Genomic DNA, 55,965 nt, shown 5'->3' with positions numbered 1-55,965 from the left:
CTACGCGTGCGCGATCGGACTCAAGCGGCTGGGTAAGGACGTGCGCTGGGTGGGCCTGATCGACGCGGTCCGCGCGGGCGAGGAGGTCCCGCAGACCAAGGAGGAGATCCGCAAACGCTGGGACCGCTACGCCCGGTTCGCCGAGAAGACGTTCAACGTCACCATCCCGGAGATCCCGTACGAGCAGCTCGAGGAGCTCGACGACGAGGGCCAGATCCGGTTCGTGCTCGACGCGGTCGGCCAGAGCGGCGTGCAGATCCCGGCCGGGATCATCGAGCACCAGCGCACGTCGTACCTGGACAACCGGGCTATCGACACCGCCCAGATCCAGCCGTACGACGGGCATGTCACCCTCTACATGGCCGATCGCTACCATGACGACGCGATCATGTTCGAGCCGCGGTATGCCGTTCGTCAGCCGGACGGTGGCTGGGGCGAGTACGTGTCCGACCTCGAGGTAGTGCCGATCGGTGGGGAACACATCCAGGCCATCGACGAGCCGATCATCGCCAAGGTGGGTGCACACATGACCGAGGCGTTAGACGACATCGAGGCGGGGCGCCGCCGGACGAGTGAGGTGGGCAAGTAGTGACCGGTGCGGAGCCTTCTCGCGCTCACACGACAGCCGAAAAGCTGGCCGAGCTCCATGTGCGCATGGAGCTGGCCATGGAACCCGGCGGCGAGAAGGCCGTCGCCAAGCGCGACAAGAAGGGCATCCCCAGCGCCCGCGCCCGCATCCATGCGCTGGTCGACCCGGGCACCTTCATGGAAGTCGGGGCGTTGGCCAAGACGCCGGACGACCCGAACGCGCTCTACGGCGACGGGTGCGTCACCGGCCACGCCATGATCGATGGGCGACCGGTCGGGGTGTTCTCCCACGACCAGACGGTGTTCCAGGGCACGGTCGGGGAGATGTTCGGCCGCAAGGTCGCCCGGCTGATGGAGTGGTGCGCGATGGTCGCCTGCCCGATCATCGGCATCCAGGACTCCGGCGGGGCACGCATCCAGGACGCCGTCACCTCGCTGGCGTGGTACGCCGAGCTGGGCCGTCGCCACGAGGCGCTGTCCGGCCTGGTGCCGCAGATCTCGCTCATCTTCGGCAAATGCGCCGGGGGAGCGGTCTATTCGCCGATCCAGGACGACCTGCTCGTCTCGGTGCGTGACCAGGGCTACTTCTTCGTCACCGGCCCCGACGTGATCAAGGAGGTCACCGGCGAGGAGGTCACGCTCGACGAGCTGGGCGGCTCCGACGCCCAGGCCCGCTACGGCAACATCCACCAGGTGGTCGACTCCGAGGCCGAGGCGTTCCAGTACGTGCGCGACTTCCTGTCGTTCCTGCCGTCGAGCGCCTTCGGCCGGCCGCCGATCGTCAACCCGGGGCTGGAGCCGGAGATCACGCCGAGCGACCTCGAGCTCGACGCGATCGTGCCGGACTCCGACAACGCGGCCTACGACATGCACGAAATCCTGTTGCGCATCTTCGACGACGGCGACTTCCTCGACGTCGCGGCGCAGCACGGCCCGGCCATCATCACCGGTTACGCGCGCGTCGACGGCCACCCGGTGGGGGTGATCGCCAACCAGCCCATGCACATGTCGGGGGCGATCGACAACGAGGCGTCCGACAAGGCGGCGCGGTTCGTGCGGTTCTGCGACGCGTTCAACATCCCGCTGGTCTTCGTGGTGGACACCCCGGGCTTCCTGCCCGGCGCCGAAGAGGAGAAGCGGGGCATCATCAAGCGCGGCGGCCGGTTCCTCTACTCGGTCGTGGAGGCCGACGTGCCGAAGGTGACCATCACCGTGCGCAAGTCCTATGGCGGCGCCTATGCGGTGATGGGCTCCCGGCAGCTGACCGCGGACTTCAACTTCGCCTGGCCCACCGCGCGCATCGCGGTGATCGGCGCCGAGGGCGCCGCGCAGCTGCTGATGAAGCGTTTCCCCGACCCGACCACGCCCGAGGCGCAGCAGATCAAGAAGGACTTCATCGAGGGCTACAACCTCAACATGGCGATCCCGTGGACCGCCGCCGAGCGCGGGTTCATCGACGCGGTCATCGACCCCCACGAGACCCGGCTGCTGCTGCGCAAGTCGCTGAAGTTGTTGCGGGACAAGCAATTGTGGTTCCGCACGGCACGCAAGCACGGGCTGATCCCGGTCTAAGCGCCCGCGGCGGAGACACTTTCGTCACACCGGAACCGCCCGGCGGACCATGTGGTGATCGCGCAACGTGATATCGCATCCGATATCAGATTCGCGGATCGGGTGGCGGTCTCATCGGGGCCGCCCGGGTGCCGTGTGGGGCTGGCCCAACTGGGCCTCAGGCCCCGGCGGATGACTGGCCTGCCGGCGGCGTGGTCGGTTCACCGGGTTGCTGAATCCCGCCGGGTTGCTGAATCCCGGTTTCCCGGCGCGGAACCCAATCCGGCCCTTCCAGCACGTCCGGGAGGAGCCAATACAGGACGGCGAAGTTCGCCGCGCCCAGCACGCCGTGCAACACGATGTCGCGCGGCTCGAAGCCGAGCGGGCCCGGCGCATGATGTGCCGCGGCGATCGCGCCGATGATCACCAGAGCCAGGAAGACCACCGAGCTGAGCGCGGCCGCGGTGATCGCCGCGTGCCGCTGGACAACTCCGATCACGGCGAGCACGCCGAGCCCGGCCAACAGGGCGCTGTGCCAGGGTGTCAACGCCAGCCCCAGCACCGGGGCGCCGACGGGCGGGGCATGGGGATGCACGCCGGCGGAGACGAACCCGGCGACACCCAGAGCAATCAGCAGCACGCCGTCGGCCAGGAGGAACCACCGGCCGCTGCGGAAGTGCCCCGGCTTTCGGCTGACCAGCCGCAGCCCGGACGTCAAACTACCCATGGGGCCCCTGGTAACGGGCGACATCGCTAAACCCTCCAGACCTGGCCGACAGCCACTCACCTGGCCCTAGGCATACCCGTTCCGCCGCCACGCCCACGCTTTCCAGGACACTCCCAGCGACGTCCCAGCTGGCGGACGTCGGTCCGCGGAACCGCCCGTCAGGCGTCGACGGTCAGGGCGCCGCCGGCCAGCTCGTCGAAGCGCTCCAGCGCCTCGTCGCGGTCGGCGTCGATGCCGCGCAGCGCCCCGGGGTCGGCGAGATACCGCTGCGCGTGGAGCCGGGCGACCAACGCCTTGCGCTCCCCACCACCGGTGGAGCGTTCCCAGGCGGCCTGCTCGGTGAGCAGCGCCGCGGCGTACACGTCACCCATGAATTGGGCCAGCGGGTATAACCGCGCCTCGGCCATGTCGCGGTCCAACTTGGACCAGGCCACGATCGCCGCGTCCAGATCTTCGATGCGCCCGGCCACCAGCCGGGTGGTGTCGTCGTCGTCGGACACCGACACCGCGTCGCGCATCCGCGCCAGCAACACCTCGTGAGCGCGGGTCTGCTCGATACCACGCCGCACATCCAGGCAAAGGATGTTGTCGGGCCCCTCCCAGATGGTGTTGACCTGCGCGTCACGCAGCAGCCGGGCGACCGGCCACGTCTCGATATAGCCGTTGCCGCCGTGGATTTCGATCGCGTCGGACGCCGCGGTGATCCCCAGGCGGCAGGCCTTGAGCTTGGTGACCGGCACCGCGATGCGCTGCCGCATGGCTCGGGGCTGGCGGTGATTGGTGGCGCCGGTGCCGTCGAACACCATCGCCTGCGCGGCTTCGACGTCGACGATCATCTCGGCCAACTTGCGGCGCATCAGCGGCTTGTCGATCAGCGCGCCGCCGAACGCGTGCCGCCGGCGGGCGTAGCACAGCGACTCGACCAGGGCACGGCGCGCGTTGCCGAGCCCGAACAGGGCGATGCCCAGGCGCGCGGCGTTGGTCAGCTCCATCATGCGGCCCAGCCCCTTGCCGTCGGACGGCCCCGCCTCGCCGGTGGGCTCGCCGGACAGCAGAAACGCTTCGGCGTCAACGAATTCCACCTCGCCGGAGGCGACCGAGCGGGTGCCGAGCTTGTCCTTGAGGCGGCGCACCCGCACCCCGTTGCGCGACCCGTCGCGGCGGGTGCGCAGCACCAGGAAGTTGGCGACGCCCCGCGTCGAGTCGGGCGCGCCCTCGGGTTTGGCCAGCACGACGAACGCCTCGCCGGCGCAGTTGGACGCGAACCACTTGAAGCCGTTGAGGATCCAGGCGTCGCCTGCGCGGGTCGCCGTCGTCTCGAGGGCGCCCAGGTCGGAGCCGCCGGTGCGTTCCGTCAGCAGTTGCGCCGTCTCGCCCGCCCACTCGCCGGAGGCGAACTTGGCTGCCACGTGCTCCCGCACGTCGGCCGGCGCGTAGGCGGCCACCAGCGAGGAGACCATGCCGCCGCCGGTGCCAAGCGCGCAGCCCATCCCGATATCGGCCTGGTTGAGCAGATAGTTGGACGCGAACAGGCCCAGACCCGAGCTCACCTTCGCAGCCCGCGCGTCGTCGCGCAGGGCCTGTTGGGCGTCGAGGACCGCGCGCTTGGACTCGGTGAAGGAGGCCGGCATGACGACCCGGCTGATGTCGTGGCCCCAGCGGTCGTAGCGCTCCAGCCGGGGTGGGTTGTGGTCGGTCTCCTCCGCCCATCGCGCGACGGGCCCGCCCATCAGCTCGCCCATGCGCACCAGGTGCGGTTCCACGACCGCCAGTTCCTCGGGTTGCAGGTAGTACGCCATGGTGAATCGCAGGGTGGGATCGGTGAGGTACCAGTTGAGACCCACGGCCCCGCGGTAGTTCTCGGTCCGGTAGCGCCGCGACTTCTCCTCGCTGGAGAAGGGCAGCCGGTCCACCGCCTCTGCGGCGTAGTCGCTCATGGCAGAGACGCTACGCGTCGGTGACGAAAAGCAGACGGACCCTGCCGATCTGGATTTCGTCGCCGTCGGCCAGCACCGCTTCGTCGACGGGCTCCCGGTTGAGATAGGTGTGGTTCATGCTGCCCACGTCGACGATACGGAATTGGCCACCCTCGCTGAGGAATTCGGCGTGCCGGCGGCTGACCGTGATGTCGTCGAGGTAGATGTCGCTTTCCGGATGCCGGCCCGCGGCCATGACGGGTTGGTTCAACGGGAACCGTGACCCGGCGTTGGGCCCGCGGGTGACGACGAGCAGCGCCGAGCCCGGGCTCAGCGCCGGCCTGTCCCCGCCCGCCGCTTGGGTTGCCGGCGCGTCGAACTCGGCGGGCACCGCCGTACCGATGTCACCGGTGAGTTCCTCCGAGCCTTCCCGCTGAGTCGGCCGGTGCGGCGTCGACCCCGTGTTGCTCACGCGGCTCGCGGCAGGTCCGGATTGGCCGCCGCCGCTTGCGATGTCGGCCGCTTCGGTGCGGGCGCCCAGCCCACGTAGGTCAGGTAGAGGCCGACCAGGGCGAAGACCACGCACAGCGTGATCCACCAGCCCTGCGCGCCGATCATCGCATCGGCCATCGAGGCGAAGAATTTAGGAAAGGCGACCAGCAGCAGCCCGCGAAGCACGATCAGCCAGCCGAGCAGGGAAACGATGGCGGCCGCGGGGCCGCGCCAGCTTTGGTGGGCGGCAACGATGGTCAGGCCGAGCAGCAGGATGAAGGCGCCGGTGACAAACGTCCACATCGAATTCGCCTCGAATTGCGACAGCAGCGTCTGCATGTCGGAGGCCCGCGCCACCGCCGTCACGTCGACGACGACGAGGAAGGGGCCGAGCACGCGGGCCAAAAAGCGTGTCGGGGCCGGTGACTGTGGTGAAACGTTCATTGCCGTGCCTCTCATCGGACGCCGTCATTCGGCGATGCCCATTATCGGAGCACTTGACCGGGGCGTCGAGATAGGGACTTATGGCACTGCCTGGGCGGGACCGAAGTGATAGCGGGACCGCGGTTATACCGGCGCCACGAACTCGGAAGTGTAAAACTCCGCCGGATTCTGCGAGTTCGCGTTGCGCCGCTCGATAATCACCCACACGCCCGTGGTTCCCGGCCGAATGGTGTCTTGCACGGTCGCCGTGCCGTTGCCCGCCGCGTCGGTGTCCATGCCGGTGAAGGCGGTGCCCGGGTCGCCCGGTCCGCAGGTGCCCGTCGCCGGCCGCGGCATCTCGATGAGCCCGACGTCGAAGTGGGTGCCGGGTTCGGGTTCGTCGTAGAGATGTACCTCGGCCACCGCCCGTGACCCGGTGGTATGGATGAGGGCCGACCCCGTACCCAGCATCGGGTTCGGCACCTTGGGCGCGACGCCGACGCGGCTGAAATCGCAGCGCCGCAAATAGTTGTCCAGGACGACGGTGGTGCCACCTTCGGCGGCCGCCGTGGTGATTGCGAACGTCGTTGCCGGGGCGATCGCCGCGACGAACGCCGCCGCACATGTTCCAAGGGGTGTCAGCGCAGTCATGGGGCACCTATTTTCCCGTGTGAAGTGGATCACAGCGGTTAGTTAGTAACCCGGACGCGACGAAATCAAACCTATTTCCGGCAATTACTCAACCGTCAATTCCTGTACTTATTGGGCGGTTGACAAATTACGGCGGCAATTGTTTATTGAGCCGCTATGGCTTAATGCGGATCTGGCCCGGTGACCACCACCCGCTGCGGGTTGCGGTGCCGAGTTCGAGCTGCGCGGGCCGGGCATCGGCGATGGTGTCGAACTTGCGCAGCGAGCCCCAGTCCCGGCCCCAGTCGTGGGACAGGTAGGTCGACATGACATGAGCCCGCAGCAGCAGATCGGTGATGCCCAGCAGGCCGCCGTTGACGCCGTCCTGCCAGGTGTCGGTGTCCTGCTTCTTGGCGTTGTAGTCCGGGGTGATGCGGAACTTGGGGATCTCGGTGACGCCGTTGACGTGCAGCATCGGCTGCTGGCACGGGAAGGCCAGCCCGACAGCCCAGTCCATCAGCACGGGTTGCGTCGAACCGATGTACTCCTGCAGCGAGCGCAGTTCCGGTACCCGCGGCGGGGTGAGGGCGATCCAGTCGTCGGGGGTCAGGGACAGGTCCTCGGCGACCACCCGCACCGCGACCGCGTCGGCGGGCATCTGCGAGCGCGGGTAGCGAAGGTTGCGCCACACCTTCGGCTGCTCGCCGTACAGGTCGTAGGGCACCAGCCGACCGGCCGGCAGCACGGAGCCGCCGGGACCGGGCCTGCCGAATTCCAATTCCAATGTCTGCCCGCTGGTGTGGTGATGCAGGATGCTGTTGCCGGCGATCGTGCCGGCTGCGGTCACCACGACCAGCGGGTGCCCGGCGTCGGCCTTCGGGAGTTGGTACCACGCCGAGGTCAGCTTGCTCTGCTGTTGCGCGCCGCGGGTGTAGCTGCCGGCCAGCGGAACCTCGTCGGGGTTGAGGCCGTAGGGCAGCGGCACCGTCGACCCGTTGATACCCGGCGCCGCCAGCTTGAGCGGCGCATCCCAGTCGTAGTCGGTCCCGGGCTGCGGGACCGACGTCTCCTTGACCGACTCGGCCAGGGTGCGGTCGGGCACGCCGTTGGGGGTGAATCCGGTGGGGTTGACACCCCCCAGCGGTCCCAGCGGGCCGTAATCGCCGGGCAGCGCCGCCATGAAGCCCGCGTTGCTGTCGGGCTCGACGAGAATGTCGTCGGCCAGCCCGCATCCCCCGCTGAACTCGCGCAGGTTGTCCCAGGCGTTGGAGTACGTGGGGTACTGACGGACGATGCCGGCCACCATCGACCCCACGAACACCAGCGCCATGAAGCCGGCGGCGACGGGGATGGGCGCCGCCGTGAGTGCCCGCGCCACTCTGCCCTCCCCGTGGCTGGTGTCGACGAAGTGCAACCAGGCCGCGTACACCGCGGTAATCGCGAACAGCGCGAAAAATATTGCGCTGATGGTGATTCCGCCGATTTTCGGCATGCTGCTGTTGAACGGCACGCCGTAGCTGGAGACGTACCACCAGCCGTTGGTGGTGGCGAAGCACAGCGCCAGCACGAACATCACCGCCGCCAGGAACGCCATCCGGTTGCGCGACCAGCGCAGCACCTTCGGCGACACGAGCACCGTCGTCAGGGCGGCCATCGCGGCGCCCACGGCCGCGAACAGCCCGAAGTGGTGCACCCACTTGGTCGGGGTGAACATGAGGAAGAACATGGTCCCGAAGATGACGCCCATCAACCGCCAGGCCGGCCCGCGGGCGACGCCCGGAACCCGCTTGCGCCGCAACATGATGAACACGGCCGTGAAGAGGCACAGCGCGGTGATCAGGAAGCCGAAGCGGCGCGACAGCGAGCCGTCGACCGTCGGCAGGATCAGGTAGTAGTAGCGCAGGTTCTCGGTGTACCAGGCCTGGCTGGGCCCGATGGCGGTGCGAATCCTGGTGGCCTCCAACACCGTTGCCAGCGTCTGGTCGGCGAACACCACGGTCAGGATCACCGTGCCGGCCGCCAGCATCGGGGCCACCAGCGGCAGCGTGCCGACCAGCCGGTGGCGGCGCACCAGGATGCGCAGGATCGGGCGACCGCCGGCGACCAGCGCGGCGACCGCGATCAACCCGGTGGGCTGGACACCGAGGGTGAACGCCGCGGTGATCACCGCGAGCGCGGCGGGCGTGAGTCGGCTGTAGCGCATCGACCGCTCGATCAGCACGTAGGTGACCAGCGAACCGAGGGCGATGATCGGCTCGGGGCGGAGGCCGTTGTCGAACGGCATCCACGCCGTCAGCAGCACCAGGCCCGCCGCCCAGTTCGCGGCCTTGCTGGAGGCCACCGCCGGTCCGAGTCGCGGGAGCACCTCGCGCGAGAGCAGCAGCCAGCACAGGATTCCCGCGATCAGGTCGGGTAGCCGCATCCACAGGCTGGCGTCGCTGACGTGCGTCATGAGCGCCAGCAGGTTGTAGTACCAGCCGAAGGGGTCCTCGGGGCTGCCGAACCAGCGGAAGTAATTCGACATGTAGCCGGCGTGATCGGCTACCCGGGCCATGCCCAGGATGTAGCCGTCGTCCGACGAGTTCGCCCCGATCACGTGCCAGAGCACGAATCCGAAGATCACCGTGACGTCGGCCAGCGTGAACGTGCGCCAGTTCGCGGGGATGAGCCGGCGCATACGGTGCCCGTCCAACTGGTCGAGCCGCCACAACGCGACCAGCGAGACGATGGTGGACAGGATCGCCAGCACCATGGCGGCCAGCTTCAGCGTCGTCGGCGTGGTGGAGAACCGGGTGTCGATGGTCGCCGAGAACTTCAAGTCGGCCGGGGCGGGGCCGGTGAGATCGGTGAACACCCCCACGATCTGCGGCCGCAGGTTCGGGTCGGGGAAGCCGCCGCTGATCGGCCGGCCCGCCGGATCCTTGAGTCCGACGAACGTGGCGAACGCGCCGGCTTTTGTCGAGGTGATCTCGATGCGCTGACACTGCGGCGAAGCGACCTGGTCGCGAGAAGCGCTGGCGATCACCACGTTGCGGTCGGTGACGTCGACGCGCTTGCCGTTGACGACGACGAACAACGCGTTCAGCGCGGCATCCTTGCCCTTCTTGGGTGCCGTGCTCAGCACGACGCCGCCCTCGGGTGGCAGGGCGCGCACCGCGGAGCAGGGCACGGTCGCCGTCACGTCCACCGGGGTCAGCGAAATCAGCGGCGCCGTAACGCTGTTCAGTTGGCCGCCCTGGGGCCAGTTGAGCGTCGCGGTCGTTTGCACGACGGGCAGCAACGGCGTGGCGATCGACAACACGAAGCCGATCAGCCCGGCGATCGTCGCGACCCAGCGCGTCACGCGCACGTCTTGACGGGAGGTCGCCTCCTCGTGGGACTTGTCGACCGCCGTCACGCTCATGGGAGCGCCCGAATCGGTCCCTGCCGGCTCCAGCCGTGCACTGTCATCACACCCTGTTCGATCACGGCGTCCGGCGCCTGGTCAGCCGGCACCAACCGGAAATACTGCTCCACGGATCCCCAGTCGCGATACCAGTCGCCCCGCAGATACGTCGAGATTGTCGACGTACGAAGCATCGCCTGCGTGATGAGGAACGGACCCCCGGCCTCGCCGGCCTGCCACCCGTTCGACGACGACGCCGTCTGCTTGTGGTCGGGCAGGATGCGGTATTGCGGAAGTTCGGCCACGCCGAGGTGTTCGGAGAACGGCCGCTGGCAGGGGAAGTTCGCGGCGGTCGCGATGTCCATCAGCACCGGTGTGCGCGACCCGATCAACTGCTGCAGGGTCTCGAGCACCGGCACCCGGGGCGGCGTGAACGCGAACCATTGATCCGAACTCAGATTCGGGTCATAGGCGACGATGCGCGCCACGTTGGCCTCGGGCGGCGCCCAGGTCAAGGGGAACCGCAGATTGCGCCACGCCGGCTCGGGGCCGATGTCGATGGGTTGCACCTCGGCCAGCGGCTGGGTACTGCCGTCGGGGCGGGTGACCCCCCACTGCAATTTCAGCGACTGCCCGTAGGTGAAGGTGCCGTCCTCCTTGTACGACCAGATCGCGCCGGACGCCGACACCACGACGATCGGCCGGTCCGGGGTGCGGGGCGGCAGCTGGTACCACGCCGACGTCGCCGTGGCGGCCAGCGAGTTCTCGCCGTAGCTGCCCATCACCGGGGTGCGGGCCGGGTCGAGCCCGAACGGGAGCGCCGCGTGCGAGCCGTTGACGCCGACGGGGCCCTTCCCGCCGGCCGTGCCCGCCGAGTCGCTCATCGCGGCGTTGGGCTTGTTGGGTGACGCGTCGGAGTTCACCACGCCGGGTTTGGTCACCACCGGGTACGACCGGAGGTCATCGCCGACGCCGTCGGGTTTGAAGCCGACCGGGCCCTTCCCGCCGAGCGGGCCGTCGGGGCCGAAGGCCTGGCCGGGCGCGGGTTGCAGCATGCCGGCGTTGGGGTCGGGCTCGGTCAGCACGTCGTCGGCCATGGCGCAGCTCGTCGGGGACAACCCCGAGGTGATGGCCGCAAGGTTGGCCTTGCCGGTGGTGTAGAGCGGGTAGCGGAACACCGCGCCCTTGGTCAGCGAGGCCACTTCGCCGATCACCATGATGGTCGCGACCACCAGCAGCGGGGTCGACGCCAGAACGCGGTTGCGCCGGTTGTCCTCGACCTCGGTGTGGCCGGCGTAGTCCATCCGGAAGTGCTGCCACGCGGCCAGCAGGCCGGTGAGGATGGACAACGTGAGGAACATCGACGTCACCGGGTGGCTGGCGATCACCGGCGGGATGTCGTACCAGGGCACGCCGTAGTTGCCGACGTAGAACCAGCCGTTGATGCCGGAGGTGGCCCACGCCAGCACGAACAGCAGCGCGGTCACGTACAGCGTCAGGTTGCGGCGGTTGTGCAGGCCGATCCGCGCAAGCGCGAACGCGGTGACCGCACCCAGCGCCCCGGCCAGTCCGGCGAAGGCGCCGAACTGGACCGCCCACTTGGTCGGGGTGAACGTCAACAGCAGCAGGCCGAAGGCCGTGGTGCCGAGCAACCGCCACGCCGGGCCGCTGGCCACCCCCGGCACCTTCCCCCGGCGCAGCAGGATGACCAGCATGCCGAACAGGCACAGCAACAGCACCAGCACCGCGAACCGTCTCGACATGGATCCGTCGGGGTTGGACTCCACCGTGAGGAAGTAGTAGCGAAGCCAGTCCTGGTACCAGGCGATCGTCGGCCCGACCTTGTATTTGATGCGCGCCGACTCGGCGACGTTGGCCAGCGTCTGAGAGTGGAACACCACCACGGTGATCAGCGACAGCGACCCCGCCAGCACGGCCAGCGGTGCCAGCAGCCCGTCGGTGGCCCGGCGGCGCCGGATCACCCGGGCAACCGCGCGCGACCCGGTGAGCAGTGGGGCGACGGCGATCAGGCCCTGCGGCGCCAGCGTCGCGGTGAGCATCGCGACGAAGATGGCGATCGCGGCCGGGGCCAGGCGCTGCAGCGCGATCGCGCGCTCGACCAGAATCCAGGTGATCAGCACGCCGAGGGCGATCAGCGGCTCCGGCCGCAGCCCGTTGTTGAACGGCAACCAGGCGGCCAGGAACACCGCGCCAGCGGTGAACACCGCCACCCGATTCGCGGCCAGGCCGCCCCGGCCGGGCCCCAGCCTGCGCAGGATCCAGTGGCTGATCACCAGCCAGCAGGCGATCCCGGCCAGCGTCGCGGGCAACCGCATCCAGACACCGGCGGTGCTCACCGATGCCAGCCTGGACAGCAGCCCGAGATACCAGTCGAACGGCGCGTCCGTCGTCCCGAAGTAGCGGTAGTAATTGGCGAGGTAGCCGGCCTTCGGGGCGACGCGGGCGATGGTCAGGTTGTACCCGTCGTCGGACGAGGTGGCGCCGATGACGTGCCAGAGCAGCAGCGTCGCGATCACCCCGGCGTCGGCGATCCAGGTGGCGACCCCGACGCGGCGCCAGGAGCGCCACCGCGCCCGGGGGCGGTACCGGGCGAGCCAAATGATCGGGGACCGCCAATTGACCAGCGTGCCGCCGCCGCGGCTGCGGCGGTCCAGCGCGGCCAGCGCGACGACGGCCGTGAGGACGGCCAGGGCGCCGACGGCCATCGCCAGCTTCTTGACGGTGGTGGGGGAGGTGATGAACCGGGTGTCGACGTCGATTCGGGCGGACAGCCCCGGCTGGGCGGGCACCTTCAGGTCCGTGAAGATCCCGCCGACCTGGGGCTTCTTTTCCGGGGACAGTTTTCCGGAGGCACCGGGGATGCCGACGAACTCCGCACCCGCCGCGCCCGCGTCGGCCCAGGCGTGCAGCACGCTGCAGGCGCCGCCGGCGACGGCCGGGCGCGGGGCAGCGGCGGCGACGGTGTCGCGGAAAGCGACGACCACCATGGCCTTGTCGGCGCGGACGAACAGCCCATTCTTGCCGGCGTCGACTCCGCCGGGGGGCAGGGTCGAGACCACCAGGCCGCCGCCGGCGGGCAGCGTGGCGATCGCCGTGCACGGGATCGAGATGTCCAGCGCGCGCGGCGCCCCGGACACCAGGGGTGCGGTGATCTGGGTGACGTGCCCGTCCGCACTGCCCTGGGGCCACACCACGGTCGCGGTGGTCTGCCTGACGGGAAGCAACGGGACGAGCGCGCACAACAGCAGCCCGACGATCCCCGCGATGGCGGCCACCGACCGTGGGATCCGCTGCGATCGCTGATTACCGTCGGGGGGCACGAGGCTCGATGGTAGGCGAAGCCGCTTTCTGAGCTGAGGACGCGGGGCCGCGCAGCGGCGCGGCGTCAGTGGGCGAGCCGGGCGGCGAGAGTGTCCAGCCCGGGCCCGGCGAGGTCGGCGAGCGCCGCGGGCCGGCCGGCCATCGCCATCAGGAGCGCCTCGCCGGGCCCGGTGACTTCGGGTCCGTGACCGTGGGCCCAATCGACGTCGGTGGCGCGTAGGCGCAGCCCCCTGATCCGGCGTCCGGCGCCGATCCTGGGGTTGCCGGGCACCAGGCCGAGGACCCGCTCGAGCCGGTCGGCGGGGACGGTGCGCGGGCGGCCCAGCGCGCGGCGGATGTCTTGGTGATGGATGGTGCCGTCGACGAGTGCGATCATTCCGCCGAAACCCGCTGTCAGCCCGCGCGGTTGGAGATGGGCACGCAGGAAGTCGAGCAGCTGTTGGGCATTCAGGTGCGCGAACTCGTCCACGCCCACCTGGTTGGCCCGCACGACACGGCCCTTCGCGAAGCGCCTTAGCAGCCCCAGCGTGCCCAGCTCTTCGTAGCTGATCGTGTGCGCGACAACGTCTTTGACCGTCCACCCGGTGCACAGGCTGGGCGCGGCCCACTGCTGCGGCGTGAGCGTCGCGAGAAATTCCGCCAGGTCGGCCCGCTCGTCGCGGGCCATGCTCATCAGGGTGGCCGTCATTGCCGGTTCCCGGCGGGCAGCAGGCGGGCGTAGCGATCCAGATACAGCGGCCAGCCGGCGTCGCCGTCGACGCCGTCGGCGACGGATTCCCATCCGGGGCCGTGGCGGTCCAGATGGCGGTGTTCGAGGTCGACGCGGGTGCGGTCGCCCGGCTCCGCGGTGAAGCGCACCTCGACCTCGCTGGTTTTCGACTGATCGGGTTCCGGTTGCCAGGTGGGGCCGATATCCCAGCTGAACACGAGTCGGTGGGGCGGCTCGTAGGTCAAGATCCGCGCCCAGCGGCATACGCTGCCGTCGACGCCGCGGTCGTAGATGTGCCCGCCCGCCCGGGGCTCGAAGACCGTCTCGGCGATCGGCACGGCCAGCAGGTTGTGCTCGCGGGGTTTGAAGTCGCCGAACCGCTCGGTGAAGACGGCGAACGCCCGGTCGATCGGAGCGTTGACGACCACGTGGTGCGAGATGTTCGGAATGCGTTGCGTCACGGGCTTTCTCCCGTAATCTCGGCGACCTTTTGGGCGTAGCCGGCCAGCGCCTGCGTCCAGAACCGGTCGAGATCGGCGCGCAAAGCCGCCAGGCCCGTCGGGTCGAGCCGGTAGACGCGACGGGTTCCGGCGGCGCGGTCACGCACCAGCCCGGCGGACTTGAGCACCTTGAGGTGTTGGGACACTGCCGGCCTGCTGACGGGCAGGTCGCGAGCCAATTCGCCGACCGCCGACGGGCCGTGCGCGAGACGTTCCACGATGGCCCGCCGTGTCCCGTCGGCCAAGGCCAGCCACACGTCGCCGCTTTGGTAAGTGGCCACGAACGGTAAGCATAGACTTACGGAATGGGGGCGGCAAGGCTCCGGCGAAGGCGCGGGCGCGGCTCAGGTCTTGCGCAGCGGCGCGGGGTTCCACAGGCCGCTGCGGGTGGCCGTCCCCAGCTGCAGACGGGCGGGCTGCGCGTCGGCGTAGTACGGCGTCAACAGTTGCAGCGAACCCCAGTCCCGGGACCAGTCGTCCTTCAGATAGGTGGCCACCGTCGTCGGCTTCACCAGGAGCTCGGTGACGCCGAGCGGGCCGCCGCCGTTGTTGTCCATCACCGGCGAATTGGCCTCGGCGCCGAACCGGTCCGGCAGGATGCGCCATTTCGGCATCTCGTCGACGCCGTTCTGGTGGCCGAACGGCCGCTGGCACGGGAACGCCAGGCCGACCAGCCAGTCCAGGAACACCGGGTCTTTCGAGCCGACCACGTCCTGCAGCGTGCGCAGCTGCGGAATCCGCGGCGGTGTCAGCGCGATCCAGTGCTGCGGCGCCAGGTCTTCGTCGTCGGCGACCAACCGGATCTGGGTGGCGCTGCCGGGGATGGCCGACAGCGGCAGCCGCAAGTTCCGCCACGCCGGCGAGGCCCCCACGTCGGCGAACTGGAACGACCCGCCGGGATGTCCGCTCGCCGCCTCCTCGTCGGTGGCCCACTGCACCTGGATCTCGCGGGGGTCGAAGCGGCCGGCCGCGCTCACCACCAGCAGCGGCCGCGCCCGGTCGCGGGGCGGCAGCCGATACCAGCCCGATCGCAGGTGGGCCGGGACCTGGATGCCCGGGCGCCAGCTGCCCAGGACGGGCGTGCGCGCGGGGTCCAGGTTGTAGGGCAGCTGGGCGACCGAACCGTTGATCCCCGGCGCCGGGCTGGTGCCCCCCTCGGTGCCCGCCTCGGCGCCGGTCACCAGCCTGTCGTCGTTGATGAAGCTGCGGTCACCCGGGCGCTCCATGACCGGGTCGGCGCGGACGTCGGCGGGAATGCCGTTGGGCGTGAAGGCTTCCGAGAGGCCCGCGCCGAGGGCGGCGCCCACCGCGGCGCTCACCGGCGACAGCGCGCCGGCGTTGGGGTCCTGTTCCACCAGCACGTCCTCGGCCAGGCCGCAGGACTTGCCGGCCAGAGCCTGCAGGTTGGAGCGGCCCACCGACCACGCGGGGTACTGGGCCGTCATCGCCAGGGTCAGCGACGCCACCTCGAACACCACCAACACCCACGTCGCAATTGCCAACGGGGACTGGACGATTCCCGCCACGCGTGACCGGGGCTTGGGTGGGCCGTCATCGGGCGACACGAAGTGGAACCACGCCGCCAGTAGCAGCACCAGGACGGTCAGCCCGAGCAGCGCGGTGGCGAAGGCGTAGTGCCATGCGGGGAACGAATTCGACCATGGCACACCGAAATTGGAGACATACCACCAGCCGTTGACGCTGGCGAACGACAGGGCGGACAGAAACAGCACCGCGGCGGCGAACATGGTGCGGTTGCGCCGGGATCGCATCGCCGCGGCGGTCACGGCGACCGCGGCCAGCGCGCCCAGCGGCCCGGCCAGCCCGGCGAACACCCCGAAGTGGTGGGTCCACTTGGTGGGAGTGAACATCATCGCGATGAACGAGATGATCGTGATCCCCACGATGCGGCGGCTCGGCCCGGCGGCCGTGCCGGGAATCCGGCCCTTGCGCAACGACATTGCGACCGTGATGCCGAGCGCCAGGACCAGCGCCAGCACGGCGAAGCGGCGGGCGACCGACCCGTCGGGGCTGGCCATGAACAGCCGCTCGTAGCGGATGTGTTCGTCGAACCAACTCAGGCTGGGGCCGACGGCGCGCTTGAGCATGCTGGCCTGCACCTCGCCGGCCAGGGTCTGGTCCCGGAAGATGAGGATGGCGGTGACGGTGGCCGCGGCCAACAGGGGTGCCACCAGTGGCAGCGCGCCAAAGCGTTTGGATCGGCGGTGCAGGATCGTCCGCAGCGGCCCGATCGCGACCAGCAGGGCGCCGATCGAGGCGATGCCCGTCGGCCCCGAGAACAGCGTCAGCGCACCGATGATGCACGCGACCGCCACCGGCAGCAGCCGGCTGGTGGCCACCGCGCGCTCGACCGAGCACCAGGTCAGCAGGATGCCCAGCGCGATGATCGGCTCGGGCCGCAGGCCGTTGTTGAGCGGCAGCCACACGGCCAGGAACATGCCGGCCGCGGTCCAGGCCGCGCCGCGGTTCTGTTTGACGGCGTGGCCGAGGCGCGGCATCACTTCGCGGCTGATCACCCACCAGCACGTCAGCGCCATGGCCAGGGTGGGCAGACGCATCCAGATGCTGGCCGTGCTGACGTGGGCCCAGAGTGCCAGCAGGTCGTAGTACCAGCCGAAGGGGGCCTCGGGGGTGCCGAACCAGCGGTAGTAGTTGGCCATGTAGCCGGCGTGCTCGGACACCCGGGCCATGGTCAGGATGTAGCCGTCGTCGGAGGTGTTGGCGCCGACGAACTGCCACCACACCAGCACGGAGATGACGAGCGCGTCCAGCCCGTTGACCGACCACCAGCGCGACGGCAGGAAGCGGCGGTGCCTGGTGCCGTCGGCGGTGTCGAGCAGGTGGAGTGCGACCAGGGCGACGGCGGTCAGCACCACCCCGAGGATCATCGCCGCCATCTTCAGCTGGGTGGGGCTGCTGCTGTAGCGGGTGTCGATGGTGGCCGAGAAGCTCAGGCCCGGCGGCGCCGGCCCCGAGAGGTCGGTGAACACCCCGACGATCTGGGGCCGGAAGTCGTAGCCGCTCTTCTCGCCGCGCAGCGGCGAGCCCGGGTGCTCGGCGTTGGGGCCCTGGGTGAGCCCGACGAACTCGGCGGTGACCTTCTCGGCGTGCGCGGTGAAGGTCAACCGCCGGCAGGCGGGGCCGAGCACCTGGCTCAGCGGGGCGGTCACCACCGCGACGTTGCGCACCACGACCACCAGGTAGTCGTTGGCGCGTTGGATGAGCAGGCCACGGTCGACGGCCTTGGGGGCCTGTTTGGGCACCGTGGACAACAGCACCGTCTTGCCGGCGTTCGCCGGGCCCGCCAGCCCGGCCGCGGCCTGGCAGGGCACGGTGACGTTGAGGTCGGTGGCCACGTAACCGATCAGCGGCGCGTCGACGCTCTCGAAGGTGCCGTTCTGCGGCCAGTTGAGCTGCGCGGTGGTCTGGGTGACCGGCAGCAGCGGGGTGGCGATGGCCAGCAGCGCCCCGAGCAACCCGGCGACGGTGGCAACCAACCGGGTGATCCGGTGGTTGGTTCCCGTGTCGGTCACGGTGGTTGATGCTAGTTCTTCGGCGCGTGGCGGCGAGGTGTCGGTGCTCATGGGTGCCCTGCCGCCGGCTTGCGGATGGCCACCACGAACGGGCCGGCGCTGTGCACGACGAATTGGGGGCTGTCGAAGAGGGCGGCCCGCAGGTCGACGGTGTAGCGACGAACGTTGGGCTGGTTGGGATAGACGTCCTCGGCGAGCCGCAGCGTGTAGCTGCCGTTGGCGCCGCGGCGCATGAGGAACACCGTGGGCGGCGGCCACGGGCAGGTGTCGAGCGCGTGGACGAGCTCGTCGGCGGACTTGAGTTTGGACCACTTCTCGATTTGGGCCGCCCGCAGGTCGAACTGCGCGAGCGGGTTGGCGTAGTGCGACGTCAACCCCTGAAATCCCCAATAGGGATAGAAGGACAGGAAGCTGTAGTCGGCGGTCATGACCACGGTCTGGTCGCGGGGCCTGCCGGTCACGGTCGCGATGGCGTGGTCGATGTCGGGGTAGAACTTCTCCGAGCCCGGCGGTCGCCGGTCGCCGCGCTGGCCGTTGCCGTCGGTGTCGGTGTAGGCGATGGTCAGGTCCGGGCGCAGCACGTCGGGAATGTCCTGGCTGAACGCGATCGCGGCGGCCAGGCCGACCGCCCCGGCCACCGGCAGTGTCGCCTTTGCCCCGGCCCGGCTCCGCGCGGACAGCGCCCGCACCGCCTCGATGAAGCCGAACGCCCCGGCGGCCACCAGCAGCACGGTCAGGGTGGGCTGCAGCCGGAACGACAGCAGGGTGGTGCGCGCCAGCGTGGTCAGCATCGACAGCAGCGACCACAGGTAGACGGCCAGCACGCCGATGGCCAGGGCGCCGGCCCGCACCGACGACCTCGCGCGGACCACCAGCCACAGCGCGCCCAGCAGGCAGACCGCCCCCAGCAGCGAGAACTGCAGCATCGGGAAGGTCAGCACGGCGCCGTCGACCGGCAGATAGTGCTGGGCGCTGCCGGAGTTGCTGACCGGGCTGCGGGCCCGCAACAAGAACGGCAGCCATGTGGTGCTCGCGATCGCCGCGGCGAGGACGGCGATGACGGCCAGCCGGCGCAGCGGATCCAACGCGGCCCCGAAACCTCCTTGTCGCCAGCGCAGGCCGGCCAGCCACAGGGCCATCAGCGCGACGGTGAACGCGCCGAAGGCAAACAACAGCGTGTACCAGGTGGCCGTCCAGCCGAGGAACAGCCCGGCACCGACGATGGCGGCCCAGCCGCCGGCCCTTTCGCCCTCCTCGCCGAGCGCCCGGCTGGCCGCACGCTCGGGCTCGAGTGCCCGGCCAGCCGGGCGGTCGGCGCTTGGAGACCGCTCGCCCGCGCGCAGCCCCGACCAGGTCAGCACCAGCACCGGCGGCAGCAGGACGGTGATCATCGCCGAGTAGGGCTCGGGTGAGCCGTAGGCCAGGGTCGCGGCGGCCGTGGCGGTGGTGACGATCAACGCGTGCTCGAAGCGGACCATCCGCCACCACAGCACCAGCGCGACGGCGACGGCGACGGCGATCGAGGTGACGGCCCACGGCTTGTAGATCTCCCAGGCCGGTGTCCCGCTCACCGCGGCGGCCCGCCCGCCGATCCAGAACCAGCCCGGCGGGTAGAACGGCGGCAGCCCGATGTAGGTCATGTCGCGCAGGGCCGGGTTGTCGGCGAGCCGGGTGAGGTACTCGGTGCGAAATTGCTGGTCGACGGAGATGCCGAACAGGTACAGCTTGGTCGCGCCCAGCGGCATGCCCAGCGTCACGACGGTGAACGCGGAGACGAACACCAGCCCGCCCAGCTGGGCCGCCCACCGATACCGGCCCGAACGCCCCCATGCCCAGCCCACGGCGACCAGGCCGGCCAGGCAGCCGACCTGGCCCACGGTGGTCAGCGCGTGCAGTTGGTTCGACGACGGAAAGGCCGGCCACTGCACCCGGGAGATGGCCACCAGCGAGACCATGGCGACGACGACGGCCACCGCCACCGCCAGAGCGATCTGGCCCAGGGTGGCCAGCGCGTTACGCATGATCAGATTGGCAGCTTGCGGAACACGCTCCGCGGGATGTGTCGCAACACCATCATCACGTAACGGAATGCTGCTGGCGCCCAAACCAATTCCTTACCCTTTGCGGCCGCGGTCACCGCGAGGTTGGCGACGTATTCCTTGTCCACGGTGAGCGGGGCCTCCTTGACGTGGGCGCTCATCCGGGTACGCACCTGGCCCGGGCGGATCACCAGAACGCGAACCCCGTACTGGCGCAGCGCTTCTCCGAGGCCCAGATAGAAGCCGTCCAGTCCGGCCTTGGTGGAGCCGTAGACGAAGTTGGACCGGCGCACCCGCTCTCCGGCCGCCGAGCTCATCGCGATGATCTGCCCGAAGCCCTGGGCGCGCATCTTCTCACCCAGCAGCACCCCCACCGAAACCGCGGCGGTGTAGTTGATCTCGGCCGCCAGCACGGCCTTGTGCTGGTCCTGCCACAGCTCCTCGGCGTCGCCCAGGATGCCGAAGGCGACGATAGCCACGTCGACGTCACCGTGGGCAAACGCCTGATCGATCATCTTCGGATGGCTGTCGGGATCGGTGGCCTCGAAGTCGATCAGCTCCACCGACCGCGCGCCCGCCGCCTTCATCTGGGCGACGGCGGCGTCGCGACCCGGGTCGCCGGGCATGGCGGCCAGCACGATCCGGGCGTGGGCGTTCTGCAGGTAGCGTTCGCAGATCGCGAGCCCGATCTCCGACGTGCCGCCGAGCAGCAGGATGGTCTGCGGATTTCCCACGGCATCTAAAACCATTGGCGCACCATTTACAACAGCTCCAAACGTCGGGCCATGTCCGAGGCGAAAACCCCCGAGGGATCCACCTTGCGGCGCACCGCGATCCACTCGTCGATGCGCGGGTACATGGCGTGAAAGGTCTCGGCGCTGGTCCGGGAATCCTTGGCGGTGTAGACCCGGCCGCCGAATTCCAGTACGCGCCGGTCGAGTTCGTTGAGGAACTCGTTGATACCGGCTTTGTTGGGGAAGTCCATCGCGACGTTCCACCCGGCCATCGGGAAGCTCAGCGGCGCGCGGTTGCCCGGGCCGAACAGTTTGAAGACGTTCAGCGCCGAGTAGTGGCCGCGGGTCTGGATCCAGCGGATGATGGCCTTGAACTCGTCCATCGCATCCGGCGGAACCAGGAACTGGTGCTGCGCGAAACCCCTTGGGCCATAGGCGTTGTTCCAGCCGCTGACCAGGTCGAGCATGTGGTAGAACTGCGACAGGTTCATGACCTTGCCGGTGTAGGTGCCGCCCAGCCGGTAGTACACCTCGCCGATCGCCATGAAGGACAGCTTGTTCATGGCGCTCACGGGAAAAACGTTCGGCACCGTCAACAGTTGCGGCGCGTCGAATTTCAGCGGGTTTCTGGCCAGCTTGGCGGGCAGCTGGTCCAGCTTGGCCAGGCTGCCGCGGCTGACCGCGGCCCGGCCGAGCTTGGGTGGCGGACTGATCAGGTCGAACCAGGCGCTCGAGTAGGTGTAGTTGGCCTCGCTGCCGTCGAGGTGGACGGCGACCGTCTCGTCGAGATCCTTGGTGGCCACACCGTCGGCGATGAAGTACGCCGTCTCCGTCGGCGTCATCTCGATGGTCGCGCGCAGCACGATCCCGGTCAGGCCGTTGCCGCCGACGGTGACCCAGAACAGCTCGGCCTCCTCACCGTCGGGGGTGAGGGTGCGGACGCTGCCGTCGGCCATCAGCAGGTCCATCGAGCGCACGTGGTTGCCGAAGCTGCCGGCGCTGTGGTGGTTCTTGCCGTGGATGTCGCAGGCGATCGCGCCGCCGACGGTGACCTGGCGCGTGCCCGGCAGCACCGGAACCCACAGCCCGAACGGCAGTGCGGCCTTCATCAGCTGGTCCAGGCTGACGCCCGCGTCGACGTCGACCAGCCGGGTCTCGGCGCTGATCGAGTGGATGCGATCCAGGCCCGTCATGTCGATCACCAGGCCCCCGCCGTTTTGCGCGTTGTCGCCGTAGGACCGGCCCAGCCCGCGCGCGATGACGCCCCGCCCGTTGGGGCCGCCGGATTCGGCCACCCGCGCGACGGCCTTGGCGATCACCTCCGGATCGCGGGTCGAGAGCACCTCGGCCACCGACGGCGCGGTGCGGCCAAAGCCGGTCAGCCGGGTCGGTGTGGTCGAAGCCTCGGTGCTCAACATCGTCAAAGAGGGTACCGCTTGCGCCGGTGGCTCAGCCGATGCGGAAGATAACGGCTCGCTGGACGACGAAGTTGATCACCGTCGCGGTGCCCTGCGCGATCACGAACGCGACCGGGATCGCCCACCCGCGGTAGTGCAAAAGCGCGAGGCACAGATGGTTCAGGCCGACCTGCACGGCGAAGGTGATGGCGTAGAGGACCATGACCGCGACGAAGCGCGCGGTGCTCGGGGCGGCCTGGAAGGTCCACCGGCGGTTGATCAGGTAGGCCGTGATGGTGCCGACCACGAAGCTGGTGGCCTTGGCCAGGTCGACCTGGACGCCCACCGCCTGGTACAGCACCAGGTAGAGGCCGAAGTCCACGATGCCCGCCAGGCCGCCGGTGACGACGAACCGCGTCACCTGTGTCGTCAGGCTCAACTGCGGGCTGGGCGGCGCGGCGTCGGGCAGCGGGGCAACCATTGGGGGGAGTCTAACCGGGCCGGCGGAGCGGCCAGGGACGCGTCAGCGGGGGAGTTTGACCGCTATCAGCTCGACCTGATCCTCGCCCTGCGGCGTCGAGTAGGTCACCGTGTCGCCCGCCTTGTGTCCGGCCAGGGCCTGGGCCAACGGGCTGCGCGCGGTCAGCGTCTCACCTTCCCGGCCGACGGGCGTCTCTTCCACGATCGAGATGACGTGCATGGTGACCACTTCACCGTCGGAGAACCGCAAGGTCACCTCGGTGCCGCCCGGCAGCGTCTCCGATTCGTCGGACTGCGACGGCCCGGTCCGCAGCCGGCGGTCCAACTCGTTGATCCGGTCGCTGAGGCCGACCAGCTCCTCGGCGCGCTGGATCGCCTCGGCGGCGTCGCCGTGATCGCCCACCATGCCGCGGTCGTTCCTGACTTCGACGTCGAGGCGGTCCCGCCGCTGCCGTAGCCGCTCCAGCTCCGCGGCGAGGTTCTCCCGCGCCGCATCCGCCGCTGATTGGACCTTCTTGCTCACGTCGTTGGACCTTTCGCCCGGTTTGCTCAGGTGGGTGGCGTTCCAGTGTGGCACCACGTCGAGGCGCCCGCCACCATTATCGGGCAAGCGTTCGCCGCAGTTGCGGATCCGGAATCCGCACCGGCGACTCAGTGGGTGGCCGAGCCGGCCTCGGAATTGGTGGCGATCGGCGGTGCGGCGGCATCGTCGTCGTAGTAGTCGACGGTGCCGCGCAGGGCGTCGAAGATGGCCCGGCCCTGCGCGACGAGGCCGCTGGCCACCTCGGTGAGGCCCTCGGCGCCGTTGAGCACGGTCACGTTCGCATTGGCGAGACCGCGGGCGGCCTTCTCGACGATCTCGGGCAGCTGGTCGATCAGCGCCTTGTCCAGCGCCACCCGGTCGTGCGACGCCGCCGCCTCGGCCAGGATCTTCATCTTCTCCGCGTCGGCGATCGCCAGGATCCGCACGCGTTCGGCGTCGGCCTCGGCCGGCTTGACCACCTCGGCGACCAGCTCCTGCTGGCGCAGCTCGGCGGCGCGCTCGGCCAGCTCGGTACGCATCTGCAGCACCTCGCGCTGGGCCTGGGCCTCGGCCAGCGGCCCGGCCTGGGCGGCCTGCGCCTGCGCGGTGTCGACCTCGGCCTTGTACTGCGCCTTGACGATGGCGGTCTGCCGGGCGAACTCGGCCTGCTTGCGTTGCGACTCCTGCTCGGCCTCGGCGGCCGCCTGGTTGGCCTGCGCCTGGGCGATCTGCGCCTGCTGCTGGATCGCGGCGTTGTGCGGGGCCGACATCGCCTCGATGTAGCCGAGCCCGTCGTCGTCGATGGACTGGATCTGCAGGGCGTCGACGGTGAGGCCGATGCGGGCCATCTCCTCCTTGGAACCGTCGAGGACCTCGGTCGCCAGCTTCTGGCGCTCCCGGATGATCTGCTCGACGGTCATCGAGCCGATGATCGAGCGCAGGTGCCCGGCGAAGATGCGCCCGGTCAGCACGGACATCTGGTCCTGCTCGGACAGGAACCGTTGCGCGGCACTGATGATGCTCTCCGTGTCGTTGCCGACCTTGAACGCGATCACCGCCCGGACGTTGAGGGTGATGCCCTGCTGGGTCACGCACTTCTCGGCCACCTCCGCCTCACACATCGCCAGGGTGAGGAATCGAGCCTTGCGGAAGACCGGCAGGATGAAGGCGCCGTGACCGGTCACGACGCGAAACGGCGCGTTGCCTTTGGTGCGGCCGCCGGAGATGAGCATCGCCTCGTCGGGCGCCGGCACCTTGTAACCGAGCATGGGGACTCCTTTTCGCGGGTTTCGCTGTTGTAGCCCGGCCGATCCGGGCCGTCAATTCAGATCAGGCGAGGCCCTGCCAGGGCTCGACGACCACCGTCCTGGCCCCCCGGACGTCGACCACGAGGACTTCGGCGCCCTTCGGCAGGGGGCGGTCGGACCATGCCAGGAACGCCTCCTTGGCGCCCCGCACGGTGACCAGCACCTCCCCGGCGCCGCGGTCGCCGCGGGTTGCCACCGTCAGCGTCCCGACACAGCCGATCGCCGAGGCATCGCTCACGCACGCATACTCCCGCATCGGCAATGCGGGCGTCGTGTTTCGTCTAAACGGGTCCCGCCGTGAGGGTGACGACGTTGTTGCGGCTTTCCCGCGCCTTGATCCGGGACACCCAGACCCGGCCACCGGTCGCCGGCCCGACGATGCTCTCGACCGTCTCGAACGTCCAGGCGGCCGTGCCCGCCATGTCGGTGTCGTCCATGATCCGCAGGTCGATCACGCCCCGGTCGGCCAGCAGCTCGAACAGGTCTCGCTGTGGGTCGTCGACGGCGATCAGCGTCGTGTGGTCGAACTGGTCACGCAGTGCCGTGTTGACCTCGTCGAGGGTGCCGTCGTCGATCACCGCACCGGTCCCGGCTTCGGTTTCGGCGCAAGCGAACTCGATGTCGAAGGCCCGCTCGTAACCGTGCAGGAAGAAGCGTTTGCCCTGATTGGCCCACGAGCGGTGGCAGCAGGGCAGGTTGTCGAACAACCTGCGCAGGTGGAACCTGGCGGTGCGGCCCAATGGCGCATCGGCGCGGTGCATGGTGGCTACGCGGACGCCGTCGGCGAAAACCGTGTTACGCATGCGCGACAGCCTCTGCCGCGCGCCTTGCGGGATCCTCAACGAATTCTTGGAGGCCTATCGTTGGTGATATGAACGTCGGTTCCGCGAAGTGGTCGACAGTCGGAGCGGCCGTGCTCTGCGTCGCGCTCGTTTATCCGGCGCCCGCAGCGGCGGACCCGGGCGACAACGCCTTCCTGGGCGCGCTGGCCGACAACGGGATCGTCATCAATGACCCCGGCACCGCGATCTCGATGGCGCAGACCGTGTGCACCGGACTCGACAACAACCAGCCGCCGGGTCTTCTCGCAATGAAGGCGATGAAGGACAACAACCTGACGGCGAAACAGGCCGGCTTCTTCGTCGGCCTTTCGGTGTCCGCCTACTGCCCGCAGTACAAAGGGCGGATCGGGGGCACCATGGATTGGTTGCATATGCCGCCCCCGAACATGTGAGCTACACCCAGTACGGCACCCGCGCGCGGTATTGCCGCATCGCGAACGCCGCCAGCACCCAGCCGACGGCCGTGAGCGCCCCGACCACCGCCCAGTGCCGCAGCTCCTGGTGGGCACCCAGCAGCGGGGCGCGAACGATGTCGAGATAGTGCAGCAGCGGGTTGAGTTCGACGATCTTCGACCATCGTCCGGCCCCCTGCGCCCGCAACGTGTCGTCGTTCCAGATGATCGGCGTCATGAAGAACAGCAACTGCACCACCGAGAACAGCAGCGGACCGATGTCGCGGTAGCGGGTCGCCAGGATGCCGAAACACAGTGACACCCAGATGCAATTGAGCACGATCAGCGCCAGCGCGGGGATCACCGACAGGTCCGCCCACGACCACTGCTTGGGAAAGATGAAGGCGATGACGACGTAGATGACGATGTTGTGCGCGAACAGGATCATCTGCCGCCACACCAGCCGGTAGACGTGCACGCTCAGGGGGGTGGGCAATTGCTTGATCAGTCCCTCGTTGGCGACGAAGACGTCGGCGCCCTCGAGGATGGCCGCGTTGATCAGGTTCCAGATGATCAGGCCGAGCGTGACGTAGGGCAGGTGCACGGACAGCTCGAGGTGGAACAGCTTGGAGTAGAGGCCGCCCATGGCGACGGCGGTGGTGCCGGTCGCGATGGTGATCCAGAACGGCCCCAGCACCGAGCGACGGTAGCGCTGTTTGATGTCCTGCCAGCCCAGGTGCAGCCACAGCTCGTGCCGACGGAACCCGGCGACCAGGTCACCCCGGGCCCGGGTGAAGGTCCGCGACTGGGCCGCGGCGTCGAGAAAGGTCATCGATGTCCTCCCGGCTTGCCGAATTGCTCGCGGCGACCCAAGCGGCGCAACCGAATCCACTCGGCCAGCCCCTTGGGGTCGTGGCGGGTCACCAGGAAGTACCAGCCGAACCGAACCCACTCCTGGACCAGCAACTTGCGCAGGCCCGGTTGGGACAACAGGTAGCCGCGGTTGCGATAGGTGTAGAACCGCTTGGCCGGGTCGTCGGGGTATTGGGTGTGCATGCGACCGCCCAGGATCGGCCGGAATTCTTCCGACCCGCAGGGGTGCAGGTAGATCGCGTCCAGGCAGGTGCCGAACGGCAAGCCCGACCGCACCAGGCGCCGGTGCAGCTCGACTTCGTCGCCGCGGATGAACAGCCGCAAGTCGGGGACGCCGACGGCTTCCAGTGTGGCCGCCCGGAACAGCGCGCCGTTGAACAACGACGCTATCCCGGGCAGTAGGTCCTGCCCCGCCTCGGTGCGCAATTCGGTTGCGCGCCTGCGCCATACCAGGCCCCGGCGCAATGGGAACGCCAGCCGCTCCGGGTCGTCGGCGTTACACACCATCGGTGACACCTCGGCCAGGTTGTACTTCTGGGCGCACGCCAGCAGGGTGGCCAGCACGTGCGAGTCCTGCGGCCGCCCGTCGTCGTCGGCCAGCCACACCCAGTCGGCACCCCGCGCCAGTGCGTGCAACATCCCCAGCGCGAAACCGCCTGCGCCGCCGAGGTTTCGGCGCGACGGCAGGTAGGTGGTCGGGATCGGCTGGCCGGCCACCAGATCGCTCACCCGGCCGTCGCCGGGACCGTCGTTGTCGACCACGATGAGGTGGTCGGGCAACCGGGTCTGGCTGCTCAGGGTGCCCAGCGACTTGGCCAGCTCGTCGGGGCGCCGGTGGGTGACGACGACCGCGACGACGGATTCACTCATCCCCGGATGCTCTTTGCGCCAGCGGCTGCTCGGCGGCCGTCTCGGCCAGCACCTCGCGCACGTGCCGCGCCGCGTCCTCACCCTCGTAGGCGCGCACCACGTCTTCGATCCCGCCGGACATGCGGATGACGCCGTGGTCGATCCACATCGCGGTCTTGCACAGCCGGGCGAGGAATTCGTTGGAATGGCTGGCGAAAACCAGGATTCCGGAACGCTCCACCAGGCTCTGCAGCCGGGACTGCGCCTTCTTCATGAAGTCGGCGTCGACCGCGCCCAGGCCCTCGTCGAGCAGCAGGATCTCGGGGTCGATGCTGGTGACCACGCCCATCGCCAGCCGCACTCGCATCCCGGTGGAGTACGTGCGCAGCGGCATCGACAGGTAGTCACCCAGCTCGGTGAACTCGGCGATCTCGTCCACCTTGGCCATCATCTGCTTGCGGGTCTGACCCAAGAACAGCCCGCGGATGATGATGTTCTCGTAACCGGAGATCTCGGGGTCCATCCCGACTCCGAGATCGAAGATCGGCGCGACCCGGCCGGTGACCTTGGCCCAGCCGCGGGTGGGTTCGTAGATCCCCGAAAGCAGCCGCAGCAGAGTCGATTTCCCGGCGCCGTTGTGGCCCACCAGGCCGACCCGGTCGCCGAGCTCGAGCGACATGGTGATGTCGCGCAGCGCCTCGACGACGACCACGTTGGAGCTGTTGCGCCCGATCGTGCCGCCCGCCTTGCCCAGGAAGGCTTTTTTCAGGGAGCGCGACTTCGCGTCGAAAATGGGAAATTCCACCCACGCGTCGTGCGTCTCGATGTGAGGACCCGCCACCGTGTTTCGCTTTACAGGTACTGACCGTGCCCGGACCCGCCCGGCTTGCCGACACCGGGGGGAAGCGCGCCCTGGCGCATGTTCTCCAGCTGCGCGCGGGCGGCCATCTGCTGGGCGAACAACGCCGTCTGGATGCCGTGGAACAGCCCTTCCAGCCAGCCGACCAATTGGGCCTGGGCGATGCGCAATTCGGCGTCGGACGGCGCCGAGTCCTCGCTGAACGGCAGGGTGAGGCGGTCGAGTTCTTCGCGCAGTTCCGGCGCCAGGCCCTCTTCGAGCTCGCGGATGCTGGTGGCGTGGATCTCGCGCAGGCGGTTGCGGCTGGCCTCGTCCAGCGGGGCCGCCCGCACCTCCTCGAGCAGCTGCTTGATCATCGTCCCGATGCGCATCACCTTGGCGGGCTGCTCAACCAGATCGGTCAGGGAGCGCTCGTCGGAGTCGTCCTCCGTCACCGCCGTGGTCCGCGGGTCGACGCCGCCGATGATCTCGATGCCATCGTCGTCGTTGGGGGTACTCAATCCATCACCATCCTTTTGCGGACTAAGAGTGCGGCGCCGCGCCGTTTCCGCGCCATTCGTAGATTCGGGCTCCACCATTGTCGTAGATCAGCGCCCACGACTTCGATTTATCCAGTGACACTAGTCCGTCGGGGACGGCGAATCCCCGGACCGTCGGCGCGCTGGTGTAGATGTACCGGATATTGAGCGCTTTGATCGCCTCGACCACCCGCGGGTCGGACTCCCCCCTGCGGGCGTAGGCCCAGAAGATGTAGCGGTTCGGGCCGGGCCCCATCTGCTGCGGGTAGTCGTAGTGGGTCCACAGCGGGTGCAGGTCGGCGACGGCATACATCCACGCGGTGCCGTCGGTGTTGGCGTTGCCGATCACGGTGTCGTGTGCGCCGGGCAGCGTGGCCAGATAGGCCATGGCCATCAGGTCGCGTTGGTCGATCATCACCGAGTCGTACTTGTCGCCGAACAAGACCAGGTGCCGATAGAAGTAGTGGCGGGCGGTGAACACGGTCGTCGCCACCAGCAGGACCGCCGTGGCGGCGGTCCAGACCGGCGCGGGTAACGGTTTGAATCGGCCGGCGACCCGTTTAACGCCGGCTACCACCACCATGACGATCACGAACAAGGCCACCCCGGCCATCGGTTCCAGCAGCAGGGTGATCGCGGCCGAGATCCGGCGCGGGTCCTTGTAGAAGAACTCCCCGAACGCACCGGCTATCGTGCCGATCGGTCCGCCGAGCGGCGTCCCCGCGTCGACGTCGACCACCACGAGCAACGCCCAGAGCGCCAGCGGCCACCAGATCCTCTTGTAGGCGAAGAAGATCCCGCCCACGATCGCCAGCGTCATCAGCCCGTACTGGTATGGGAAGTCGTTGAGATGGCGGGAGTGCTGAAACACGGCGTCGAAGGCGCCACGCTTCTTGCCGAGGTGGGTCAGGAACGAGTGCCCGGCGATGATGTCTTCCTGTTGCTGCACGCTGATGAACTGCGGCAACAGGATCAGCGCGGTGGCGATCGCCACGCCGGCGACCGTCACGGCGTCGGCGACGCGGCCGCGGACCGGGCGCCACAACACATCCAACAACCACCAGGCGACAACCAACAGGACGACGATGAACCCGCCGGTCAGGTGGACCGACATCACCCCCACGAAGGCCAGCACGGCGGCCGGGATGCGGTCGCGGTGGCGCAGCGTCGAGGCGATCAGCACGAACGTCGGCACGGCGACCCCGTAGGCCGCCAGGTTGGGCATCGCGGCGACGCCGAACTCGACGTAGGGGAGGGCGGTGAACGACGCCGACAGCGCGGCGGTGGTGGCGGCCGCGGCGGCGGTGCGCCATTGGCACCAGTGCGGGCGCAGCAGCCGCCAGGCCAGCATCGCCGCGCTGGTGGGGAACAGCCAGACCGCGGCCGCCACCGAGGTCAACGTGTAGCCGGTGGTGGGCGCCGCCCCGGTGAGCTGACAGAACACCGCCACCCACGCGTGGAACACCGACGGGTAGTACAGCGTCTGGTGCGTTTCCACGTTGCGCAGCTCGCCCATGTGGGTGGACGACGCCTGTCCGGTGTCGAGGATGAACCGCACTTCGTTGGCGTGCCAGACGGCGTCCCAGGTGCTGGGGATGGTCTGCCAATGGGCGGCCAGGCCGCGGTAGGCGGCCCACATGATCAGCAGGGCGCCCAGCAGCACCCCGGCCGCCACCACGATCGCGGGCCCGCGGCCGATCCCGCGCGCCTCGGCTTCGGTGTCGCGGTAGCGGCCGAGGAGCACCTGCAGCGCGGTCATCACCAGGCACACCGCGGCCAGCGTGGCCAGCGCGGTCCAGCCGTTCCAGGGGATTCCGACCGCACCGAACGGGATGATGGCCAGCGCGACCGCGCCGTAGGTCAGCGCCGGGCCCACCGCCACCGCGATGGGCCAGCTCAGCTGACTGATACGCGCGATGATCGCTCCGGGCGCTATCAGCAAAAACAATGCGATCAGCGTTCCGAACCAGAGCCCCACTCGACTAGTATGGCTGGCCGGGTGTCCTGCCTCGGGGAGCCACCGGCTGGTTGGAACTGCTTGAGCGATTCCGGGCACCCGCTACCGTCGCAGTTTCGCGGAAATGCGCAAGCTCTAAGGTGGCTGGCATGGCTTACGACGTCGCCCGGGTGCGCGGACTGCATCCGTCGCTGGGTGACGGGTGGGTGCACTTCGACGCGCCCGCCGGGATGCTCATCCCCGATTCCGTCGCGACCACCGTGTCGACGGCCTTCCGCAGATCCAGCGCCACTACCGTGGGCGCGCACCCGTCCGCGCAGCGCAGCGCCGCCATCCTGGAGGCGGCGCGGTCGGCGGTGGCCGACCTGTTCAACGTGGACCCGGCGGGCGTCGTGCTGGGGGCCGACCGCGCGATCCTGCTGTCGGCGCTGGCCGAGGCGTCGTCTTCGCGGGCGGGCCTGGGCTACGAGGTGATCGTCAGCCGCCTGGACGACGAGGCGAACATCGCCCCCTGGCTGCGGGCGGCGCACCGCTACGGCGCCAAGGTCAAGTGGGCCGAGATCGACATCGAGACCGGCGAGCTGCCGACCTGGCAGTGGGAGGGCCTGGTCGGGAAGTCGACGCGGCTGGTGGCCGTCGCCTCCGCGTCCGCGGCGCTGGGCACGGTCACCGACCTGCGCGCGATGACCAAGCTGGTGCACGACGTCGGCGGACTGGTGGTGGTCGACCACTCCGCCGCGGCGCCATACCGGTTGCTCGACGTGAAGGAAACCGACGCCGACGTGGTGGCGGTGAACGCCCTGGCGTGGGGTGGTCCGCCGATCGGCGCGGTGGTGTTCCGCGATCCGGCGCTGGTCAATTCGTTCGGCTCCATCTCGACCGACCCGAAGGCGACCGGCGCCGCGCGTCTCGAGATCGGCGCGCACCAGTTCGGTCTGCTCGCCGGCGTGGTGGCCAGCATCGAGTACCTGGCGGCGCTCGACGAGTCGGCCCGCGGGGGCCGCCGCGAACGCCTGTCGGTGTCGATGCAATCGGCCGCCTTGTATATGAACCGGATCTTCGATTACCTGATGGTGTCGTTGCGGTCGCTGCCGTTGGTCATGGTGATCGGCCGGCCGGAGGTGAGGATTCCGGTGGTCAGCTTCGCCTTGAACGGCGTCCCAGCCGAACGGGTGGTGCAGCGGTTGGCGGACAACGGGATCCTGGCCGTCACCAACGAGAATTCCCGTGCCCTGGACGTGTTGGGCGTCAACGACGTCGGCGGGGCGGTGACCGTCGGGCTGGCGCACTACTCGACGACGGCCGAGGTCGACCAGTTGGTGCGCGCGCTGGCGTCCCTGGGCTGAACCGCTAGACCGTCAGCACGATCTTCCCGGTCACCTTGCTCGACGTCAGCCGTTGGTGCGCCTCGCCGGCCTGCTGGATCGGCATGCGGGCGCCGATGATCGGCCGGACGCGGCCCTCGGCGATCATCGGCCAGACGGAGCCGATCACCGCCCGCACGATCTCCGTCTTGCCGTTCGGCCCGGTGACCGGCCGCGCCCGCAGCGTGGTGCCGATGACCCGGGCGCGCTTGGCCAGCAGCTTGCCGATGTTGAGCTCGCCCTTGATGCCGCCCTGCATGCCGATGATGACCAGCTGACCGTCGGTGGCCAGGGCGTCGATATTGCGGTCCAGGTAGGCCGCGCCCATGATGTCGAGGATCAGGTCTGCGCCGCCGCTTTCCTGCAGCCGCGCCACGAAATCCTCGTCGCGGTAGTTGACGGTGATCTCGGCTCCGAGCTCGCGGCAGAATTCCAGCTTCTCCGCCGAGCCGGCCGTGACCGCCACGCGGGCGCCCAGCGCCCGCGCGACCTGGATGGCGTGGGTTCCGATGCCGCTGGCGCCGCCGTGCACCAGCAGCAACTGGCCCTTGCCCAGGTGCGCGGTGAGCACCAGGTTGGACCACACCGTGCAGGCCACTTCCGGCAGTCCGGCCGCGTCGATGAGGTCGACGCCCTCGGGGATCGGCAGCACCTGACCGGCGGGGACCGCCACGTACTCGGCGTACCCGCCGCCCGCCAGCAGCGCGCAAACCCGTTGTCCGGCGGACCAATCCGTCACGCCCGAACCGGTTTCGGCGACGACACCGGACACCTCCATGCCGATGATGTCGCTGGCACCCGGCGGCGGCGGGTATTTGCCCGCGGCCTGCAGCACATCGGCGCGGTTCACCCCGGCCGCGGCGACCTTGATCAACACCTCGCCCGCCCCGGCGGACGCGTCCGGCACGTCTTGCCAGGAAAGCTGATCGGAGGATTCGGCGACGATGGCGCGCATGGTGGCCACGCTACCGACCCCCGTTACCCTTAGCAGCGGTGGCGTGGCAGAGCGGCCTAATGCACTCGCCTTGAAAGCGAGAGACGGCTAACACCGTCCGGGGGTTCAAATCCCTCCGCCACCGCGTGTCGTGCGAGTCGTCGAAGTAGACGGACGCGAATGGCGCGTGGGCCTCCTGCGGCTTGCGGAAACGTTCAGACTCCATGTCTTTCGGGCGCCCGGCTGGTCGGGACGCAAACGCTAGTAGCTGCGGTCGCCTTCGCTGTTGTCGAAGAAGCGCCATTCACCGTCGGCTTCGACCTCCATGCGCCAGCCCAGCTCGTTGCCCTCGACCGCCTCGTCGGCGAACCACGCATGCGCCTTGTCGGCGCTTTCGATGTCCTTGGTCGCGACGACGTCGCCCGTGGGGTTGAGCACTCGGTAGGTAGCCATGCCCGGCAGTGTTCCCACCGGCCGGCGCCCTCAATCGGTGGGGATCTCGGCGGCGATGGTGTCCATCAGGGCGGTGTAGCGCTTGGCTTCCGGGTCGCGCCCCGGCTTGCCGCTGCTGATGACGCCGGCCGCCAGACCGCGTGCGGGGTCGGCCCAGATCGCGATGTTGACCAGGCCGAGATTGCCGAAAGCGTTGGGCGCGTGGAGCCCGAACGGGCCCCACCGGTCCGTCCCGAGGATGAAGCCGGTGCCCCACCGGGCCGGTTGCAGCCCGACCGCGAAATCCGGCCGCAGCCGCCGGCATTGTTTGACCGCGCCGTACATCGTCTCGGGGCTCATCACTCGCACGCCGTCGAGATTGCCACCGCGCCGCCAGATTTCGGCGAACCGGGACATCTCGTTGGCGGTCGACACCGTGTTGGACGACGGGATGATCGTGGAGAGGAACAGCGGGGTGTTGGTGATCGGGATCATCTCGTGCACGGTCCCGCCGATCGCCTTGCGGAAGATCTGCGCCACTATCGGCGGGAGTGGGCGCCCCGTCGCGTGGCTGGGCGCGACCAGGGGCAGGTCCTCTTTGGCGACACCGAAGTTCGTCCATCGGAAGCCGAGCGGGTCGAGGATCTCAGTGGCCAGGATTTCGCGGATTTCCTTGCCGGTGGCGGCGTAAACGATCTCGCGGACGAGCGGGCCCCAGGTCAGCGCGTGGTAGATGTGCACCAGGCCCGGCGGATAGATCGGCCGCAGCTCGCCCAGCTTCTGCTGCGCGTACTCGTGGTCGTCCGCGCGTTTGACGTCCGGCTTGGAGCCGGTGGGGAAGGGCAGGCCGGCGCTGTGGGTCATCACGTGCCGGATGGTGATCCGGTGCTTGCCGTGACTGGTGAACGTGGGGATGTAGTCGCAGACGCGGTCGTCGAGTGAGAAGACGCCGCGCTCGACGAGCATGTGCACCACGGTCGCGGCCATGCCCTTGGCCGCGGAATAGACGCAGAACGGCGTGTCGGTCGTGACGGGGATCTTCTCGGCGTCGGGCGGGTCGCTCGGGGCGTTGCCCCAGCCGTGGCCGATCGCGCGGTTGAGCACGACGCGCCCGTGCCGGCGGATGCACAGTTGGATCGCGGGATGGAAGCCGGCCCGGTACCAGTGCCGGGCGGCGCCCCAGATCCGGTCGACGGCGGCGCTGTCGATCTCGGTGTGGTCCTCGTCGCCGATCGTCGTCACGGCGTCCAAGTCGGCAGGGACGAGGATCTTGCCGTCCGGTGTCGTCGTCACCCCAGCGAGGGTACGTGGCCCCGGATCACTCCCCGGTGAACCGCGGGGGTCGCTTCTCGAATGTCGCCGCGATGCCCTCGGTCAGGTCCTTGGAGGGCAAGAAGGCGGCGTTCCAGGCGGCGACGTAGCGCAGGCTCTCCGACACCGCGGCGGTGCGCTGCTGGTCGAGGACGTCCTTGACGCCCTGCACCGTCAGGGGCGGGTTGGCGGCGATCTCCGCCGCGGTCGCGTGCGCGGCGGCCAGTGTGGCCTCGGCGTCGTCGTACACGTCGTTGACCAGACCGATCTTCTCGGCCCGGGCCGCGTCGATGTCCTTGCCGGTCAGCGCCAGCTCCCGCAGGTGCCCGTCGCCCAGGATCATCGGCAGGCGGGCCAGGCTGCCGACGTCGGCGACGATCGCCAGCTTGACCTCACGCACCGAGAATTTCGCGTCGGCGCTGGCGTAGCGGATGTCGACCGCGGAGATCAGGTCCACCCCGCCGCCGATGCACCAGCCGTGCACCGACGCGATCGTCGGGGTGCGGCAGTCGGCGACCGCGGTGATCGCGGCCTGCATGCGCTTGATCTCGCGGTGGAAGACCGCGCGCGGGCCGGCCAGCGCGTCGCCGGCAAGCAGCGGCGTGAACGAGCCGCCCATCGCGGGCACGTCCAGGCCGTAGCTGAAGTTCTTGCCTGAACCGGTCAAGACGATGGCCCGCACCTCGGGGTCGGCGTCCAGCGCCGCGAACAGCTCCGGCATCTCCGACCAGAACGCCGGACCCATCGCGTTGCCCTTGCCCGGCCCGATCAGCGTCACCTGCGCGACGTGATCTTTGGTTTCGACCGTGACGGATTCGTATGCTTGCGCCATATCGAGACCGTAGCGTGGCAAATATGGCTCCTGATTTGCGGCCCGGCCCACATTCCCCGCCCACCGACGAACTGCGCAGCGCCGAGGACACGCTCGGGGTGTTGCAGCGGGTGCTGCACACCATCGCGGCCGACGACCTGTCCCGGCAGACGCCGTGCAGGGAGTTCGACGTGGCGCAGCTGACCGATCATCTGCTGAAGTCGATCATCGCCCTGGGCGGCATGGTGGGCGTGGACATCCCCGAGCCCGCCGAAGGCGATTCGGTGGAGGGCCAGGTGATCGCGGCGGCCCGTCCCGCGCTGGACGCCTGGCACCGCCGCGGCCTCGACGGGTCCGTGCCCTTCGGCAAGGGCGAGATGCCCGCGAAGGACGCGTGCGCCGTTCTGTCGATCGAATTCCTGGTCCACGCCTGGGATTACGCGGCCGCCGTGGGGCACGAGCTCAACGCGCCCGAGCCGCTGTCCGAGTACGTGTTGGGGCTGGCCCGCCACGTCATCAGGCCGGAGTTCCGGGGCGGCGCCGGGTTCGACGACCCGGTCGACGTGCCCCAGGAATCCGGTGCGCTCGAGCAGTTGGTCGCGTTCACCGGCCGCAACCCGGCGCGGTAGTTCGAGGTCGCTGCCATCGTGGTGTGCGACTACGGCTTTCAGTGTGCACGCAGGGCCGGGTTTGGCTCCGATTCCCGCCCCGAAAGCACACTCGAGGCCCTCACCGCACACTCGAACGGCCAGCCGCAACCCGGGCCGCTAGGCCGCTACACCCGCTCGAGGTAGAAGTAGTAGTACCGGCCGTTGTCCCGGACGCCCTTGCCGTTCATGATCCCCATCACGGCATCGTCGTCGATCTTCTTGAAGTGGTCGTGCACGGGCTGGCCGTCGTAGACCATCGTCGCGGTGATCTCCCCGCGGAACTCTTCGAGCCACAGGCTGGCCTCGCCCTTGCCCAGCTCGACGTTCGAGAACTTGTTGCCGTCGGCGTCGAGGCAGACCAGCGGCTGCACGTCGCGGGGCGACGTGAACGTCTTGCCGAACCAGCCGGCCTTTTCCAGCTGGCCGTTCATCCGGTGGCCGGTGCGGAATTCGCCGCCCTTCCACTCGCCCAGCATCCCCTCGATCGTCGCGGGCTCGAGGCTCGCCCAGAAGTCGTCGAGCTCCGTGTCGGGGATGTCGCCGCCGCGCTCCTTGAACTCGGTGAACTGTTTGCGCGCCAAGTCCAATGGACTACTCCTTACGGTTCCGTGCGGGAAATCCAATCGCATGCGAAGTGCAACAGGGCGTCATTCTCCTCCACCGCACCGATGGTGACGCGCACCCCCTCGCCGGCGAACGGTCGCACCACCAGGCGTGCGTCGGCGGCCTGCTCGGTGAAGTCCGTCGTACGAGAACCCAGCGGCAACCAGATGAAGTTGGCCTGCGACGGCGGCAGGGTGAACCCGGAGTCGCGCAACCCGGCACTGACGCGGGTGCGCTCGGCGACCAGTGCGTCGGTGCGTGCCATCAGCTCGCCGGACGCCTCCAATGACGCGATGGCAGCCGCCTGGGCGACGTTGGTCACCGCGAACGGCATGACGACCTTGTCCAGCGCGGTGATCAGGTCCGGGTGACCGACCGCGTAGCCGACCCGCAAGCCGGCGAGCCCGTAGGCCTTCGAAAAGGTCCGCAGCACAACGACGTTGCTTCGGGATAGCGCGAGCTCCAAGCTGTTGGGCAGCATGCCGTCGCGGATGTATTCGACGTAGGCCTCGTCGATGGCGATCAGGATCTGCGGCGGCACGGTCTCGACGAAGCGGGCCAGGGCGTCCGGATCCACCACCGTCGACGTCGGGTTGTTCGGGTTGCAGACAAAGATCAGCCGGGTGCGATCGGTGATCGCGGCGAGCATCGCGTCGAGGTCGTGGGTGTGGTCGCTCAGCGGCACCTTGACCGCGGTCGCCCCGGACACCTGGACGATGGGCAGGTAGCACTCGAAGCTGCGCCAACCCATCACCACCTCGTCGCCGGCCGCGGAGGTGATCTGCACCAACTGCTGGCACAGGCTGACCGAACCGCTGCCGACGGCGATGTGCTCGGGCGCCACAGCGGAACCCAGGTGCATGGCCAGGGCCGCCTTGAGCTCGACGCTGGCGTTGTCCGGGTAACGGTTGACGACTGCGACGGCGCGCTCGATCGCCGCGTGCACGCTGGGCAGCGGACCGTATACGGTCTCGTTGCTGGCCAGTTTGATGGAGCCCGGCACGTTCTTGCCGGGGACATAGACTGGCAGTCCGACCAGTTCTGGACGCAAGCGGGCGGTCACTTCGACAGTTTATGTCGCGGATGTGTACGCTATGGCCGGTTCCGCGAGACCGGAAAGGGGTCGGGTACCCTCAAACAGTCCAAGGGAGGCGTGCCAGAGCGGCCGAATGGGGCTCACTGCTAATGAGTTGTCCCCCTCAAAGGGGACCGGAGGTTCAAATCCTCTCGCCTCCGCTGTGTCCTTAAGCGGAACCACGCAAGACAACTGAACACCGGCGCCCGTAGCTCAACGGATAGAGCATCTGACTACGGATCAGAAGGTTAGGGGTTCGAATCCCTTCGGGCGCGCTCGGCGCAGTCACACCGTGAACAGCGTTCCATAGCAGCAACATTCGGCCCACCTGGGCGCAACGCGTTTACCGAGTTGGTCGTCAGGGCAAGCTCGGAGAGTGTACGCCATCGCCTCGCTGCTAGCCGTGCTGGCGGTCTCGCTGCTTGTCACCAGGGTCGCGACCGTGGTGCTCGCTGCCTCGGGGATGTCCGGGGAGTCAGCGCGGTTCCAGGCCAGGTCGGCGTTCACCGGCGCCGGATTCACCACCACAGAGTCCGAGGTCGTGGTGGCGCATCCGCTGCGCCGCCGGGTGGTGATGCTACTGATGCTTGTCGGCAACGTCGGCTTCGTCGCGGCCGCGAGTTCGCTGATCCTCGGCTTTCGAGGCGGCGCAACGGGGACTTCATGGATGAGGGTCATTGTTCTGGCCGCGGGACTGATCCTGCTGGTATTCCTCTCCCGGAGTCCGCGGGCAAACCGCTGGTTGACCGCGCTGATCGGCCGGGCGCTGCGCCGCTGGACCGACATGGAGGGCCGGGACTCCGGCGTGCTCGCAGACCTCGGGGACGGGTACGTGGTCAGCGAGTTGGCGATCGCGGAGAACGACTGGGTGGCCGGACGCACGCTCGAGAAGCTCCGGTTGCCGGACGAGGGCATGCTGGTGCTCGGAATCAACCGGGGTGACGGCCACTACGTAGCGCATCCGGCCCCAGACAGCCAGCTTGTGTGCGGCGACGTGCTGGTGCTCTATGGCCACGCCGACGCGATCGCCGACCTCGATCACCGCGACGGCGACGCCTCCCATGCCCGGGCGGTGCAGCGGCACGCGGCACGCGGCGCCGCCCGCGGCTGACAACTCGGCGGACGCGGCCCGCTTTCGGGCGTACATTAAGGACCTCGGGCAAACAATTCAGTACCGCACGAACCATCGGAGTTGAGTGCCATGTCCCGTGTCAGCAGAATTCTCGCCGCCCTGATGATCGCTTCCAGCGCCTTGATGATGTCGGGTTGTGGTTGCACCACAACCGCGGGCGTCACCACTTGCACCTTGATGTAAGCGGTTCGCAATTGCGCCGGCTGCGGCGACCGGTCACGCGAGACTCGGGCGAAAATCCCTTCGGTCCAACGTGATTCGGGGCCGGCCGCCCGGGTTCCGAGCGCGTCAACGTCCCCCGCACGGCCCCCGAAGGGGTCGCGGCGAGGGGGACGGTGACCGATTGCGTGACGGTGCCTGGGCCGGTACGTCGTAATACCCGCCATACCCCGCGGCCTGCGTGGGTTCGGAGTAGTAGTCGGGTTCCTCGGGGTAAGGCGGCACGAGGGCAGATGTCGGGGGGTCAGGGTGCGCTCTCGATGAGACCCAACGCACGCTCGAACAGGTGCACCGTGGCGGCGTGCAACTGGTCGCCGACTTCTTTCTCGGCCTTGCCCGCACAGGCCCGCGCGAGCGTCCCCTCGATCACGATCCCCAGCTTGAAGCAGGCCAGCACGGTGTACCAGGTGATGTGCGACAAATCGCGGGTGGTGTTGGCCGCGTAGCTCCCGAACAACTCGTCGGTGCTGGCCAGCCCGTCCTGTCCGCCCAAGGCGTGGCTGAACACGCTGGATCCGTCGGGCTGGCGCCAGGTGGCCAGCAGCCAGCCCAGGTCCAGCAGCGGGTCGCCGATCGTGCACATCTCCCAGTCGACGATGGCCACCACGTCCGGACCCGTCCGCGAGAACATCACGTTGGCGGCGTGGTAGTCGCCGTGCATGATCCCGGGCGTCCACGTCGCAGGCCGGTGGCGTTCCAGCCAGCCCGACACTTCCTCGATGCCCGGGATCTGCGGCCCTGGGTAGCCGTCGTACTCGCTGTAGGAGTCCAGCTCCGAAAGCCAGCGCGGCACCTGGCGCTCCAGGAAGCCCTCCGGCTTCCCGAAATCGGCGAGGCCCACCGCGACGTGGTCCACGGCGCCCAGCTTGGCCAGCGCATCGGCCATCGACAGACCCATGCCGTGCCGCACGCCGGCATCGCCCGCATGCAACGGCGGCAGCCCCTCCCCGGCGTTGAACCCGTCTACCGGGTCCATCAGGTAGAAGACGGCGTCACCCAGCACGGCGGGGTCCTCGCAGGCGGCGATCAGGCGGGGGTGGGGCACGTCGGAGCCGGCCAGCGCGGCAAGGACTTTCGTTTCCCGCAGGATGACGTTGTTGCTCCGCGGACGCAGGTGCCGCGGTCCGCGTCGCAACACGTAGGGCCGGCCGGCCCTGGTGAACCGGAGCATGACGTTCTGGGTTCCGCCGGTGACGGCGGAGACGTCCTCCAGCGGGCCCTCGCCGAGTCCACGCTCGGACATCCAGGCCGCGACGGCGTCCAGGTTCACGGCATCCACGATCAGCCGATACCGATCTCGTCCATGCCAGCGCTCCTCCGCAACACTGTGGGCCGTCTGGGAAAAAGCGTAGGCCACGGCCCGGAACGGGCATCGGGGCGCCGACGGCTGGAAGAATAGTGTGCGCAACTAACTGACTTTCGCGCTCGGAAGGGAACTGGCGATGCCGCGTACCGACAACGATTCCTGGGATATCACGCAAAGCGTGGGAGCCACCGCCCTCGGTGTCGCGGCGGCGCGGGCCGCCGAGACCGAGAGCGAGAACCCGCTCATCACCGACCCGTTCGCGCGCGTATTCGTCGACGCCGCCGGCGAAGGCATGTGGAGCATCTACGCCGATCCCGAGCTGCTGGCCAAGGCGGTGGAGCTCGAGCCCGACGTGGGCACGCGCATTCAACTGATGATCGACTTCATGGCCACACGGACAGCGTTTTTCGACGAGTTCTTCCTGGGCGCGGCCGACTCCGGCGTTCGGCAGGTGGTGATCCTGGCCGCCGGTCTGGACGCGCGCACCTGGCGGCTGCCGTGGCCCGACGGCACGGTCGTCTACGAGCTGGACCAGCCCAAGGTCCTCGACTTCAAATCCAACACGCTGCGCGAGCACGGCGCGCAGCCGAAGGCGGGTCTGGTGAACGTGCCGATCGACCTGCGGCAGGATTGGCCGAAGGCCTTGCAGGAAGCCGGATTTGAACCGTCCCGGCCCGCCGCCTGGTCGGCCGAGGGCCTGGTCCGTTACCTGCCGGCGCAAGCCCAGGACCTTTTGTTCGAGCGCATTCATTCGCTCAGTGCCGACGGCAGCCGGCTGGCTTCCAACGTGCCGGGGGCGGGCTTCACCGATCCCGAGCTCGTCGAGCGCCAGCGCGAGGACATGCGGCGCATGCGGGCCGCGGCCGCCAAGCTCGTCGACTCCGAGGTCACCGATTTCGACGACCTCTGGTACCCCGAAGAGCGCACCCCCGTCGACGGGTGGCTGCGGGAGCGCGGCTGGGACGTCGCGACGGCGACGTTCGCCGAGTTGATGGCGCGTTACGGCCGCAGCGTTCCGCCCGACGCCGAGGCCGTGATGCCGCCCACGCTCTACGTGTCCGCGCAGCGCCGCGGCTAGGGCTCGAGACCGCCCGCTACCCTCGCCGTGTGGCTGATCGACCGGCGCGGGTGAGCGACGTGCACGAGATCGCCGGGTCGATGCCGCACGTTCAGCGGGTGGAGGGCCCGAAGGGGAACGTCATCTATCAAGTCGGCGGGAAGTCCTTCGTGTTCTTCCGCACGCCGCAGCCCGACGCGGCCGACCCGGAGACCGGCGAACCATATGCCGACGTGATCATGCTCTGGGTGGAGTCCGAAAGTGACAAGTTGGCGCTGACCCAGGATCCCGCGTCCCCGTTCTTCACCACCGACCGTTTCGATGGGCATCCTTCGGTACTGGTGCGGGCCGGCCGATTGGCCGAAATCAGCAGGACCGAACTGGCCGAGCTGATCCAGGACGCGTGGCTTTCGCGGGCGTCGAAGAGGCGGGCCGCCGGGTGGCTCGCGGACCACGCCTAGCCCGCCGGGCTCCGCTGGCGCACTGCCGAATTCACCCGGCGAATGTTTAGGCATAAGTCAAATGGGTAACTATCGTCCACGAGAAATATTTCTCGACCACATTGGAGGTCACCATGCGTGGCAGCGGAATCATCGGCACCATTGCCCTGGTATGGCTGCTCATCGGGGTCTTCGCGGCATGGCAACGCGATTACTTCAAAGGTGACTCGACCAGCTGTGTCACGGCGGGAAACATCGCGTTGACCGTCATCGCGGGGCCTTTGAATTACGGGGGCGTCAACCCGAAAGTCAAGGACTGCCATGTTCCGCAGCCCAGTTCAATGCCTGGTGTCCTACTGCCCCTCACCTAAAGGAGTCGTCATGATTGTCTTGGGCGTAGTCCTGCTTATTCTCGGATTTGTATTCAGCGTCCCGTTGCTGTGGGAAATCGGTGTCGTCGTGTTAGTCATCGGCGCCGTGTTGTGGATTATGGGCTCAATCGGCCGTCCAGTCGCCGGCCGGCGCTATTGGTATTAGCCACCACGCCGGAAAACGGGATCGCGCGACTGCTCAAGCGGTCGCGCGATCCCATTCACAGGCCACGCAAAGGTGGGGCATAGCGACGGCTCAGCGCGGTGCGCATACTGGAATCCGTGACCCAGCCCCGAGCCTCCGTCGAGCGGGTGGTCATGTGTCGCGCCGACGGCAATCCGATCAACGTCTTGGTCGTGGACGACGAGTCAGTCCTGGCTGAAATGGTGTCCATGGCGCTGAGGTACGAGGGCTGGAACATCGCCACGGCCGGCGACGGCGCATCGGCCATCGCGGCCGCCCGCGCCCAGCGCCCCGACGTCGTCGTCCTCGACGTGATGCTGCCCGATATGAGCGGGCTCGACGTCTTGCACAAGCTGCGCGAGGAGAACCCGCAGCTCCCGGTGCTCCTGCTGACGGCCAAGGATGCCGTCGAGGACCGCATCGCCGGGCTGACCGCGGGCGGCGACGACTATGTGACCAAACCGTTCAGCATCGAAGAGGTGGTGCTGCGGCTTCGCGCGCTGCTGCGGCGCACCGGCGTGACGACCTTGGACAGCGGCGCCCAGCTGGTGGTCGGCGACCTGGTGCTCGACGAGGACAGCCATGAGGTGACCCGCGCCGGCGAGCCGATCGCGCTGACCTCCACCGAGTTCGAGTTGCTGCGGTTCATGATGCGCAACTCCAAGCGGGTGCTGAGCAAGGCGCAGATCCTCGACCGGGTGTGGAGCTATGACTTCGGCGGCCGGTCCAACATCGTCGAGCTCTACATCTCCTATCTACGCAAGAAGATCGACAACGGTCGCGACCCCATGATCCACACGCTGCGTGGCGCGGGTTATGTCCTCAAGCCGGCTCGCTGAACGTCGGCGGCCCTGGTCGCTGCGGCTGCGGTTGCTGGTCGGGCAGATCGTCGTGCTGGCCGTCGTGTGCGTCGGCATCATCGCGGTGACCGAACTGGCGCTCAATCACCACCTGGTGAAACAGCTCGACGGGCAACTCGCGGGCACGTCTTTTCGCTCGGCGCTGATGTACCCCGAACCCAACCGCCCGGGATGGCGGCACGAGCACTCCTACTATCCGCGGCCGGGCCCGGGGCCCCGATTCCTGGACGCCCCCGGCCAGCCGGCGGGCATGGTGGCCGCGGTCGTCAACCACGGCAAAACCGTGGACGCCGGATACCTGACCAGCAGCGGGACCCGCGCCGCGCTGACCCCCGCCGCCCAAACCCAACTGGAACACATCGCTGCCAGCCGCGCCCCGGCCACCCTGGACCTGGACGGCCTGGGCCGCTACCGGGTGATGGCGGCCCCCAGCCGCAATGGTGGCGACATCATCGTCACCGGCCTTTCGATGTCCAACATCGACGCGACCCTGATCCGGATGCTGATCATCTTCGGGATCGTCACCGTGATCGCACTGGCGGCGGCGACGATCGCCGGGGTCGTCATCGTCCGGCGGGCGCTGGCGCCGCTGCGCCGCGTCGCGCAGACCGCCAGCAGGGTGGCCGACCTGCCGCTGGATCGCGGTGAGGTCGAGCTGCCGGTCCGGGTGCGCGAATCCGACGCCAACCCCGCCACCGAGGTCGGGCAACTCGGGTCAGCCCTCAACCGGATGCTCGACCACATCGCGTCCGCGCTCTCGGCCCGGCAGGCCAGCGAGACCCGGGTCCGTCAGTTCGTCGCCGACGCCAGCCACGAACTGCGCACGCCCCTGGCCGCGATCCGCGGTTACACCGAACTCACCCAACGCATGGGCGACGACCGCGAGGCGGTGGAGCACGCGATGAGCCGGGTTGCGTCCGAGACGGAACGGATGACCCGCCTGGTCGAGGACCTGCTGCTGCTGGCCCGCCTGGACTCCGGCCGGCCGCTGGAACGCGAACCGGTCGATTTGTCGCGGGTGGCGGTCGACGCGGTCAACGACGCGCACGTCGCCGGGCCGGACCATCAGTGGGAGCTCGACCTACCAGAGGAACCCGTGATCATCACGGGCGACGCGGCCCGGCTGCACCAGGTGCTGAGCAATCTGCTCGCCAATGCCCGGCTGCATACCGGCGCGGGCACGGTCGTGACCACGCGACTGAGCACCGAGCCCGCGCACACCGTGCTCCAGGTCATCGACAACGGCCCCGGCATCCCGCCGGCGCTCCAATCCGAGGTGTTCGAGCGGTTCGCCCGCGGCGACACGTCACGTTCCCGTAAGGGTGGCAGCACCGGGCTGGGGTTGGCGATCGTGTCCGCCGTCGTCAAAGCCCACAACGGGACGATCACGGTGAACAGCTCACCCGGCCACACCGAGTTCACGGTGCGGTTGCCACTCAACGGGTGGCAACCGCCCGCGCCCTCGACTAGCTAGAGCAGGTCACATCGATTTCGAACGGCTTGTTCACCGGCTGCATGGGGTTGGCCATGTCGACCCCGGTGGCCGTTCCGGTGATCTTGTAGCTGTTGCCGTTCTTCTCGGCGGAGGCGTTGCCCTGGCCGGTCCCGGAGGTGTAGCCGAGCGTCACGCCGTTCACGTTGCCCAGGCCAACGGACTTCACCTGCGGCGGGCTGGCGTCGGTGAGCACGGCGGCGATGCCGGTCGCTGCGCCACCGATGGCGATGTTGACGGTGCCGCCGGCGGAGGTGCACACAACCGAGCCGCTCACGTTCTGGTCCTTGCCGTCGATGAGGACCTTGGTTCCGCTGGCAGCGCCCGCCGAGGTGTTCACGGCGGAGCTGGTGCCCGAACCGCCCGAACTCGACTTGTTGCTCGAACATCCGGAAATACCGGCGGCCAGAATTGCCGCTCCAGCCACCGCGATCGTCAGTCCACGTTTCACGTGTTCTCCTTTGCCCGAAAAGTTGCGACCCTCGGCATTGAGGGCCGTTTGGCAGTATGCGGGTTAACTGAGCCGAAGATGTGGGGTTCCGCGTAATTTGTCTCTGTGGCGGTCGGTCGCTTGACCGGATGCGTCGAAGGGCCTCGGGAATGGCACGTCGGTGGCACTGTATTGGCGTGCAGCACAAACCCCCCACCGCAGTCATCGAGGCGGCGCACGGCGCGCACGCACTGCCGATGCGCGACGACGCGGACTTTCGCGACACCGATCGCGGGTTCATCGCCGCCCTGTCCCCGTGCGTCATCAAGGCGGCCGACGGCCGCGTGGTGTGGGACAACGACGCCTACTCCTTCCTCGACGGCCCCGCTCCGACATCGGTGCATCCCAGCCTGTGGCGGCAGTCGACGCTGGCCGCCAAACAAGGCCTCTACGAGGTGGTTCCGGGCATCTACCAGGTCCGCGGCTTCGACATTTCCAATGTCACGTTCGTCGAGGGCGACACCGGCATCATCGTCATCGATCCGCTGGTGTCCACCGAGGTCGCGGCGGCGGCGCTGGCGCTGTACCGTGCCCACCGCGGCGGTGACCGTCCCGTCGTCGCGGTGATCTACACCCATAGCCACGTCGACCACTTCGGCGGCGTGCTGGGCGTCACCTCACAGGCGGACGTGGACGCCGGCGCGGTCGCGGTGCTGGCGCCGGAGGGTTTCGTCGCGCACGCGGTGCAAGAGAACGTCTACGCGGGTCCGGCCATGGCGCGGCGGGCGACCTACATGTACGGCACCCTGCTGCCCCGCGGGCCGCAGGACCAGGTCGGCTGCGGCCTGGGCCAGGCGCCGTCGACCGGCGAGGTGGCGATGATCGTGCCCACCATCGACGTCCGCGAGACCGGCGAGAGGCACACCATCGACGGGGTGGAGATCGAGTTCCAGATGGCGCCGGGCACCGAGGCGCCCGCCGAAATGCATTTCTACTTCCCGCGTTTTCGCGCGTTGTGCATGGCCGAGAACGCCACCCACAACCTGCACAATCTGCTGACCCTGCGCGGCGCCCTGGTACGCGACCCGCATGCCTGGTCCGGGTACCTGACCGAGGCGATCGACACCTTCGCCGACCGCACCGACGTGGTGTTCGCCTCCCACCACTGGCCGACCTGGGGCCGGGAGAGCATCGTCGAGTTCCTCTCGCTGCAGCGCGACCTTTACGCTTACCTGCACGACCAGACGCTGCGACTGCTCAACCGCGGCTACACCGGGGTCGAGATCGCCGAGATGTTCCAGATGCCACCGGCGCTCGAGCGCGCCTGGCACACCCACGGGTATTACGGCTCGGTCAGCCACAACGTGAAGGCCGTCTACCAGCGCTACATGGGCTGGTTCGACGGCAACCCCGCCCGGTTGTGGCCGCATCCGCCCGAGGCCCTCGGGCCCCGCTACGTCGAGGCGATGGGCGGAATCGACCGGGTCGTCGGGCTGGCCCAAACGGCGTTCGACTCCGGCGACTTCCGTTGGGCGGCAACCCTGCTGGACCATGTGATATTCACCGACAGCGGCCATGCGGACGCGCGCGCGTTGTACGCCGACACGCTCGAACAGCTGGCCTACGGCGCCGAAAACGCGACGTGGCGCAACTTCTTCCTCAGCGGCGCAACCGAATTGCGCGGCGAGAACTTCGGCACCGCGACCCAGGCCACATCGCCCACCATGCTGTCCCAGCTGACCCCCGAGCAGATCTTCGACAGCCTCGCCATCCGGGTCGACGGGCCGCGCAGCTGGGATCTGGACCTCGCCATCGACATCGCCTTCGCCGACCTGGCCGCCAACTACCGGCTCACCCTGCGCAACGGGGTGCTCGTTCACCGCAAGGTGGCGCCCGAACCCGCGACGGCGACCGTTACGGTCCAGCTGGACAGCAAATCTCGGCTCCTGACCGCGGCGCTCGGCGACTTTTCCTCCCCGGGCCTGCAGATCTCCGGCGACCAGGCCGCGTTGCGGGCCTTCCTCGGTGCGCTGGACCAACCGGACCCGGGGTTCAACATCGTCACCCCGTGACGTCGATGACGACCTTGCCCAACACCTTGCGGTCGGCCACATGCCGCAGCGCGGCGGCGGTTTCGGACAAGGGGAATCGGGCACCGATGTACGGGCGGATGGTTCCCGCGGCGAACATCTCCGCTAGCTCCCGCATGTCGCGGGCCGCTTCCTGGGGGTGGTCGGTCATGAAGGTGCGTATCTCCATGCCGCGTACGCAGATGTCTTTGAGGAGAACGAGATTGAGCGGGATGGCCGGTATGGTGCCCGCGGCGTAGCCCAGTGTGACGAAGGTGCCGCCGCGCGCCAGCCCACGCAGCGCCGGCTCGGCGTACGGCCCGCCGACAGGGTCGATGACCACTCGGGCGGCGTCGCCGGTGAGCTCGCGGATGCGCGACTTCAAGTCTTCGCGGTCGTAGTCGACCGTCGCCTCGGCACCGCGTTGCCGGCACAGGTCCAGCTTCTCGGGGCTCGACGCCGCCGCCAGCACCCGGGCCTGCATCGCGACCGCCAGGTCGACCGCGGCCAACCCGACGCCGCCCGCGGCGCCCAGCACCACGACCCAATCCCCTTCTGCCACCGCCGCGGTCGAGCGCAGCGCGTGATACGCGGTGCGGTAGGTCACGCCGAAGGCCGCGGCCGCCGCGAAGTCGGCGTCGTCGGGCATGAGCGCGGCCTGGCCGGCGTCCAGCAGCGCCCGTTCGGCGAATGCCCCGAACGTGGTCCCGGACACCCGCTGTCCCGGCTCGAACGGCGCACCGTCGCCCGCTTTGATCACCTCGCCGGCGATCTCGTTGCCCGGTATGAACGGCGGCGGGATCTTGACCTGGTACTTGCCGGCGATGAACAGCACGTCGGGGAAGTTGACCGCGGCGGCGCGCACCCGCACCAGCAGTTGTCCGGGCCCGGGGACCGGCTCGTCGACGTCCTCGAGGACCAGGTCTTCCGGGGCGCCGTAGGAACGACAGACGACCGCGCGCATCAACTGACCCCCAAACCGCGTAGACAGAAACCCACCAGGTGCGCGATGTCGTCGGGTCCGGGCTGATCGACCGACCCGATGTATCGCCTCATGGACGCCGCGGTGCAACTGAACACCGCCTCGACGTCGCGCTCGACGTCCGTGCTGCCCAGCGCCACAACGGGCTTGACGAGAAGATCCCGTAGCGGCCGCATCATCTCCTGATCCGCCGCCGGCCAATCCGTGCGGGGTGACATCTGCCCGGCGGCCGCGCGGCTCATGCTGATCAGGTGCGGGTCGGCCACCTGCGCCAGCGTGCCCTCGATCCAGCGCACCACCTGGTCGCGCGGCTCGCTCTCCTTGGCCATCTGGTGTTCGAGGTAGGACACGACGATGCCCACCCCGCGTTCCATGACGGCCAGGATGAGATCGTCCTTGCCGGCGAAATACCGGTAGAACGCCTTGTTCGACGTGCCGGCCTCGGCGACGATGTCGCTCACCCGCGGCGGTTCGGGAGCGACCCGTTCCATGACGCGCACCGCGGCGGCCAGGATGCGCTCCACCTCTTCGGTGGCCTCCCGCTGGCGGTCGTCGAGCGCCCGCTCGACCGCCGCGGTCACCCTGCTGCTCACGGCGAATCGGGCAGCGCCGGCACCCGGTCGACGAGGTCGCCGTACTTAGTGCGCGCAGCCTCCCGTCGGATGTCGAGGAGTTCACTGGGCCACTCGGCGTCCTCGGCCTCGTATCCCTTGAGCAGCAGCCGCGCGAGGTTGACCTTGTGGGCCTCGGTCGGCCCGTCGGCCAGACCGAGCGCCACCCCGCCGAGCAGCACGTTGACCAGCGGCAGCTGGTCGGTGGTGCCCAGCGCGCCGTGCACCTGGATCGCGCGCAGCCCAATCGATTTGAGCACTTGCGACGCCAGGATCTTGCAGGCGCCGATCTCGGCGCGGGCGGCGTGCTCGCCGGCGGTGTCGATCAGCCACGCCGCGTGCAGCACCGCGAGCCGGAACGGCATCAGTTCGGTGTAGGAGTCGGCGATGAACGCCTGCACCAGCTGCTTGTCGGCCAGCGAACTGCCTTGAGTGAAACGGCTTTTCGCGCGGCGGGCCATCATCTCCACCGCGCGTTGGGCGAGTCCGATCGACCGCATGGCGTGATGCAGCCGACCACCGGCCAGCCGGGCCTGCAGGATCATGAAGCCCTGACCGGGTTCGCCCAGCAGCGCGTCCGACGGCACCCGGACCCCGTCGTAGTGCACCAGCGAATGCCCGGGTTCGTGCGGCAGCGCGCCGACCAGGTGGTGGGTTGCCTCGATGGTCAGGCCTTCGGTTCCGGCGGGCACCAGGAACGTCGAGGCGCCGCGGTGGACCGGTACGTCGGGGTCGGTGATCGCGACGACGATGAAGAACGACGCGACGGAGGCGTTGGAGGAGAAGTACTTTCGCCCGCTGATCACCCAGTCGTCACCATCACGGAAGGCGCGCGTGCGGAAGACCCGCGGGTCGGCACCACCCTGCGGCTCCGTCATCGAGAAGCATGAGAAGATCTCCCCGGACAGCAGCCCGGTGAGATAACGGTCCTTCTGTTCCTGGGTTCCGAAGCGGGCGATGATCTCGGCGTTGCCGGTGTCGGGTGCCTGCGTGCCGAAAACGATCGGCGCCCAGGGGCTGCGGCCCAGGATCTCGTTGATCAACGTCAGCTTGACGGCTCCGAAGCCCTGGCCGCCAAGTTCGGGCCCCAGATGCGGTGCCCACAAGCCTTGGTCGCGGACCCGCTGCTTGAGCGGGTCGACGATGCGGCGGCGCTCGTCGTTCAACGGCAGGAACTCGCAACCCGGGAACAGCACCTCGAGCGGCTCCACCTCTTGGCGGACGAAGTCGCCGATCCAGTCGAGCTTGTGCTGAAATTCCGGCTCGGTGGAGAAGTCCCAGGACATTGGCGTGCTCCTACTCGTTCGTTGGTGGCGACCCGCCGCGCTAGGGAAGCCCGCCGTCGGCGCGCAGTATCGAACCGGTGGTGAAGCTGGATGCGTCGGATGCCAGAAACAGTGCGGCCCCGACGATTTCGGCCGGATCCCCGGCCCGCTGCAGCGCCAGGTGGCCGAACGGTTTGCCCCGGGCCGCCTCGAGGTTCCAGGCCTTGCTCACGTCGGTGAGGAACGGGCCGGCCATCAGCGTGTTGACCCGCACCGTAGGCCCGAACGCCTTCGCCAGGGCTTCGGTCATGGCGTTGAGCCCGGCCTTGGCTGCGGCGTACGGGACGATGTCGGGCGTTGGCCGCAGCGACCCGGCCGTGCTCACGTTGATCATCGACCCGCGGCCGGCCGCCACCATCCGCTCGCCCACCAAGGCCGACAACCGGAACGGGCCCTTGAGGTTGAGGTTGACCACCGCGTCGAACAGCTTCTCGGTGACGTCGGTCAGCTTGTCGTACAGCGGTGACATGCCGGCGTTGTTGATCAGCGTGTCGACCTTGCCGAACCGGTCATAGGTGGCTTCGACCAAGCCGTCGAGCTGATCCCAGCGCCCGACGTGCACCTGATATGGCATGGCTGAGCGCCCGGTTTCCGCCTCGATCTCCTTCGCCGTGGCCACGCAGTTGTCCATGTTACGGCTGGCGATCACGACGTCGGCGCCGCAACGCGCGGCGGCGAACGCCATCTCACGGCCCAGCCCCCGACTGCCGCCGGTGACCAGAACGACCCGGTCGGTCAGATCGAAAAGCCGGTCCGCATAACCCATTTCAGCGGCCCCCGGAGGGCAGCGAGCGCGCGAGCTCGGCCGCCGCCGCGATCAGCTGGGGGATCATCGTCGCGAAGGCGTCTTGGACCTTCGGGTCGACCTTGCCGGTGCGCACTCCCGCAGCGTAGGTCTTTTCCAGCACGATGCCGAGCTTCCAATTGGCCAGCACCAGGTAGTAGTCGATGTTCTCGGTGGAAAGCCCGCTGACCGTCTCGTAGTGCCGCAGCAATTCGCTTCGGGTGGGCATGCCGCCCATGTCCAGATAGAACCCGTCGGCCCGTGGCTCTTCACCGTCGTAGCCCAGCAGGCACCACGCCAAATCCAGCAGCGGGTCGCCGACCGTCGTCATCTCCCAGTCGACGATCGCGGCCAGCCGCGCCGGCGCGCCGTGGGCGAACATCACGTTGGCGAATTGGTAGTCGCCGTGCATGATGCCCGGCCGGTAGTGCGCGGGCCGGTTGTTTCGCAGCCAGTCCGCGGCCTCGTGCAGGCCGGGCAGCTCGCGCACCTGGTAGGCGTCGAGGAACGCCAGCCAGCGGTCGACCTGCCGCTCGTGGAATCCGTCCGGGCGGCCGAAACCGTCGAGGCCGTGGGCTCGCCAGTCCACCCGCCCCAGTTTGGCCGCGCCCTCGACGAGTTCGAAGGCCAGCCCCCGCCGGGCGTCGAGGTCGGTGTCGAACGGCGGTTGCCAACCGCCGTCCATCGGGCTCCACCCGTCGATGGCCGCCATGACGTAGAACGGCATACCCAGCACGGTGCCGGTGTCGTCGGCGGCGATCAGGGCCGCGTGGGGGACGTCGGTGCCGGACAGCGCTCGCACCAGCCGGATCTCGCGCAGCAAGCCGTCGATGCGCGCGGCGTCGGCCCGGACACCGGGCATTCGAAGCACCATCCGCTCGCCGCCGCGTTCGACCAGGTACAGCGTGTTCTGCGAACCGCCCTTCAGCTGCTCCAGCCGCGGTTGCTCGCCGTGTCCGGGTGCATCGTTCGCATCCAGCCAGCGAGCGAGAACGCCCGCGTCCAGTTGGGCCTGGCCTACCGTCGTCATCCGCACACCCCGCTCTCCCGACGGAGAATAGCATTCTCCGTCGGCCCGGCGGGCTTTCTCATCAGTCCGGCTTGTGGGCGGTCAGCAGAAACCCGGGGGCCATGAAGTGGCCTTCGCCGTCGCGCTCCACATGGGCCAGCGGGCCGTCGGCAGACGCGGGAGCGTTGCCAAAGACCTTCGCCGGGCGCACATCGTCGACCCGCCACAGCGTCGAAACGGCCTCGCGCAGCTCGGCTTCGGCGAAACCGCGCGGCGCGCCTCCCTGATCGGCGTCGCCCAGCGCTCCGGCGGCGAAGGCCAGAATGTAGAGCGCCGCCCCGGGGGCGGCCGCCCGGAAGATGGACTGCAGATAGTCCTGGCGCTTCTCCGGCGGCAGCGCATGGAACAGGCCGCTGTCCACAATGGTGGAAAAGCGCCCGTCGTAGCCACGGAAGTTGGTGACGTCGGCCTGCGCAAATGTCGCGGTGTCCAGTCCTTGGTCCGCGGCAGCGGCTGCCGCGGACTCGATCGCGGTCGCGCTGCTGTCCAGGCCCACGACCGTGTAGCCGCGCTCGGCGAGCGCCAGCGACAGGGCGGCGTGGCCGCAACCGGCGTCCAGCACCTCGCTGCGAATCCTGCCTTCGTCGATCAGTGCCGCCAGCTCGGGCTGCGGCCCGCCGATGCTCCACGGCGGCGGCGTCTCCTGCCGGTACGCGGCGTCCCAATCCATGCCCGGCTCGGTCATTCGTCCTCCTCGAGATCGGTCTTATCCTGCGCCCCATTTTGCGGGCGCCGGGATGCGTGCTTTGAATGAACACGTCGCGCCCACCACAGACAGGAACGAACACATGCAATTGCTTCTGGTCCGGCACGCGCTGCCGCTGCGCAGCGAACACGGGCAGGGCTCCGACCCGCACCTGTCGGACGAGGGACTGGCACAGATCGAGCGACTACCCAAGGCACTGGACCGATTTCCCATCTCCCGGGTGGTGAGCAGCCCTCAGCGGCGCGCCATCCAGACCGCCGAGCCGGTCGCGGCGGCGCGGGAGCTCACCGTCGAGATCGACCACCGATTCGCCGAATACGACCGCGACCTGCCGATCTACATTCCCGTCGAGCAGATCCGCGAGGAAAGGCCGGAAGAGTGGGCGCGCCTGGCCCAGGGGCACCTGCCCAGCGCGGTCGACGAGGACGCGTTTCTCGCCCGGGTTCGCGCGGCGGTAGACGACCTCGTCGCCGTCGCCGACCCGGAGGACACCGTCGCGGTGTTCAGCCACGGCGGGGTGATCAACGTCCTGCTGCACCAGATCTTGGGCACGTCCCGGTTGTTGTCCTTTCCGGTCGACTACGCCTCGATCACCCGGCTGCTGTTCTCGCGATCGGGTCAGGCGACGGTGGCGGGGGTCAACGGAGTCGAGCACGTCTGGGACCTGCTACCGCGAAATCAACGGTGGTGAGCCGGGTCGGGACCCGGCGATGGTAAACAAGTCCGGTGACTTCAGCTGACCAACTCGAGGGGCTCGACCTGGCCTCGCTGGACTCCTACCTGCGTTCGCTCGGCATCGGACGCGACGGCGAGTTGCGCGCGGAGTTCATTTCCGGTGGCCGCTCCAATCTGACGTTCCGCGTCTACGACGACGCCACCAGCTGGCTGGTGCGGCGCCCGCCGTTGCACGGGCTGACCCCGTCCGCGCACGACATGGCCCGTGAGTTCCGGGTCGTCGCCGCACTGCGGGACACCCCCGTCCCGGTGGCGCGCGCGATCGCGCTGTGCGAGGACGACTCGGTGCTGGGCGCGCCGTTCCAGATCGTCGAATTCGTTGCCGGCCAGGTGGTGCGCCGTCGCGCCCAGCTCGAAGCGTTCAGCCACACCGTCATCGAGGGCTGCGTCGACTCGCTGGTCCGCGTCCTCGTCGACCTGCACACCGTCGACCCCGAGGCCGTCGGGCTGGCCGATTTCGGCAAGCCCAGCGGTTACCTGGAGCGACAGGTGCGTCGGTGGGGTTCGCAGTGGGCATTGGTGCGGCTGCCCGACGACCGCCGCGACGCCGACGTCGAACGCCTGCATTCCGGTCTGCAAAAAGCCATTCCCCAGCAAAGCCGCACGTCGATCGTGCACGGCGACTACCGGATCGACAACACCATCCTGGACGCCGACGACCCCACCAAGGTGCGCGCCGTCGTCGACTGGGAGCTGTCCACCCTGGGCGACCCGCTGTCCGACGCGGCCCTGATGTGCGTGTACCGCGACCCCGCACTGGACTTGATCGTCAACGCACAGGCCGCCTGGACCTCACCGCTGCTGCCGACGGCCGACGAGCTGGCCGACCGGTATTCGCTGGCCGCCGGTTTGCCGTTGGCGCATTGGGAGTTCTACATGGCGCTTGCCTACTTCAAGCTCGCCATCATCGCCGCCGGCATCGACTTCCGCAGGCGGATGTCGGACCAGGCTCGCGGGATGGACTCCGACCACATGCCGGAGGTCGTGGCGCCGCTGATTTCCCGGGGACTGGGGGAGCTGGCCAAGCTGCCCGGCTAGCCCCTACCGCGCGCCGCGTGGTGTTTCTTGGCGGCCCGGCGCAGCTGCAGCATTCGCGCGGTACCGACGGCCACCGTGATCAGCCCGCCGACCACGGCCGCCAGCAGGATGGCCACCCCCAGGGGAAGGTTCCAGTGCCAGCCCAAGAACGTAAAGGGCGTCTCCGCCGTGTTCTGGGTGATGAAGATCAGCAAGAGGATCAGAATCAGGAAGCCGGCGATCAGCGCTGACCACAGCGCGCCCGCGCGGGTGAACCGGATAGCCGGTTCCTTGGGCGCCGCGCCGGTCTTGGCCGGGGGGTTGGGCGGCGGCTGGCTGGGCGAGGCAGGGGGGTGGCTGCTCATACTGTCATCTTTGTCCGATCCGGCACAGAATGAAACCAAACGGCGCAACCGGCCAGCTCGTCACGCCGCACGGGCGATTCGGGCGTTAGTGTCGGCGGTATGAGGATGCTGTCGCGCGCGCACCGCGCGATCATCCAAGCGGCGGTGTGGCTCACGGCCATCGGTCTTCTCGCGGCGTGCAGCAGTTCGGATCCCCTGAGCGCCGAGGTCCGCAGCCCCAAGTCCATCGTCGTGGGGTCCGGCGACTTCCCGGAATCACAGATCATCGCCGAGATATATGCACAAGCGTTGCAGGCCAACGGATTCAACGTCGGACGGCGGATGGGGATCGGTAGTCGAGAGACCTACATCCCCGCACTGAAAGACCATTCGATCGACCTGGTGCCGGAGTACATCGGCAACCTGCTGCTCTACTTTGCGCCCGAGTCCACGGCAACCATGCTCGACGCCGTCGAGTTGGAGCTCGACCGCAGACTCCCTGGGGACCTGACAATCCTGACGCCCTCGCCGGCCACCGATACCGACACCGTGACCGTGACCGGCGGGACGGCCGATTCCTGGAAGCTGAAGACGATCGCCGACCTGGCGTCGCATTCGGCGGACGTGCGGTTCGGGGCGCCTTCGGCGTTCGCGAACCGGCCGGCCGGCCTGCCCGGACTCCGGCAGAAGTACGGGCTCGACATCAGGCCGGGCAACTTCGTCGCGATCAACGATGGTGGGGGCGCGGTGACGGTGCGCGCGCTGGTGGAGAGAAGGGTCAACGCCGCCAACGTTTTCACCACGTCCCCGGCCATCCCGCAGGAGCACTTGGTGGTACTCGAAGACCCCGAACACAACTTCCTGGCCGGTAACATTGTGCCGCTGGTCAATTCGCAGAAGAAGTCGGACCGGCTCAAAGAGGTGCTCGACGCCGTGTCGGCGAGGCTGACCACCGCGGGGGTGGCTGAACTCAACGCCGCGGTGGCGGGGAACTCCGGCGTCGATCCCGATCAGGCCGCGCGGAAATGGCTGCGCGACAACGGTTTCAACCACCCAGTCGGCCAA

The 55,965-nt window shown here is 68.7% G+C and carries 55 protein-coding genes, 3 tRNA genes and 2 pseudogenes (3 of these 60 cut by a window edge); 20 read left to right on the top strand and 40 right to left on the bottom strand.

Annotated features, from left to right (window positions below):
- Nucleotides 1-589, top strand: partial view of a polyketide synthase Pks13 gene (gene pks13, locus G6N51_RS18105; RefSeq protein ID WP_083171810.1) — the 3' portion only. Its footprint begins 4,760 nt before the window's first position; 589 of the gene's 5,349 nt are visible here — the last part of the coding sequence; the start codon falls outside the window, past its left edge; its stop codon occupies nt 587-589.
- Nucleotides 590-654: 65 nt separating this feature from the next.
- Nucleotides 655-2,160, top strand: coding sequence for an acyl-CoA carboxylase subunit beta (locus G6N51_RS18100; protein ID WP_232078565.1), 1,506 nt, complete (start codon nt 655-657; stop codon nt 2,158-2,160).
- Between the two features lie 157 nt (nt 2,161-2,317).
- Here the strand turns inward: G6N51_RS18100 and G6N51_RS18095 are convergent, their stop codons facing one another.
- From G6N51_RS18095 to G6N51_RS18005, 19 genes are all read right to left on the bottom strand, one after another.
- Nucleotides 2,318-2,866 (bottom strand): DUF4383 domain-containing protein, encoded by a 549-nt coding sequence (locus tag G6N51_RS18095; RefSeq protein ID WP_158086214.1) that lies wholly within the window; start codon nt 2,864-2,866, stop codon nt 2,318-2,320.
- Between the two features lie 158 nt (nt 2,867-3,024).
- Complete coding sequence (locus tag G6N51_RS18090) at nt 3,025-4,803, bottom strand: acyl-CoA dehydrogenase family protein (RefSeq protein WP_083171807.1); 1,779 nt, start codon at nt 4,801-4,803, stop codon at nt 3,025-3,027.
- Nucleotides 4,804-4,813: 10 nt separating this feature from the next.
- The gene (locus tag G6N51_RS18085; protein ID WP_083171806.1) at nt 4,814-5,254 is read right to left on the bottom strand and encodes an FHA domain-containing protein; all 441 of its coding nucleotides are present in this window, start codon (nt 5,252-5,254) and stop codon (nt 4,814-4,816) included.
- Complete coding sequence (locus tag G6N51_RS18080) at nt 5,251-5,718, bottom strand: hypothetical protein (RefSeq protein ID WP_083171805.1); 468 nt, start codon at nt 5,716-5,718, stop codon at nt 5,251-5,253. Before G6N51_RS18080 ends, G6N51_RS18085 begins: the two co-directional genes overlap by 4 nt.
- Nucleotides 5,719-5,841: 123 nt before the next feature.
- Nucleotides 5,842-6,348, bottom strand: coding sequence for a hypothetical protein (locus G6N51_RS18075; RefSeq protein WP_083171804.1), 507 nt, complete (start codon nt 6,346-6,348; stop codon nt 5,842-5,844).
- Nucleotides 6,349-6,502: 154 nt separating this feature from the next.
- The gene (locus G6N51_RS18070; protein WP_083171803.1) at nt 6,503-9,730 is read right to left on the bottom strand and encodes an arabinosyltransferase domain-containing protein; all 3,228 of its coding nucleotides are present in this window, start codon (nt 9,728-9,730) and stop codon (nt 6,503-6,505) included.
- The gene (locus G6N51_RS18065) at nt 9,727-13,053 is read right to left on the bottom strand and encodes an arabinosyltransferase domain-containing protein (RefSeq protein ID WP_083171802.1); all 3,327 of its coding nucleotides are present in this window, start codon (nt 13,051-13,053) and stop codon (nt 9,727-9,729) included. The genes G6N51_RS18070 and G6N51_RS18065 overlap by 4 nt, the downstream gene beginning before the upstream one ends.
- 65 nt (nt 13,054-13,118) lie before the next feature.
- Nucleotides 13,119-13,742 carry a maleylpyruvate isomerase family mycothiol-dependent enzyme gene (locus G6N51_RS18060; protein ID WP_083171801.1) on the bottom strand — a complete coding sequence of 208 codons (624 nt, stop codon included), beginning with the start codon at nt 13,740-13,742 and terminating at the stop codon, nt 13,119-13,121.
- Nucleotides 13,739-14,224: an SRPBCC family protein gene (locus G6N51_RS18055; protein WP_083171800.1), complete on the bottom strand. Its 486-nt coding sequence runs from the start codon at nt 14,222-14,224 to the stop codon at nt 13,739-13,741. Before G6N51_RS18055 ends, G6N51_RS18060 begins: the two co-directional genes overlap by 4 nt.
- Nucleotides 14,221-14,544, bottom strand: a complete 324-nt coding sequence (locus G6N51_RS18050; RefSeq protein ID WP_083171799.1) for an ArsR/SmtB family transcription factor — start codon at nt 14,542-14,544, stop codon at nt 14,221-14,223. The genes G6N51_RS18055 and G6N51_RS18050 overlap by 4 nt, the downstream gene beginning before the upstream one ends.
- Nucleotides 14,545-14,607: 63 nt before the next feature.
- Nucleotides 14,608-17,868 (bottom strand): arabinosyltransferase domain-containing protein, encoded by a 3,261-nt coding sequence (locus tag G6N51_RS18045; RefSeq protein ID WP_083171798.1) that lies wholly within the window; start codon nt 17,866-17,868, stop codon nt 14,608-14,610.
- Nucleotides 17,865-19,838 carry a galactan 5-O-arabinofuranosyltransferase gene (locus G6N51_RS18040; RefSeq protein ID WP_083171797.1) on the bottom strand — a complete coding sequence of 658 codons (1,974 nt, stop codon included), beginning with the start codon at nt 19,836-19,838 and terminating at the stop codon, nt 17,865-17,867. Before G6N51_RS18040 ends, G6N51_RS18045 begins: the two co-directional genes overlap by 4 nt.
- Before the next feature lie 2 nt (nt 19,839-19,840).
- Nucleotides 19,841-20,605 (bottom strand): decaprenylphospho-beta-D-erythro-pentofuranosid-2-ulose 2-reductase, encoded by a 765-nt coding sequence (locus G6N51_RS18035; protein ID WP_083171796.1) that lies wholly within the window; start codon nt 20,603-20,605, stop codon nt 19,841-19,843.
- A gap of 11 nt (nt 20,606-20,616) precedes the next feature.
- Nucleotides 20,617-22,008: an FAD-binding protein gene (locus G6N51_RS18030; RefSeq protein ID WP_083171795.1), complete on the bottom strand. Its 1,392-nt coding sequence runs from the start codon at nt 22,006-22,008 to the stop codon at nt 20,617-20,619.
- Nucleotides 22,009-22,039: 31 nt separating this feature from the next.
- Complete coding sequence (locus G6N51_RS18025; RefSeq protein WP_083171794.1) at nt 22,040-22,468, bottom strand: GtrA family protein; 429 nt, start codon at nt 22,466-22,468, stop codon at nt 22,040-22,042.
- A gap of 42 nt (nt 22,469-22,510) precedes the next feature.
- The gene (locus tag G6N51_RS18020; RefSeq protein ID WP_083171853.1) at nt 22,511-22,990 is read right to left on the bottom strand and encodes a GreA/GreB family elongation factor; all 480 of its coding nucleotides are present in this window, start codon (nt 22,988-22,990) and stop codon (nt 22,511-22,513) included.
- 128 nt (nt 22,991-23,118) lie between these two features.
- Nucleotides 23,119-24,258, bottom strand: a complete 1,140-nt coding sequence (locus G6N51_RS18015; protein WP_083171793.1) for an SPFH domain-containing protein — start codon at nt 24,256-24,258, stop codon at nt 23,119-23,121.
- Nucleotides 24,259-24,319: 61 nt separating this feature from the next.
- On the bottom strand, nt 24,320-24,535 hold the full coding sequence (locus G6N51_RS18010; RefSeq protein WP_083171852.1) for a hypothetical protein: 216 nt from the start codon (nt 24,533-24,535) through the stop codon (nt 24,320-24,322).
- Nucleotides 24,536-24,578: 43 nt separating this feature from the next.
- Entirely contained in the window at nt 24,579-25,100 is a 522-nt protein-coding gene (locus tag G6N51_RS18005; protein ID WP_083171792.1) for a 6-carboxytetrahydropterin synthase, read from the bottom strand.
- 68 nt (nt 25,101-25,168) lie between these two features.
- On the opposite strand from G6N51_RS18005, the gene G6N51_RS18000 reads away from it, so the two are divergent.
- The gene (locus G6N51_RS18000) at nt 25,169-25,531 is read left to right on the top strand and encodes a DUF732 domain-containing protein (RefSeq protein WP_083171791.1); all 363 of its coding nucleotides are present in this window, start codon (nt 25,169-25,171) and stop codon (nt 25,529-25,531) included.
- Between the two features lies 1 nt (nt 25,532).
- Here the strand turns inward: G6N51_RS18000 and wzm are convergent, their stop codons facing one another.
- The 5 genes and pseudogenes from wzm to G6N51_RS17975 all read right to left on the bottom strand — a co-directional run bounded on the left by wzm (nt 25,533) and on the right by G6N51_RS17975 (nt 30,608).
- Entirely contained in the window at nt 25,533-26,363 is an 831-nt protein-coding gene (gene wzm / locus G6N51_RS17995; RefSeq protein WP_083171790.1) for a galactan export ABC transporter permease subunit Wzm/RfbD, read from the bottom strand.
- Nucleotides 26,360-27,274, bottom strand: a complete 915-nt coding sequence (glfT1, locus tag G6N51_RS17990; protein ID WP_083171789.1) for a galactofuranosyltransferase GlfT1 — start codon at nt 27,272-27,274, stop codon at nt 26,360-26,362. Before glfT1 ends, wzm begins: the two co-directional genes overlap by 4 nt.
- The gene (gene wzt / locus G6N51_RS17985; RefSeq protein WP_083171788.1) at nt 27,267-28,094 is read right to left on the bottom strand and encodes a galactan export ABC transporter ATP-binding subunit Wzt/RfbE; all 828 of its coding nucleotides are present in this window, start codon (nt 28,092-28,094) and stop codon (nt 27,267-27,269) included. The genes glfT1 and wzt overlap by 8 nt, the downstream gene beginning before the upstream one ends.
- 11 nt (nt 28,095-28,105) lie before the next feature.
- Nucleotides 28,106-28,623 (bottom strand): annotated as a pseudogene (locus tag G6N51_RS17980) (bacterial proteasome activator family protein).
- An 11-nt stretch (nt 28,624-28,634) separates the two neighbouring features.
- On the bottom strand, nt 28,635-30,608 hold the full coding sequence (locus tag G6N51_RS17975; RefSeq protein WP_083171786.1) for a DUF6541 family protein: 1,974 nt from the start codon (nt 30,606-30,608) through the stop codon (nt 28,635-28,637).
- A 128-nt stretch (nt 30,609-30,736) separates the two neighbouring features.
- Here G6N51_RS17975 and G6N51_RS17970 point away from each other — a divergent pair, with 128 nt between their 5' ends.
- A complete protein-coding gene (locus G6N51_RS17970) occupies nt 30,737-31,933 on the top strand; it encodes a cysteine desulfurase-like protein (RefSeq protein WP_083171785.1) in 1,197 nt (398 codons plus the stop codon).
- Nucleotides 31,934-31,937: 4 nt separating this feature from the next.
- Here the strand turns inward: G6N51_RS17970 and G6N51_RS17965 are convergent, their stop codons facing one another.
- Nucleotides 31,938-32,906, bottom strand: coding sequence for an NAD(P)H-quinone oxidoreductase (locus G6N51_RS17965; RefSeq protein ID WP_083171851.1), 969 nt, complete (start codon nt 32,904-32,906; stop codon nt 31,938-31,940).
- Between the two features lie 37 nt (nt 32,907-32,943).
- Here G6N51_RS17965 and G6N51_RS17960 point away from each other — a divergent pair.
- A tRNA-Ser gene (locus G6N51_RS17960) sits at nt 32,944-33,030 on the top strand.
- Between the two features lie 116 nt (nt 33,031-33,146).
- Here the strand turns inward: G6N51_RS17960 and G6N51_RS17955 are convergent.
- From G6N51_RS17955 to G6N51_RS17945, 3 genes are read right to left on the bottom strand one after another with little or no spacing between them, the layout of a single operon-like run.
- Entirely contained in the window at nt 33,147-33,338 is a 192-nt protein-coding gene (locus G6N51_RS17955; protein WP_083171784.1) for a hypothetical protein, read from the bottom strand.
- Nucleotides 33,339-33,368: 30 nt separating this feature from the next.
- Nucleotides 33,369-34,610 carry a lipase LipE gene (gene lipE, locus G6N51_RS17950; RefSeq protein WP_083171783.1) on the bottom strand — a complete coding sequence of 414 codons (1,242 nt, stop codon included), beginning with the start codon at nt 34,608-34,610 and terminating at the stop codon, nt 33,369-33,371.
- Nucleotides 34,611-34,635: 25 nt separating this feature from the next.
- On the bottom strand, nt 34,636-35,460 hold the full coding sequence (locus G6N51_RS17945; protein ID WP_083171782.1) for a crotonase/enoyl-CoA hydratase family protein: 825 nt from the start codon (nt 35,458-35,460) through the stop codon (nt 34,636-34,638).
- 23 nt (nt 35,461-35,483) lie between these two features.
- Between G6N51_RS17945 and G6N51_RS17940 the strand changes: the two genes are divergently transcribed.
- The gene (locus G6N51_RS17940) at nt 35,484-36,068 is read left to right on the top strand and encodes a TIGR03086 family metal-binding protein (RefSeq protein ID WP_174814327.1); all 585 of its coding nucleotides are present in this window, start codon (nt 35,484-35,486) and stop codon (nt 36,066-36,068) included.
- 146 nt (nt 36,069-36,214) lie between these two features.
- Here the strand turns inward: G6N51_RS17940 and G6N51_RS17935 are convergent, their stop codons facing one another.
- Nucleotides 36,215-36,676: a DUF4334 domain-containing protein gene (locus G6N51_RS17935; protein ID WP_083171780.1), complete on the bottom strand. Its 462-nt coding sequence runs from the start codon at nt 36,674-36,676 to the stop codon at nt 36,215-36,217.
- An 11-nt stretch (nt 36,677-36,687) separates the two neighbouring features.
- Nucleotides 36,688-37,755, bottom strand: a complete 1,068-nt coding sequence (locus G6N51_RS17930) for a pyridoxal phosphate-dependent aminotransferase (protein ID WP_083171779.1) — start codon at nt 37,753-37,755, stop codon at nt 36,688-36,690.
- Between the two features lie 84 nt (nt 37,756-37,839).
- Between G6N51_RS17930 and G6N51_RS17925 the strand changes: the two genes are divergently transcribed.
- From G6N51_RS17925 to G6N51_RS17915, 3 genes are all read left to right on the top strand, one after another.
- Nucleotides 37,840-37,928, top strand: a tRNA-Ser gene (locus G6N51_RS17925).
- A gap of 41 nt (nt 37,929-37,969) precedes the next feature.
- Nucleotides 37,970-38,042, top strand: a tRNA-Arg gene (locus G6N51_RS17920).
- Between the two features lie 101 nt (nt 38,043-38,143).
- On the top strand, nt 38,144-38,878 hold the full coding sequence (locus G6N51_RS17915) for a TrkA C-terminal domain-containing protein (protein WP_083171778.1): 735 nt from the start codon (nt 38,144-38,146) through the stop codon (nt 38,876-38,878).
- A gap of 35 nt (nt 38,879-38,913) precedes the next feature.
- Here the strand turns inward: G6N51_RS17915 and G6N51_RS17910 are convergent, their stop codons facing one another.
- Both G6N51_RS17910 and G6N51_RS17905 read right to left on the bottom strand, forming a co-directional pair.
- Nucleotides 38,914-39,063, bottom strand: a complete 150-nt coding sequence (locus G6N51_RS17910) for a hypothetical protein (RefSeq protein ID WP_158086213.1) — start codon at nt 39,061-39,063, stop codon at nt 38,914-38,916.
- A gap of 299 nt (nt 39,064-39,362) precedes the next feature.
- Nucleotides 39,363-40,361: a phosphotransferase family protein gene (locus tag G6N51_RS17905; protein WP_232078564.1), complete on the bottom strand. Its 999-nt coding sequence runs from the start codon at nt 40,359-40,361 to the stop codon at nt 39,363-39,365.
- A gap of 199 nt (nt 40,362-40,560) precedes the next feature.
- Here G6N51_RS17905 and G6N51_RS17900 point away from each other — a divergent pair, with 199 nt between their 5' ends.
- The 6 genes from G6N51_RS17900 (at nt 40,561) to G6N51_RS17880 (ending at nt 44,810) form a co-directional block, all read left to right on the top strand.
- On the top strand, nt 40,561-41,502 hold the full coding sequence (locus G6N51_RS17900; RefSeq protein ID WP_083171775.1) for a class I SAM-dependent methyltransferase: 942 nt from the start codon (nt 40,561-40,563) through the stop codon (nt 41,500-41,502).
- Nucleotides 41,503-41,531: 29 nt separating this feature from the next.
- Nucleotides 41,532-41,942: an MmcQ/YjbR family DNA-binding protein gene (locus tag G6N51_RS17895; RefSeq protein WP_083171774.1), complete on the top strand. Its 411-nt coding sequence runs from the start codon at nt 41,532-41,534 to the stop codon at nt 41,940-41,942.
- Between the two features lie 101 nt (nt 41,943-42,043).
- Nucleotides 42,044-42,292 carry a hypothetical protein gene (locus G6N51_RS17890; RefSeq protein ID WP_082972912.1) on the top strand — a complete coding sequence of 83 codons (249 nt, stop codon included), beginning with the start codon at nt 42,044-42,046 and terminating at the stop codon, nt 42,290-42,292.
- A 10-nt stretch (nt 42,293-42,302) separates the two neighbouring features.
- Nucleotides 42,303-42,458 carry a DUF6131 family protein gene (locus tag G6N51_RS28780; RefSeq protein WP_090419013.1) on the top strand — a complete coding sequence of 52 codons (156 nt, stop codon included), beginning with the start codon at nt 42,303-42,305 and terminating at the stop codon, nt 42,456-42,458.
- A 152-nt stretch (nt 42,459-42,610) separates the two neighbouring features.
- Nucleotides 42,611-43,315, top strand: a complete 705-nt coding sequence (locus G6N51_RS17885; protein WP_067920214.1) for a response regulator transcription factor — start codon at nt 42,611-42,613, stop codon at nt 43,313-43,315.
- A complete protein-coding gene (locus G6N51_RS17880) occupies nt 43,293-44,810 on the top strand; it encodes a sensor histidine kinase (protein WP_083171850.1) in 1,518 nt (505 codons plus the stop codon). The genes G6N51_RS17885 and G6N51_RS17880 overlap by 23 nt, the downstream gene beginning before the upstream one ends.
- Here G6N51_RS17880 and G6N51_RS17875 read toward each other — a convergent pair.
- Complete coding sequence (locus tag G6N51_RS17875) at nt 44,803-45,279, bottom strand: lipoprotein LpqH (RefSeq protein WP_083171773.1); 477 nt, start codon at nt 45,277-45,279, stop codon at nt 44,803-44,805. The genes G6N51_RS17880 and G6N51_RS17875 overlap by 8 nt on opposite strands.
- A gap of 170 nt (nt 45,280-45,449) precedes the next feature.
- On the opposite strand from G6N51_RS17875, the gene G6N51_RS17870 reads away from it, so the two are divergent.
- Nucleotides 45,450-47,330 (top strand): alkyl/aryl-sulfatase, encoded by a 1,881-nt coding sequence (locus G6N51_RS17870; protein WP_163750920.1) that lies wholly within the window; start codon nt 45,450-45,452, stop codon nt 47,328-47,330.
- On the opposite strand, the gene G6N51_RS17865 is transcribed toward G6N51_RS17870, so the two are convergent.
- The 6 genes from G6N51_RS17865 to G6N51_RS17840 all read right to left on the bottom strand — a co-directional run bounded on the left by G6N51_RS17865 (nt 47,320) and on the right by G6N51_RS17840 (nt 52,783).
- Nucleotides 47,320-48,291: an NADPH:quinone oxidoreductase family protein gene (locus G6N51_RS17865; protein ID WP_083171771.1), complete on the bottom strand. Its 972-nt coding sequence runs from the start codon at nt 48,289-48,291 to the stop codon at nt 47,320-47,322. The genes G6N51_RS17870 and G6N51_RS17865 overlap by 11 nt on opposite strands.
- The gene (locus G6N51_RS17860; RefSeq protein WP_083171770.1) at nt 48,291-48,902 is read right to left on the bottom strand and encodes a TetR/AcrR family transcriptional regulator; all 612 of its coding nucleotides are present in this window, start codon (nt 48,900-48,902) and stop codon (nt 48,291-48,293) included. The genes G6N51_RS17865 and G6N51_RS17860 overlap by 1 nt, the downstream gene beginning before the upstream one ends.
- The gene (locus G6N51_RS17855; RefSeq protein WP_083171769.1) at nt 48,899-50,206 is read right to left on the bottom strand and encodes an acyl-CoA dehydrogenase family protein; all 1,308 of its coding nucleotides are present in this window, start codon (nt 50,204-50,206) and stop codon (nt 48,899-48,901) included. Before G6N51_RS17855 ends, G6N51_RS17860 begins: the two co-directional genes overlap by 4 nt.
- A 40-nt stretch (nt 50,207-50,246) precedes the next feature.
- Complete coding sequence (locus G6N51_RS17850) at nt 50,247-51,011, bottom strand: SDR family NAD(P)-dependent oxidoreductase (protein WP_083171768.1); 765 nt, start codon at nt 51,009-51,011, stop codon at nt 50,247-50,249.
- 1 nt (nt 51,012) lies between these two features.
- Entirely contained in the window at nt 51,013-52,059 is a 1,047-nt protein-coding gene (locus tag G6N51_RS17845; protein ID WP_083171849.1) for a phosphotransferase family protein, read from the bottom strand.
- 61 nt (nt 52,060-52,120) lie between these two features.
- On the bottom strand, nt 52,121-52,783 hold the full coding sequence (locus tag G6N51_RS17840; RefSeq protein WP_083171767.1) for a class I SAM-dependent methyltransferase: 663 nt from the start codon (nt 52,781-52,783) through the stop codon (nt 52,121-52,123).
- 103 nt (nt 52,784-52,886) lie between these two features.
- Between G6N51_RS17840 and G6N51_RS17835 the strand changes: the two genes are divergently transcribed.
- Nucleotides 52,887-53,495, top strand: coding sequence for a histidine phosphatase family protein (locus tag G6N51_RS17835; RefSeq protein ID WP_083171848.1), 609 nt, complete (start codon nt 52,887-52,889; stop codon nt 53,493-53,495).
- Between the two features lie 35 nt (nt 53,496-53,530).
- On the top strand, nt 53,531-54,577 hold the full coding sequence (locus tag G6N51_RS17830; protein WP_083171766.1) for a phosphotransferase family protein: 1,047 nt from the start codon (nt 53,531-53,533) through the stop codon (nt 54,575-54,577).
- On the opposite strand, the gene G6N51_RS17825 is transcribed toward G6N51_RS17830, so the two are convergent.
- The gene (locus G6N51_RS17825) at nt 54,574-54,921 is read right to left on the bottom strand and encodes a LapA family protein (RefSeq protein WP_083171765.1); all 348 of its coding nucleotides are present in this window, start codon (nt 54,919-54,921) and stop codon (nt 54,574-54,576) included. The two genes, G6N51_RS17830 and G6N51_RS17825, sit on opposite strands and share 4 nt — an antisense overlap.
- 99 nt (nt 54,922-55,020) lie before the next feature.
- Between G6N51_RS17825 and G6N51_RS17820 the strand changes: the two genes are divergently transcribed.
- A protein-coding gene (locus G6N51_RS17820; RefSeq protein ID WP_083171764.1) for an ABC transporter substrate-binding protein crosses the window boundary here: on the top strand, nt 55,021-55,965 show its 5' portion. The gene runs 3 nt beyond the window's last position; the window shows 945 of its 948 coding nt (coding positions 1-945); it begins with the start codon at nt 55,021-55,023; the stop codon falls past the right edge of the window.
- Nucleotide 55,965: pseudogene (locus G6N51_RS17815) on the top strand (ABC transporter ATP-binding protein); it runs 1,143 nt beyond the window's last position. Before G6N51_RS17820 ends, G6N51_RS17815 begins: the two are co-directional and overlap by 4 nt.

The organism is Mycobacterium paraseoulense, assembly GCF_010731655.1.
In the GTDB taxonomy this organism is placed as follows: domain Bacteria; phylum Actinomycetota; class Actinomycetes; order Mycobacteriales; family Mycobacteriaceae; genus Mycobacterium; species Mycobacterium paraseoulense.
This window is presented reverse-complemented; position numbering and strand designations above follow the sequence as displayed.

Excerpts from the sequence above, each read along its gene's own strand:
- G6N51_RS18035 (WP_083171796.1), bottom strand. The coding sequence starts at position 20,605 with ATGGTTTTAGATGCCGTGGGAAATCCGCAGACCATCCTGCTGCTCGGC.
- G6N51_RS17850 (WP_083171768.1), bottom strand. The coding sequence starts at position 51,011 with ATGGGTTATGCGGACCGGCTTTTCGATCTGACCGACCGGGTCGTTCTG.
- G6N51_RS17825 (WP_083171765.1), bottom strand. The coding sequence starts at position 54,921 with ATGAGCAGCCACCCCCCTGCCTCGCCCAGCCAGCCGCCGCCCAACCCC.
- G6N51_RS17865 (WP_083171771.1), bottom strand. The coding sequence starts at position 48,291 with ATGCGCGCGGTCGTCTGTCGTTCCTACGGCGCCCCGGAAGACCTGGTC.
- G6N51_RS17885 (WP_067920214.1), top strand. The coding sequence starts at position 42,611 with ATGTGTCGCGCCGACGGCAATCCGATCAACGTCTTGGTCGTGGACGAC.
- G6N51_RS18005 (WP_083171792.1), bottom strand. The coding sequence starts at position 25,100 with ATGCGTAACACGGTTTTCGCCGACGGCGTCCGCGTAGCCACCATGCAC.
- G6N51_RS28780 (WP_090419013.1), top strand. The coding sequence starts at position 42,303 with ATGATTGTCTTGGGCGTAGTCCTGCTTATTCTCGGATTTGTATTCAGC.
- G6N51_RS17880 (WP_083171850.1), top strand. The coding sequence starts at position 43,293 with ATGTCCTCAAGCCGGCTCGCTGAACGTCGGCGGCCCTGGTCGCTGCGG.
- G6N51_RS17855 (WP_083171769.1), bottom strand. The coding sequence starts at position 50,206 with ATGTCCTGGGACTTCTCCACCGAGCCGGAATTTCAGCACAAGCTCGAC.
- G6N51_RS18095 (WP_158086214.1), bottom strand. The coding sequence starts at position 2,866 with ATGGGTAGTTTGACGTCCGGGCTGCGGCTGGTCAGCCGAAAGCCGGGG.
- G6N51_RS18060 (WP_083171801.1), bottom strand. The coding sequence starts at position 13,742 with ATGACGGCCACCCTGATGAGCATGGCCCGCGACGAGCGGGCCGACCTG.
- G6N51_RS18040 (WP_083171797.1), bottom strand. The coding sequence starts at position 19,838 with ATGCGTAACGCGCTGGCCACCCTGGGCCAGATCGCTCTGGCGGTGGCG.
- G6N51_RS17845 (WP_083171849.1), bottom strand. The coding sequence starts at position 52,059 with ATGACGACGGTAGGCCAGGCCCAACTGGACGCGGGCGTTCTCGCTCGC.
- G6N51_RS18000 (WP_083171791.1), top strand. The coding sequence starts at position 25,169 with ATGAACGTCGGTTCCGCGAAGTGGTCGACAGTCGGAGCGGCCGTGCTC.
- G6N51_RS18045 (WP_083171798.1), bottom strand. The coding sequence starts at position 17,868 with ATGAGCACCGACACCTCGCCGCCACGCGCCGAAGAACTAGCATCAACC.
- G6N51_RS17900 (WP_083171775.1), top strand. The coding sequence starts at position 40,561 with ATGCCGCGTACCGACAACGATTCCTGGGATATCACGCAAAGCGTGGGA.
- G6N51_RS17835 (WP_083171848.1), top strand. The coding sequence starts at position 52,887 with ATGCAATTGCTTCTGGTCCGGCACGCGCTGCCGCTGCGCAGCGAACAC.
- G6N51_RS18100 (WP_232078565.1), top strand. The coding sequence starts at position 655 with ATGGAGCTGGCCATGGAACCCGGCGGCGAGAAGGCCGTCGCCAAGCGC.
- G6N51_RS18015 (WP_083171793.1), bottom strand. The coding sequence starts at position 24,258 with ATGCTCGGTTACAAGGTGCCGGCGCCCGACGAGGCGATGCTCATCTCC.
- G6N51_RS17970 (WP_083171785.1), top strand. The coding sequence starts at position 30,737 with ATGGCTTACGACGTCGCCCGGGTGCGCGGACTGCATCCGTCGCTGGGT.
- G6N51_RS17965 (WP_083171851.1), bottom strand. The coding sequence starts at position 32,906 with ATGCGCGCCATCGTCGCCGAATCCTCCGATCAGCTTTCCTGGCAAGAC.
- G6N51_RS17940 (WP_174814327.1), top strand. The coding sequence starts at position 35,484 with ATGGCTCCTGATTTGCGGCCCGGCCCACATTCCCCGCCCACCGACGAA.
- G6N51_RS17945 (WP_083171782.1), bottom strand. The coding sequence starts at position 35,460 with ATGGCGCAAGCATACGAATCCGTCACGGTCGAAACCAAAGATCACGTC.
- G6N51_RS18070 (WP_083171803.1), bottom strand. The coding sequence starts at position 9,730 with ATGAGCGTGACGGCGGTCGACAAGTCCCACGAGGAGGCGACCTCCCGT.
- G6N51_RS18075 (WP_083171804.1), bottom strand. The coding sequence starts at position 6,348 with ATGACTGCGCTGACACCCCTTGGAACATGTGCGGCGGCGTTCGTCGCG.
- G6N51_RS18030 (WP_083171795.1), bottom strand. The coding sequence starts at position 22,008 with ATGTTGAGCACCGAGGCTTCGACCACACCGACCCGGCTGACCGGCTTT.
- wzm (WP_083171790.1), bottom strand. The coding sequence starts at position 26,363 with ATGACCTTTCTCGACGCCGCGGCCCAGTCGCGGACCTTCACCCGGGCC.
- G6N51_RS18025 (WP_083171794.1), bottom strand. The coding sequence starts at position 22,468 with ATGGTTGCCCCGCTGCCCGACGCCGCGCCGCCCAGCCCGCAGTTGAGC.
- glfT1 (WP_083171789.1), bottom strand. The coding sequence starts at position 27,274 with ATGAGTGAATCCGTCGTCGCGGTCGTCGTCACCCACCGGCGCCCCGAC.
- G6N51_RS17905 (WP_232078564.1), bottom strand. The coding sequence starts at position 40,361 with ATGTCCGAGCGTGGACTCGGCGAGGGCCCGCTGGAGGACGTCTCCGCC.
- G6N51_RS17955 (WP_083171784.1), bottom strand. The coding sequence starts at position 33,338 with ATGGCTACCTACCGAGTGCTCAACCCCACGGGCGACGTCGTCGCGACC.
- G6N51_RS18080 (WP_083171805.1), bottom strand. The coding sequence starts at position 5,718 with ATGAACGTTTCACCACAGTCACCGGCCCCGACACGCTTTTTGGCCCGC.
- G6N51_RS18090 (WP_083171807.1), bottom strand. The coding sequence starts at position 4,803 with ATGAGCGACTACGCCGCAGAGGCGGTGGACCGGCTGCCCTTCTCCAGC.
- G6N51_RS17840 (WP_083171767.1), bottom strand. The coding sequence starts at position 52,783 with ATGACCGAGCCGGGCATGGATTGGGACGCCGCGTACCGGCAGGAGACG.